This is a genomic window from Caulobacter sp. FV2ps19, assembly GCF_058681035.1.
In genome coordinates, this window is the sequence record NZ_CM178729.1 from 1,680,032 (window position 1) to 1,737,702 (window position 57,671).

A 57,671-nucleotide genomic window follows, 5' to 3' on the forward strand; every position below is an offset into this window, starting at 1 on the left:
CAGTTCCGGTACCGTCTGGACGGGATCGACAAAGACTGGATCAATCCCGGCAGTCGTCGCGAGGCCTTCTACACCAAGCTCGGCCCGGGCCCGTACAGGTTCCACGTCATTGCCTCGAACGGCGACGGGGTCTGGAACAGGACGGGCGCGGAAACCCAATTCACCATCGCGGCGACCTTTTTCCAGACGCCCTGGTTCTACGGTCTTTGCATCGCCCTGGTGTCCCTGTTCGGGTGGGCGATCTATCGCCTGCGCATCCAGTATCTTTCCGATCGCATTCGCAGCCGGATCGAAGCCCGGCTGATGGAGCGCGAACGTATCGCTCGGGAGCTGCATGACACGTTGCTGCAGAGCATTCAGGGGCTCATGCTGCGGTTTCGCGCCGTGGCCGGCCGTCTTCCGCAGGACGATGTCCTGCGGCGCGAAATGGACACGTCTCTGTTGCGGGCCGAGGAGGCCCTGGTGGAGGGGCGCGAGCGTGTGCAGGATCTGCGAACGCCGCGGGCGGCGCCTGATCTGGCGGGCTTCTTCGCGCTGACGGCCGAGCGGCTGGCGCCGGATCACCCCAGCAAGGTGCGGGTTCTGAGCGAAGGCAGGGCGCGTCAGCTGCATCCCCTGGTCGCGGACGAACTGGCGCGCATCGGCGAGGAGGCGCTTTGTAACGCCTTCAAGCATGCCCAGGCCCGTACGATCGAGGTGGGTGTCAATTTCGGGTCGCGGTTGATGACCTTGCGGATCTTCGATGACGGCAAGGGCATCGCGCCGGAGATTCTCGAGGCCGAGGGACGGGAGGGGCATTTTGGCGTCCGCGGCATGCGGGAGCGCGCCGAGCGCATCGGCGGCGTCCTGACCTTGGCCAGCGGAAAGGGCCTCGGCACCGAGGTGACCGTGACCGTTCCGGCCAAACTCGCCTATGTCGGTCATGGATTGTTTCGGCGAGGCCCTCTGCTGGGCGGAATTCTGGGGCTTGGAAACGGATGATCTCAGACACCGCAGGTCGCGACAATCGCATCCGCGTCTTGGTCGTGGACGACCATCCCCTGCTACGGGAGGGGATCGCCGCCGTGCTCGGGATCGAACCGGACATGGAACTGGTCGGCCAGGCGACGTCGGGAGAGGAAGCCCTGGCCCTGATCGGGCCCCTGCGGCCTGACGTGACGCTGATGGATTTGCAGATGCCCGGTCTGGGCGGTCTTGAGACCATCGGCCTGATCCGCAAGGAGCGTCCCAACCATCGCATCCTGGTGCTGACGACCTATGGCGGCGACGCGCATGCCTACCGGGCGCTCAAGGCCGGCGCCGTGGGGTTCATGCTCAAGAGCGCCTTGCATCGGGAGTTGCTGGACGCCATCCGGACGGTTCACGCCGGACGACGCTATGTGCCTTCAGCCATCGCCGATGAAATCTTCGCCCACCTTTCCTCCGAACTTCTCAGCGAGCGGGAGCTGGAAGTGCTGCGGCTGGTGGCGACCGGCGAGGCCAACAAGGGCGTCGCGCGGCGGCTCGAGATATCGGAACAGACCGTCAAGGCGCACCTGAAGAACATCTTCGCCAAGCTTGAGGTCACTGACCGCACCCGCGCCGTGACGGTCGCCGCGCGTCGAGGGATCATCGATTTGTGAGGATCCGGAACGGCTGGATCCCTCAGGCTTGCCCCTGACTATCGGCTGGCCGGTGGCGACGTCGCCAGGCGTTTGGCGGCGCCCCGACCAGACGGTTGAACAGTCGGGTAAGGTGAGGTTGATCCGCCAGGCCGCAATCGATGGAGATTTCGGCGATCTGCAAGTTTGTCGACGTTAGAAGGTGCTTGGCCCGCTCCACGCGGCAGTGAATGACATATTGGGAGAAGGTCTGGCCAAAGGTCAGCTTGAACGCCCGCGAGAAGTAGCTGGCGCTGAGTTGGGCCTGCTTTGCGGCGTCGTCGATCCGCAGACTTTCGGACAGGTTGGCGCGGATATAGTTGTCCACGCGCTTCGCCTGCCAGGTGGCCAGGCCGCCGCGATCGGTCCGGGGCTTGCGATGGGCCACGGCGATCAGCGAGTAGGCCTGCTCGATGCATCTGCGAGCCGATGCCCCATCCCGCTCGAAGGTGGACAGGGCGCTATTGAGCAAATGCTCAAGAGCGGCATGGTCGACCCGGGCGTCTGAGTGTTCGCTTTTCTCAAGATACGCCATGGCCCACTCCTCTGTCAGCTCGACAGACCGTGCGAGCCGAGTGACGGCGGTTTTCAACACGGACGGTGATGCGTCGCGGCGAAAACGATCAGATTGAAGCGGTAGGATGAGGGGTATTCTGCGCTGCAGCATGCGCCAAGAGAGTAGGGAGGCTATCACCCAAAAGGGTGGCCCCCCGGGCCTGCGGGCAATGCAGGAGGGCGAAGGGCGTTAAGGTCGCGATTCCGGGTCAGTCGCCCTTGGGCTCAACGGGGCCCAGGGTCTGGGGCCAGCCTGCGTCAGCGCCCTGAAACACCAGGGTGCGGGTTACGCCCAGGCGGCGGATGTTCACCTGGTTGACCTCGTCGCCATAGACGTCGCCAAACATGGTTGCGCGCACCTCGATGGCGGCGCGCACGTCGTCCGGGGGCGCCTTCCCTGCGTACTCAAACCGCACCTCGTCCGCGCCCAGGGTCATGTCCGTCAAGGTCAGATCGATCGTGTGGCTGTTCACGCTGACGCTGAAGGTCTGCAGCATATACGCCTTCAGGGCGTCCACGGCGTCGGGGTCGTCGAGGCTGGTCTGGGCGTCCGGCGCGATCAGGGCCAGGGCCGGCTCGGCGTCGTGCGTCGAGATCCGGTGGCTGACCTTGATCGCGCCAGTCTTGGCGTCCAACTCCACGACGCTCAGCGCGCCGTGGCCGCGATGCGCGGCCGCCGGGAGCGGCGCGAGCCCAAGGCTCGCCGCTAAGAGGATGGCGGCCGCGCGGGCGATCACTTGGAGTCTTCGTCCTTCTTGGGCGCGGGAGCCTCGAGGGTCCCCAGGCCGCCGGGCTCGACCTTGAGATTGGCGTCCTTCATGCGGTTCGTCGTCTCCCGCGGCTTCTGGATCTTCAGCGTCGTGGGGGTGATGGTTCCCGTATAGACGTTGTTGCCGCGATCGGCGTCGGCGGTCTCCCACAGCGGATCGATCTGGGCGGCCTTCAGGTCCTTGGTCGAAACATATTGCCACGTGACCTGCTTGGCGCTCTTGCGCCAGATTTCGGCCGGGATGCGCACGGTTTCGCTCGTGCCGTCCGCGAAGTCCATTTTCAGGATGACCGGCATCACCAGGCCGCCGATGTTGCGGAAGGTGAAGCGATAGAGGTTGTCCTTCAGGTCCTGGGCCGCCTGTTCCTCGGGCGTGAGGTCCTCGCGCGCGGTCTTGGCCTTCTTGCGGGCGCTGTCGAACACCGAGAACTCGTCGGTCTCATCGTAGAAATCGCGGACCTTGGGGTCTCGCTCGATGACGGTCGGCTGCTTGTTGTTGGCGGCGGTGAGCGACTTCGGTTCCGTGTCGCTCTCCGTCTTGCGGACGCCGGCTTCAAGGTCGGGATCGCCGCTGTCGATGCGCGCCTTGACGATCTTGTCCAGGGCGATGTCGACGTGGTCGGTCGAGTAGAACCAGCCGCGCCAGAACCAGTCCAGATCAACGCCGGATGACTCTTCCATGGTGCGGAAGAAGTCGTATGGCGTGGGGTGCTTGAAGCGCCAGCGGTTGGAATATTCCTTGAAGGCCCGGTCGAACAGCTCGCGGCCCATGATCGTCTCGCGCAGGATCACCAGGGCGGTCGCCGGCTTGGAATAGCCATTGGGGCCAAACTGGATCACCGAGTCCGACTGGGTCATCAGCGGCACCTGGTCCTGGCTGACCATGTACTCGACGATGTCCTTGGGTTCGCCGCGCCGTGAGGGGAACTTCTTGTCCCACTGCACCTCGGCCTGGAACTCCAAGAAGCTGTTGAGGCCCTCGTCCATCCAGGTCCACTGGCGCTCGTCGGAATTGACGATCATCGGGAAATAGTTGTGGCCGACCTCGTGGATGACCACGCCGATCAGCCCGTACTTGGCGCGTTCGGTATAGGTGAGGGCGCCGGTCTTCTTGTCCTTCACCGGCCGGGGGCCGTTGAAGCTGATCATCGGATATTCCATCCCCCCGACCGGGCCGTTGACCGACTGGGCCACCGGATAGGGGTAGGCGAAGGTGAAGTCCGAATAGACCTTCAGGGTGTGGGCGATCGACTTGGTCGAATAGGCGTCCCAAAGCGGGCGCGCTTCCTTGGGGAAGAACGACATCGCCATGACCACGGGATAGGCGGCGTCGCCTTCCTGTTTCACGCCCAGGGCGTCCCAGACGAACTTGCGCGAGCTGGCCCAGCCAAAGTCACGCACATTGCTGGCCTGGAAGATCCAGGTCTTCTGGGTGGTGGCCTTGCCCTTTTCGGCCGCCGCGGCCTCGTCGGGCGTGACGACATAGACCGGCTCGCTGGCGGTGCGGGCCTTGGCCAGGCGGTCGCGCTGGGCGGCGCTCAGCACGGAGCCCGGATTTTGCAGGACGCCGGTGGCCGAGACCACGTGGTCGGACGGCGCCGTCAGGGCGACGCGGTAGTCGCCAAACTCCAGGGTGAATTCGCCGGCGCCGAGGAAGGCCTTGTTGTGCCAGCCCTCATAGTCCGAATAGACGGCCAGGCGCGGGAACCACTGGGCCCCCTCATAGATGCAGTTGCCGTCCTCGCCCTTGCCGGTGAAGCACTCATAACCGCTGCGGCCGCCGACGACCTTGTTCTCGACCATCGGCAGCGACCATTCGATCGTGAGCTTGGTCTCGCCGCCATTGGCGCGAACCGCCGTCGGCAGATCGACGCGCAGGAGCGTGTCGACCACGGTGAACTTCAGCGCGCGGCCCTGGGCGTCCTTCACCGATTTGATGGTGAAGCCGCCTTCCCAGTCCTTGAGGCGCTGGATGCGGCGCACCTGGCCCAGGCTGATGCTGTCGCCCGAGACGGTCTCGGTCAGCCTGCTGATCGAGTCGCGCTTGTAGTCCTGGTCCAGCAGCAGCCACAGATAGGGCAGGCTGTCGGGCGAGTTGTTGCGATAGGTGATCGTTGCCTGACCGGTGAGCAGCTTGCTGTCTTCGTCCAGCCGAACGGCGACGTCGTAGTCGACCTTCTGCTGCCAGTAGCGATAGCCGGGCGCGCCTGAGGCGTTGCGATAGTCGCTGGGGGCGGGCCAGTCTTCACCTTCCAACTGGCGGAACTTGTCGTCGAACGGCGCCTTGGTTTGCTTGATGGCGTCAGCCTGCGCGCCGGAAACAAATGATGCGGCGAGCGCGGCTGCGATGACGCCGGCCACGGCGTAGCGAATGGAACGCTTAGACAAGTGCAAAAATCCCCTCGGACACAGAACCCGGATGAAACCCCAGGGGGAACTTGGCCATAGATGAAGGGAAAATCACCCCATTTCTGTCGTGAAAGGTCAGAAATTGATCTTCAATCCCGCCCTCAGAGCGCGAGGTTCGACCGGATGGAAGTGGATGTCGTCGATCCCGCCGGTCGGCTCGGACGGCAGGCGCGAGGCGTAGACATAGGCGATGTCGTCGCGTTGGCTGTTGGTCAGGTTGAGCACCTCGACCATCAGGCTGACCGACCCGAAGCCTTGGACGAATAGCGCATTGACCAGGCTTGTCGGCCTTGAGCGCACCGAATTGTCCTCGATCAGCGGTGCGGCGCCGAGGCGGCGATAGGTGAGCGACAGGGTCGAGGCCTCGCCCAGCATCCAGCTGGCGCCGCCGCTCAGCACGGAACCGACCGCATTGGGGATATGGTCGCCATTGGTGAACCGGGCGTGGGTCCCGGCGTAGGAGGCGGTGACGTTCAGGCGCGCGGTCGGCCGCCAGTCGGCCAGAAGCTCCACGCCCTTGCGCCGGGTCGCGCCGCTCGCTTCGGTGAATCCGGCGTCGCCGACATAGACGAGTTCGGAATCGACGTGCAGCGCCCAGGCCGCCGCCGTCAGGGTGAGACCCTCGACCTTCCAGCGCAGTCCCAGTTCCGCGCCGTCCGACGGCGACAGCAGCGGGGCGGGCTGAGCCGGGTCACCGGTGACGGGGTCAACGGTGATCACCGCCCCTCGGGCGTCGTTGGAATGGAAGCCGCGACCGGCGTCGGCATAGAGTTCGAAACGCTCTGAAGCCCGCCAGGCCAGGGCCAGCTTGGGGCTGAGCAGCACATCACTGACCGCGCCGGCGTTGCGCGGATCTCCGGCCTGGACGTCCGCGCCCATGGCGTCGGCGCGCAGACCCAGGGTGGCGTCGAGCTTGCCGAAACGCTTGCTGGCCTCGCCCCACATCGCGGTCGACCATTCGGTCAGGGAATCCTGGCGGACGACCTCGCGGCGCGCCCGGGCGGTCGTCCGGTAGAGGCCGACCTTGCCGATGTCGTCGATCCGGGCCGAAACGCCGGTTCGGGCGCTCCAGCCCTGGCCGAGGCGCCAGCGCTTGGTCAGCGAACCGCCGTAAATCCAGCGCTCGTCGAGCTGTTCGAACTGGTCGCCGTTGACCGGGTCGTCGAGGAAGTAGGTAAAGTTTGAAAACAGATCCAGCTTGTAGCGCTGGACATACACCACGGTGTCCAGGCCCTTGAGAAGGTCACGCCGGCGCGCCGAAAGAAGATAGCGCGAGGTTTCGCCGCCGTCGGTTGCATCCACCGCGTCCAGCCGGTCCAGCTGCCCGCTCTCGACCGCACGACGGGGGATCTGGTCGGTAGCGTTCCAGTCGGCTCCGTAGGCGAGGGCGGTCAGGGACCAGCCGCCGACGACAGCCCGGCCCATGAGGTTGGCCTTGCGCAGATCTTCGGGCGCAGACCATGGACCCTGAGCGCTGGAGACGTCTGCGGCGACCATGACGTTCGGGCTCAGGGCCTTGGAGCCCACACCGCGAAAATAGGCGTTCTCGCCGGTCCAGGCCTGCAGGCCGTCGCCATGCAAGTGGTCGGCGGTCTCGAAGGCCACGGCGGCGGCCGTGGCGAAATCGCCGTTCTCGGCCGAGTAGGGCCCCTTCTTGAAGGCGACGTCGTGGACGAACTCCGGCGTCAGCATGTTGAGGTCCAGATAGCCCTGACCATGGCCGTGCGAGGGCAGGTTCAGCGGTACGCCGTCGAGCGAGGCGGCGAGGTCTGTCCCGTGATCCAGGTTGAAGCCGCGCAGGAAGTACTGATTGGCCTTGCCGGCGCCGGAGTGCTGGGTCGCCGCCAGGCCGGGCACGACTTCGATCAGTTCGCCGGGACGCAGCAGCGGTCGCACGGCGAAGTCGGCAAAGGCCACCCGACCCTCGCTGGCCGAAACGGCGCGGCCAAGCTCATTGGCGCGCTTGCCCCAGACCGAGACCGCCTCGACCTCCTGGGCCCGAGCCAAGGCGGGCGCGCAGGCGGCCAGCAAAGAAAGCACAAGTCGTGTACGTCGCCCCATCCCGCCTCTTTAGGGGCTCGGTCAAATCAAGCCAAGCCAGGCGCGGCGCGCAAAACGGAGAAGCGGAAGCAGCTCCTCGGTGAGGGATCGCCAGGCTTGTCAGGCGCTCAGGGTCAATCGTTCAAATGCAGACGCCGGTTGATCGTCAGGGCCACCAGCGTGCAGAGCGCGCCCGAGGCGAGGTAGAACCCGATCGCCGGCAGGCCAAAGCGGCTGGCCAGGCCCAGCGCCGCCAGCGGCGCAAAGCCGGCCCCGATCAGCCATGACAGGTCGGAGGTCACGGCGGCGCCGGTATAGCGATAGCGTTTGGAAAAGTTCGAACTCACCGACCCTGCGGCCTGGCCAAACGACAGGCCCAGAATGGCGAAGCCCACCAGCAGGTAGATGGCTTCTCCGGTCGGACCGCCGGCCAGCAGGCGCGGGGCCAGCAGGCTGAAGGCGCCGATCAGCAGGGCGCTCAGCGCCAGTTGGTTGCGACGATTGATCCGGTCGGCGATCCAGCCTGACGCCATGATGCCCAGGATGCCGACACAGGCGCCGACCATCTCGATCCGCAGGAAGTTCACCACCTGCTCGTCTGTGTACAGCGCGACCCATGACAGCGGGAACACCGTCACCAGATGGAACATGGCGAAGGTGGCCAGGGGGGCGAAGGCGCCGATCAGCACATTGCCGCCCTCGGCGCGCATCAGCTGGATCACCGAGACCGGACGCAGCTCGCGGCTTTCGAACATCGCGCCGAAGTCCTCGGTGGCCACGATGCGCAGGCGGGCGAACGTCGCGCCCTATTTCGTCGATGCGGACGCTACGCCCAATCCCGGCGGCTGGCCGTTGGGCGGTCTGACAGTCATCCGCTTCCCAAACAGCCATCTCGTCTATGCCTTCACCTGGTTTGGTCTGGCCCTGATGACGGCGGCGGCGGGCGCCTATCTGGTCATCGATGAGCGCCGCGCGCGGCGCGCCGTGCTAGAAGCCTGATGATGCAATCCACAGCGCGGTTGATCCTGGACGGAACGGCGTCGTGGCTGTCGGGCGTTCGGGCGGCGACCAACGCCACGGCCCCGGCCGACGCCACGGCGCGGCAGAACATGCTGCAGCTGATCCACCTGCGCTGGATCGCGGTGGCCGGCCAGGTCGCGACGATCCTGCTCGTCCACTACGGGTTCGGCTTTGCTCTGCCGCTGGGCGCCATGGTGGGCGTCCTGGCCGCCCTGGTGGCCTTGAACCTGCTCAGCCTGCAACGCTTGAAGCGCCCTCAGCCCCTGGGCCGCAACGCCCTGTTCCTGGCCCTGGCCTTCGACGCCCTGGCCCTGACCGCCCAGCTCTCCTTGAGCGGCGGCGTGACCAATCCCTTCACGCTGCTCTACCTCTTGCACGTCATCCTGGGCGCGGTGTTGCTGGAGGCTTGGGCGACCTGGGCGATCGTGGGGCTGACCAGCCTGTGCTTCCTGGGCCTGACCAATCTCTATCGGCCGATCTCGGCGCCCGGCCTGGCGGACCGGGACTTTTTCCGCCTGTTCATTCTGGGCCTGGTGATCGGTTTCGTCATCGACGCCATCCTGCTGGTGGTCTTCATCGGGCGCATCAACGCCAATCTCAGGGGGCGCGACGATCGCCTGGCCGATCTGCGCCAGCGCGCCGCCGAAGAGGATCACATCGTCCGCATGGGTCTGCTGGCCTCCGGCGCCGCGCACGAACTGGGCACGCCCCTGGCCACGCTGGACGTGATCCTCAGCGACTGGCGACGCATGCCGGTATTCGCCGCCGACCCCGAACTGGCCCAGGAACTGGAGGACATGCGGGCCGAGGTTCTGCGGTGCAAGACCATCGTCACGGGCGTGCTGCTGTCGGCGGGCGAAGCGCGGGGCGGCGAACAGCACGTGACGACGCTGAGCGGTTTCATGGACGAAGTGGTCGGCGACTGGCGAAACAGCCGCGCCGGCGACGGCCTGGCCTATGAGGCCGACCTGCCGTCCGGGGTCTCGATCGTCTCGGATTCCGCACTCAAGCAGGTGATCCACAACGTGCTCGACAACGCCGCCGAAGCCTCGCCCAACGGAGCGAAGATCGGGGCGCGGGTCGAGGGTGGCGACCTCATCATCCTCGTGGAGGACGAAGGGCCGGGTTTCGAGCCGACCGCCCTGTCTGATTTCGGCAAGCCCTACAACTCGTCCAAGGGCAGGGCCGGCGGCGGACTGGGCCTGTTTCTTGTCGTCAACGTCGTCCGCAAGCTGGGGGGCGCGGCCAAGGCGGCCAACCGCTCGAGCGGCGGCGCGCGCGTGACCTTGACCCTCCCTTTGGCCTCCTTGCGGATCGAGGCGTCAAAATGAGCGATGACCGTCGCCTGATCCTCATCGAGGATGACGCCAAGTTCGCGGGGGCGCTGAAGCGTTCTTTCGAGCGGCGGGGTTTCGCCGTTGTCCACGCCCAGGGCCTCGAAACCGCGCGCGATCTGCTGGCGGATTTCTCGCCCCGGTACGCCGTGGTCGACCTCAAGCTTGCGGGTGAATCGGGCCTGGCCTGTGTCCGGGCGCTGCATGCCCATGATCCGGAGATGCTGATCGTCGTCCTGACCGGCTTCGCCAGCATCGCCACGGCGGTCGAGGCCATCAAGCTGGGCGCCTGCCACTACCTCGCCAAGCCCTCCAATACCGACGACATCCTGGCCGCGTTCGACAAGGCCTCGAGCGGGGATGCAAGTGCGCCGATCGTCGAACGTGCGACGTCGATCAAGACCCTGGAATGGGAGCGTATCCACCAGACCCTGGTGGAGACCGACTTCAACATCTCCGAAACCGCCCGGCGCCTGGGCATGCATCGGCGGACGCTGGCGCGGAAACTTGAAAAGCGCAGGGTGTCGTAGAGCCGGCGGTAGCTGAAGCGCCCGCGATCGCGGGCGCGACAAGTGGCTCATCGGCCCCTGTGCGGAGGCCGAGGCGCCGGTCGGGGGATAGCCCCGCCGGCGCCGTTCCTGTCGATGGACGTTGGCTAGTGATCCACGGTGGCGCTGACGCCAATACCCGTTTCGGACCGAACCAACTGTTCGCTGAAGCCGTCGCGATCCACGACCGACCTTGGGCTCCGGTCAAGGACGGAGAAGAGCCATATGCCCAAGAACCCGGCCGTCATGGAGAACAGGGCGGGTGAGGTGAAAGGAAATATCGCCTTGTCGTGCCCCAAGGCTGTCACCCAGATCGATGGCGAGAGGATCATCAGCACCAGGGCGGTGGTCAGGCCCAGGAAACCGCCAATGACGGCGCCGCGGGTCGTGCAGCCTTTCCATAACAAACCCAGCAGGAGGACGGGAAAGTTGCCCGACGCCGCAAGGGCGAAGGCCAGGGAGACCATGAAGGCCACGTTCTGCTTCTCGAACAGGATGCCCATCACGACCGCGATCAGGCCCAGGACCACGGTGGTCGCGCGTGACACGCGCAGCTCGTCACGAGACGTGGCCGCGCCGTGCTTGAACACCGTCGCATAGAGATCATGGGAAATCGCCGAAGCGCCCGACAGCGCCAGGCCTGCGACCACGGCCAAAATGGTGGCGAAGGCCACGGCGGAGATGAAGCCGAGGAAGATGTTGCCCCCGACCGCCTGCGCCAGGTGGATCGCGGCCATGTTTCCGCCCCCTCTCAAGCCGCCTTCGAGCGTCAGAAACGCTGGATTGCTGGCGACAAGAACGATAGCGCCAAAGCCGATGATAAAGGTCAGGACGTAGAAATAGCCGATCCAGGTCGTCGCCCACAGAATGGACTTGCGGGCTTCGCGCGCGTCGGGAACCGTGAAAAAGCGCATCAGGATATGCGGCAGGCCGGCTGTGCCGAACATCAGCGCCATTCCAAAGGAAATGGCCGAGATCGGATCCTTCAGGAAGCCGCCCGGGCCCATGATTGCGTCGCCCAACCGCGCGGCCTCTTGCGGATTGGCGCCCGCCTTGGCGGCCAGTTGAGTCTTCACCTCAATCGCCTGGGCGAAGAGCGCATCTGGCGAAAAGCCGACCGAGGCCATCACCATGAAGGCCATGAAACTCGCGCCGCCCAGCAGCAGTACGGCCTTGGTGATCTGCACCCAGGTTGTGGCGGTCATGCCGCCAAACAGCACATAGAGGATCATCAGGACGCCAACCACGCCCACGGCGTAGCGATAGGGCAGGCCAAACAGCAGCTGGATCAGTTGCCCCGCCCCGACCATCTGAGCGATCAGGTAGAAAATCACGACAATCAGGGTGCTGGACGCGGCGAAGGTTCTCACCGGCGCCTGGGCGAAGCGATAGGACGCGACGTCACCGAAGGTGAAGCGGCCCAGATTGCGCAGTTTTTCGGCCATCAGAAACATCAGGATGGGCCAGCCGACCAGGAAGCCGATCGAATAGATCAGCCCGTCATAGCCATCGGTGAAAATCTGGGCCGAAATACCCAGGAATGAGGCGGCTGACATGAAGTCGCCGGCGATGGCCAATCCGTTCTGGAAGCCCGTAACCTTGCCTCCGGCGGTGTAAAAATCCGACGCGGTCTTGGTCCGACCCGCGGCCCAGCGGGTGATCCACAGGGTGAGCGCCACGAAGGCTGCGAAGATGGCGATGGCGGTCCAGTTGAGCGGCTGACGTTGGGCTTGGCCGTCCAGACCGGCGGCCGAGGCGACGCTTGCGAGCGGCAGGCTGGTCAGGGCGACCATCCAGGCGAGGGGGCGCCAACGGCTCATCGCGAAGCCCTTTCGACGATCTGGCGGGTCAGTCGGTCGAACTCACCATTGGCGCGCACGACGTAGACACCGGTGATCAGCACGGTGAAGGCGATCAGCGCCAGGCCCACCGGAATGCCGATGGACATCGCGCCGGCTCCGACCTTGTGGGCCATGATCGATTTGTCGAAAGCGATCACGCCAATATAGCCAAAATAGGCCACCAGCATCGCAACCGTCAAAACCCAACGCAGGCGGCCGCGTCGCGCCACCAGCCTTTGAAACTCGGGGTCGTCGAGCACTCTATCCAAAACTCTGGGGTCCATGCGTGTGTCGCTCATGAACGGGCCTCCCTGTTCTTTTCAAGAGATGTAGCGCGACGAAGTGCGAATGAGCAAACGATTGCTTTAAGCCTGGGAATAGGCCTAAAGGATTCGAGGCGGAAGGCTCCCCGCAGAGGGATCCGCCGCCTGCCAACGACAATCTAGGGGGAGGTCTGGGTGAAAAATCGATTGCCTATAATCGCCGTGCAAGGTCGTGGAACCGGAGCGATCGGTCAGAACCCTGCGGCCACTCAGCCGATCCCTGGTCCGGGATTTGAAGGCCGGCGGCATCGTCTCCGCGGTCTGGATCGAAAAAAGGCGATCCGATCGATGGTCGGGTTGGGAGCTGTCGCGATCGCGACGATGATGGCTCTGAGCTTGACCCAAGAGGCCGCTCACGCGGCCGGCCTTGATGTCAGCGCTCAAGGCGCGGTGACTATCAATGGTCTGACTGTGCCGCTGTCAGACCGCACCAGTCCCGAGGCGCAGGCCTATGTCCGTCACATTCTTGTTGATCGCCCCTTCGCCGGCGGCCCCAGCGCCACTGCGGACATCGCCGGATATCGCCGTCGGCAAGATGAGATCATGGAGACCTTCCTCACGCCGATCCGAGCGCGTTACGCCGTCAATGTCGAGGCGCGGCGCATCGGCGGGGTGCTCACCGACGTCGTCACGCCGGCCCATGGCGTGGCGCCGGACAATGCCCATCGTGTGCTGATCAACATCCACGGCGGCGGCTTTCTATCGGGGGCCCACAGCGCGGCGCTCGTCGAATCCATCCCGATCGCGGCCACGATGGGCATCAAGGTGGTCAGCGTCGATTATCGCATGAGCCCCGAGGTCAAGTTCCCCGCCGCGTCCGAGGACATCGCGGCCGTCTATGCTGAAATGCTCAAGACCTACCAGCCATCTCAGATCGGTATCTATGGATGCTCGGCGGGCGGCATGTTGGCGGGGCAGGCGATCGGGTGGTTCCAGGCCAACGATCTGCCTCGCCCAGGGGCTATCGGCGTCCTCTGCGCGTCGCTGGGCAAATTGGTCAGCGGCGACTCCGCCTATCTGGCCGGCCCGCTCAACGGCTTTCCTGCGCCGCCGCCGGCGCCCGTGCAGGGGCGACCCCACGGCGGCATGACCTTCGCCTATCTCGCCGACGTCGCCGACGATGACCCGCGCGCCTATCCCGAGATGTCGCCGGCGCTGCTGGCGAGCTTTCCGCCAACGCTGCTGATCACCGGAACCCGGTCCATGGAACTGAGCGCGGCGACCTATTCCCACAACCAGTTGGTCAAGGCCAAGGTCGATGCGCGGCTGCACGTTTGGGACGGTCTGGCCCATGCCTTTCTCTACAATAGTCAATTGCCGGAATCTCGCGAGGCCTACGACGTCATCGCGGACTTCTTCGACAAGACGCTTTCTCATTAATTTGACAGCCTGGTGCAAGACATGTGGAAGTCATTCATCACAGCCGCCTTTGTTGGCGGTCTTCTTTGCGGGGCTGTTGGCAACGCCGCCGAGACGACGAACGACAAACCGGTAGCCGCCGCGCCACAGACCGGTGAGCGCTGGGTCAGTTCATGGGGAACGGCCCTGGAGCTTACCCCGCCACCTGTCCTTAATACGCCTCGGCCGCCCCCCAGCGTCTTCAAGGCCATGGCGTCCATGCCGCGGCCAATCCTTCCCTATCCCGATAGGTTGGCCGACCAAACCGTCCGCATGATCCTGCAGACAAGCCTGGGCGGAAAAGCCGTCCGCATACAGCTTTCCAACGCCCAGGGGCGCTCCCCTTTGATCATCGCCGCCGCGCATATCGCGATCCGAGCCCAGGACGCCGCGATCGTCCCCAGTTCCGACCGCGTCGTCAGCTTTGGCGGCAAGGCGACTGTGACGATTCCGCCGGGGGCGATGATCGTCAGCGACGCCATAGCTCTGCCCGTGTCGGCGGGGCAGGAACTGGCGGTGTCGCTCTATGTTCCGGCCCAGACCGAAGGCCTGACGGTCCATCCCGTCGGCCTAAATCCCACCTACATCACAAGCGGCGACACGACTGGTGCGACGACGCTAGAGGCGCCCAATGTCGTGCGGTCCTACTTCTGGCTCGCGGGTGTGGAGGTCCTGGCCGACAACCCCCGGGGCGTTATCGTGGCGTTCGGCGACTCGATCACCGACGGCTTCGCCACGACGCCGGGCGCGCACGCGACATGGCCCGAAGTCCTGGGGCGAAGACTGCGCGCCGATTCCCAAACTCAAGGGTGGGGCGTCATCAATGTCGGCATTTCAGGCAATCGCCTTCGACGGGACGGCGCGGGCGCCAGCGCGATGGCCCGGTTTGATCGTGATGTGTTGAGCCGGCCGGGCGTGCGGTGGATCGTTCTGCTTGAGGGGGTCAACGACATCAACATGACAGTGATGCCCGGATCGCCGCTCGCCGAGCACACGACCGCCGAGCAGATCATCGATGGCTACAACCAGTTCATCGAGAAGGCCCACCTGCATGGCATCAAGGTGATGGGCCTGACCATCATGCCCACGGAGGGCGTGTGGCTGCACACGCCGGAAGGCGAAGCGATGCGCCAAGCCGTCAATCACTGGATCAGGACCAGTGGGCGGTTCGACGCGGTCACCGACTTTGATGCGGCGGTGCGCGATCCGGCTCAGCCAATGCGGCTTCGCGCCGACTTCGATCCAGGCGACCACATCCATCCCAACGATGCAGGAAACCAGGCCATGGGCGCCGCAATCGATCTTGTCCACTTCAGCCGCTAGAGGGCGCTGCAACTCACCAACCCGTCGTGGGCCTAGCCACGGCAAGGGTCCCCAATCCTCAACAACGCTCGATGCGCGCACGACAATGTGTGCGTCGCCGCAGCGCCAACCGATCGCCTGACCTGCAAGGCGACTGCTCCCGCGAAGATCACGCAGGTGATCTTCGCGGGAGGCCTTTTGCAGGACCCCACGCGATGTCCTGATCCGGAGTAGAATGTGCCAGGAAACAAGTTCGCCGTACGGCATGACTGGGCGCAAGGCGCCCATATTGATGCGGCGGGTTATGAGGCTGCAATCCAGCACGCCCGTCAGGATCCCAGCCTCTACTGGGAGCAAATGTCGCGGCGGCTCAGTTGGATCAAGGCTCCGACCCAGATCAAGGACGTGTCGTTCCACCAGGCGGATTTCCGTATCCGTTGGTTTGCCGACGGCGTGCTGAACGTCTCGGCCAATTGCCTGGACAGGCACCTGCCGCACAGAGCGGACGATGTTGCAATTATCTATGAGGGTGACGAACCCGACCAGCAGACCCTGATCACCTACGCGCAGGCCCACGCCGAGGTTTGCCGCTTCGCCAACGTCCTCAAGGCGCATGGCGTCAAGAAGGGCGACCGGGTCACACTCTACATGCCGATGGTCCCGGAGGCGGCCTTCGCCATGCTGGCTTGCTCTCGCATCGGCGCGGTCCATTCGGTCGTGTTCGGAGGCTTCTCCCCTGAAAGCCTGGCCAGCCGCATTCAGGATTGCGGATCCCAGGTGGTGATCACCACCGACGAAGGCGTCCGCGGCGGCCGTCGAACGCCGCTCAAGGCCAATGTCGACCAAGCGCTTGCGCACTGTCCCGAGGTAAGGGCGGTGATTGTCACGAGCCGCACCGGGGCGCCCGTTCCGATGCAGCCCGGGCGTGACTTCGCCTATGACGTGGAGCGGACCAAGGTCGGTCCCGACTGCCCGCCCGAGCCGATGGGCGCTGAGGACCCGCTTTTCATCCTCTATACCTCCGGCTCAACGGGCAAACCCAAGGGCGTGCTGCATACGACGGGAGGCTATTTGGTCTGGGCGGCCTATACGCATGAAGCGGTCTTCGACTACCGCCCCGGCCAGATCTATTTCTGCACGGCCGATATCGGTTGGGTGACCGGGCACAGCTATGTCGTCTACGGCCCCCTGGCCAACGGCGCGACGACGGTGATGTTTGAGGGGACGCCCACATACCCCGATGCATCGCGCTTGTGGCGCATCACCGACAAGCATCAGGTCAATATTCTCTACACCGCCCCGACGGCCATTCGCGCCCTGATGCGCGAGGGAGAGGGCCCGGTTCAGGCGACCTCGCGCGCCTCTCTTCAGCTCTTGGGCACGGTTGGTGAGCCGATCAATCCGGAAGCCTGGCACTGGTACCATCGCGTCGTTGGAGAAGGCCGATGCCCCGTCATTGACACCTGGTGGCAAACCGAGACCGGAGGGGTCCTGATTGCGCCCCTTCCGGGGGCGACGCCCCTCAAGCCGGGGTCGGCCACCAAGCCCATGCCCGGCGTTCAACCCTGTTTGATGGACGCTGCCGGCAAGGTGTTGGAGGGCGCTGCAGAAGGCGCGCTGTGCATTGCCGACAGTTGGCCGGGCCAAATGCGCAGTCTCTACGGAGACCACGGGCGGTTTTTCCAGACCTACTTCTCGACATACCCCGGAACCTATTTCACCGGCGATGGGTGCCGTCGCGACGCCGATGGCGACTACTGGATTACGGGACGCCTGGACGATGTCATCAATGTCTCAGGCCATCGCTTGGGCACGGCCGAGATCGAATCCGCTCTTGTGGCGCACCCCGCCGTCGCTGAGGCGGCCGTCGTGGGCATGGCGCATGATCTAAAAGGGCAGGGGATCTATTGCTACGTCACCCTCAATGTTGGTGTTGAGCCCTCAGAAGCCTTGAACCGAGACTTGGTTTTGTGGGTGCGCCGAGAGATTGGCCCTCTGGCGAGTCCTGACGCCCTCCAGTTCGCGCCAAGTCTTCCAAAGACCCGGTCGGGCAAGATCATGCGACGCATCCTGCGCAAGATCGCCGACAATGATCTTGCAAACCTGGGCGACACCTCAACCCTTGCTGATCCTGCCGTCGTTGATGAGCTGATTGCCTGCCGTGCGCCGTCAACGATCCAACCCTAGCGGCTTTACGCCCTTGCAACTTGAGAAATAGCCTCCAAGATTGATGTGGCAATCGTTTGCCACATCAATCTGTTTCTTCTACACCCGCCGGGTTGGGGCAGGTCTGCTTCACGTCCGGCCAGGAGAACGCATGTCCAGTCTATCTTTCTCGGCAGTCGCCGATGGCCGCGCGTCTTCGGATCGCTGGGAGGCCGCGCATGTGGCGCAGATCGTCAGCGGCGACATCCGCGCTGCGCCGTTGATTGCCCAGGCCGATTTTGTCCGTATCGCGCCTGATCTGGACATCTGGGACGCGTGGCCTGTCCAGACCAGGGCCGGCGCGCCGGTCGCGTTTGGCCAAGGCGTGACCTTGTGGATGGCCCTGGGGGCGCCTCGATTTGACAACCCCGACGATCGGCACGGGCATGCGCGCATTCATCTTCTCAAGCATGACGCCTCAGGCTGGCGCCATCTTGGTCCGCTTATGCCGCAAGGCTTTTCGCCCGGCAGCCGGGAATGGTCTGGGTCGGCGGTGCTTGATGATGATCAGCGCGCCCTGACTCTTTACTTTACCGCCACCGGACAAAGGGGGGAGGCAGCGCTGACGTTCGAGCAAAGGCTGTTCAGCGCACGCGCCACCCTGCAGCGTTCCGGTGAAGATATGCTGTTTTCAGATTGGCGGGACCTGCGGGAGGTCGTCGCGCGCGATCCGGCCCACTATATGGCCAGCGACGGCGGCGTGGGCGTCCTTGGGACGATCAAGGCCTTCCGCGATCCGGCCTATTTCCAGGATCCTCAGGACGGCCGCCACTACCTGTTCTTTGCGGGCTCTGCGGCCAAAGCACGTTCGCCGTTCAACGGCGTGATCGGTGCGGCCGTGTCGCTATCTGGCGCGGCGGACGATTGGCGTCTCGTGCCGCCTCTGGTCGACGCCACCGGCGTCAATAATGAACTGGAGCGGCCCCATGTCGTCTCACAGGGCGGTCTCTACTATCTATTCTGGTCAACCCAGACCCATGTCTTTGCTCCAGAGCTGGGTCACGCGCCCACGGGCCTTTATGGCATGGTCTCCAGCAGCCTTGCCGGCGGTTGGCGACCGCTAAACGGTACGGGATTGGTCTTCGCAAATCCGCCGGCTGCGCCGCGCCAGGCCTATAGCTGGCTGGTGCTTCCAGATCTTTCCGTGACCAGTTTTGTCGATGACTGGGGACGGGGAAGAGACGCGCAAGGCCCCCGCCATTTCGGCGCCACCTTCGCGCCGACGCTCCGCCTGCGTCTGGCGGATGATCGGGCTGAACTCGAGGCCTAGATCGCGACGCGGCCGTCAGTTTCCAAGGGCGCCGATCCGGGCGTCAGTTTGATCGCGACTCTTCTCGCCAGGCTCGCGTCCTCTGAGCGCGGGACCCCGGTCGCCTCGATGGTCTGGCAGCGCGTTGCAATCGATTGTCAGTTCGGTACTACTAACAACAAAAAATTATGGGAGAGAAACCGTGAACTACCCTGTTCTGGCGATAACAGCATCGTTGATGGCTCTGCACTCGGCCCCCGCGCTCAGCGAGCCGGTGGCGACTTCGCTTCGTGCGGGGGCGGCGAGGGTCGAGATCACGCCCTCCAAGGCCCAACTGCCAAAGGGTTATGAAGGGGTCAATGACGCTATCCATGTGCGCGCCGCGGTGCTTGAGAACGCCGGCCAGAGGGCGGCCCTGGTGACCGTGGACATCGGCGCCATGCCTGACTCCACCTGGGCTGCCGTCGTCCAGGGCGCGCAAGGCTTGGGCATTGCATCGACGAACCTGATGCTGACCGCCACGCATTCCCACAGCGTTCCGTGGGTGGTTCCGCAGCTTGACGAAAAGATCGTGGCGGCCCTGCGCCAGGCGGCGGCAAAGCTGCAGCCGGCGACGATCGCCTATGGCCAGGGTGTCTCCTACATCAACATCAACCGTAACATCGTCGATCCAAAAACCCATCGTTGGTGGGAGGGGCCAAACTATGAGGGCCCCTCCGACAAGACCGTCGCTGTCGTCAATATCACCTCGACATCCGGTCAACCGATCGCGGTCTATTACAACTACGCCGTCCACGCGGTCGTGAACGGGCAACTCGATCAGGTCAGCGGCGACATTCCCGGGGCGGCTTCGCGCTATATCGAAGCGTCTCTGGGCGAGGATGCGGTTGCGATCTGGGGTGAAGGCGCTGCGGGCGATCAAAACCCGATCTTCTTCCAGCAGACCTATGACCTGCGCAACATCCGCATCGCCGACTACGCCAAGCGCGGGGAAAACATCAGCAATGCGATGCCGCCTGGCGGTCAAGGCCTCAACAAGCAAGATCCTCAGGTCGCGCGACTGATGACCCAACAGCGCCAGATGGTCGAGTCCATGGGGCAGATGCTCGGCGAAGAGGTCCTGCGCGTTGGCCGCGACGTTCTGGATAGACCCGAGGCCAATCCACGCATCTTCGGCGCCTCCAAGACGGTGACATGCCCCGGCCGGGTACGCACGGACAAGGGCCGCGCCGGCTATCCCGGCGTCTATTCCGACGGGCCCGATGTGCCGATCCGCTTGAGCTTGCTGAAGATCGGCAACATTGAGATCGGCGGCGTCAACGCAGAGGTATTCAATCCGATCGCCCAGCGCTTCAAGGCCAGGAGCGGATCGAGCCGCACGATGATGGCGACGCTGACCAATGGCATGGCGCCGTCTGGCTACATCCCCCACGATGAGGCTTTTGGCCAGAACACCTTCGAGGTGGTTTCTTCCAGGTTAAAGTCGGGGTGTGCGGAAACCGCAATCATCGAGGGCTTGCTCGATCTGGAACAGGCGGCTGAATCGAACTAGCCATTAGGGGCGGGTTTGGCGTGGCGACCTTGACGAAAAGGCATCATTGGCGTCCGCTGATCCGCCTATGCTTCTTTCATTGAGGTTGCCTTGCCCCCCAAGATTCGGCCCGCGTCCAAACCGAACGGCGCCCGACCTCAGAATATTCAAGAACTGGCCAAGATCGCTGGCGTGTCGACAGCGACGGTTTCGCGCGCCCTGACGGGCGCCGGCCATCTGTCGTCAGCGACCCGTGAACGCATTCAAAAACTGGCCGCCGATCTTCAGTTCAAGCCCAGCACCACAGCGCGCAATCTGAGGATCGGACGGACCGGCGCGATCGGCGTTGTGGTGCCCCTGGGGCATGAGCGGACCCAGCATCTCTCTGACCCCTTCTTCATGACGCTGATCAGCCATGTAGCCGATCTTTTGGCCGATCATGGCTACGATGTTCTGCTGAGCCGGGTTGTGCCCAGTGATGTTGAATGGCTCGATCGCATCGCCCAGTCCGGTCGGGTGGATGGAATCATTGTCATCGGGCAGTCCGATCAGGCGCAGGTCCTTGATCAGATCGCCCGAAGCTACAAGCCCATGGTGGTTTGGGGCGCTCAGATCGACGGACACGCCTATCTCACGGTGGGAAGCGACAATCGCTTGGGCGGCCGTCTGGCGACCGAACACCTGCTTCAGCAAGGCTGTCGCAAACTGGCCTTTTTCGGCGACCCCACGGTGCCTGAGGTCGAAGAGCGCCTGGGCGGTTTCCGCGACGCGATCAAGGCTGCAGGCGACGGCGTGGCCGGCGCGCTTCTGCCAGTTCACTTCGTTCCCGAAATGGCTTTGGCGACCATCTCCGACTATCTGGGCATCGCCGATCGGGTCGATGGCATTTTTGCCGCTTCCGACACCATTGCCATGATGACCATTCAAGCCTTGGCCGACCACGGCCGATCGGTGCCCGGGGATGTCAAGGTTGTCGGTTTTGATGACCTGGATATCGCACGCCATACCCTGCCGCCGCTCACGTCGATCCGACAAGACCTGGCAAAGGGCGCTCAGGCGCTTGTCGAGACGCTCTTTGCTTTGATGCGCGATGAAGCGATCGCTTCGGTCCTGCTGACACCCACGCTCACCAACAGGGCCTCGACGGCCAGCGAGGCCCAACTGCCTTAGCGCGGTTGGGCGGCGGCCAGTCTGGCTTGCCCTGCCACGGCCGGCAGGACAAAGGCCTGCCTTAACAACTAGCAATCGATTGTCGATCAGCACGGGAAGCGGTCCAGGCTTGAGGTTGCAGGAGCGCCTTCCTCCGCTCCTACGGGCGTCAGCCGCCCAAAAGCCTGACAAAAGGGGTGGGGGCTCGCCCTGCCGCCAAGTCCGGGTTGACGCGCAATCGTTTGCAGGCCACTGTCGATCGTCGCCAGCAAGCAAACATCGAAATGGCTGAGGCGTAACTCCCGCCAACAACAAGAGCGGGGGAGGAGCGACGCAACGCGCTCAGACGTTAGGGGAGGTAGAAGAATGCAAAGTCAGAAATGGCTCGCGGTGAGCGCCGCGGCCTTGGCTATGTGCGCGTCTTATGGCGTTGCGCAGGCCCAGGAAACCGCAAGCGCGAAGAATGAGGCCGGGCAGGCTTCTGAACGCTCAGGCGGCACCGTTCAGGAAGTGGTTGTCACCGCCTCGAAAACGGGGGGGCAGACGCTCCAAACCGTGCCGATGGCGATACAGGCCTTTTCGGGCGAAGAGTTGAAGGCCCGCAATATTGGCAGTGTCGGTGACCTGGTCTCGACCATTCCAGGCGCCTTTGAAGGGTTCCGCCAGTCGGTGGGCTCCCGCTTCTACAATCTTCGCGGCAGTGTCACCCAGAATGGCGACTCGCCGCTGGGCTACTATCTTGACGACGTGCCCTTCATCGTCACCAACTTCGGTATTGCGCCGCCGGTGCGGTTTATCGACATGGACCGCGTTGAAGTTCTGCGGGGCCCCCAAGGAACACTTTACGGCCAAGGGTCTTCCGGCGGCGTGTTCATTTTTCACACGCGCGATCCAGACCTCAATGAAATGCAGTACGCCATCGAAACCGAAGCGTCCGATACGGTCGGCGCTGACGGTTTGAACTATGGCGTCTCGGGCGCGATTTCGATTCCGCTCGTCAAGGATCGCCTGGCGGTGCGGATCAGCGGCGGGTCGTCCCGCGACGCCGGATGGGCCGACGCCTACTATGGCGCCTATGACGGCACGCCCGACGAAAAGGGCGTCAACAAAGCCAAGAATGACGACATTCGTCTCGTGGCCCTGTTCCGTCCTCGCGACAATGTCGAGATCCGGGCGCAATACTGGCACTTCCAGCCGCGCCAGGATTTCACGGGTTTCACGGCGTCAGTGAAGCCGCCCTATTTCCAAAATACAGCGGGCCAGCAAGGCTTTTCGAACGGCGATTTCAAGCTCTGGAGCTTGGCGGCAAAAGTCGACTTTGACGGCTTCTCGGTCACGAGTGCGACCAGCAATCTGGAGGGTGACTTCGGGATCAATATTCCCCTGTCGCCGGCGGGATCCTTCTCGAGCCGTTTCTTGCCCAAGATGTTCGCGCAGGAAATTCGCGTCAATTCCACGACCGCCGGCCCGTTGCACTGGGTTGCGGGCGCGTCCTATCAGGACGGGAAGGGGCCTCAGGTCAATGCGCTCGTCCGGCCCGGCTTGAACATTAACGCCAGCAACAACACGCTCACCAAGAACTACGCGTTCTTTGGCGAGGTCAGTTACGATCTGTTCGGCGGCAAGCTTGTGCCGCTGGTGGGCTTGCGAACCTATCACGACGACCGTTCGTTCGCGGACGATAGCTCGACGGTGCCCACCAAGGCGGATGTCAACACCTGGCGGCTCAATCTGGCCTATTTGCCTAGCGACAACCTGACCATGTTCGTCTCCGCTGCTACGGGCTTCCGTCCGGGGATTGTTCAATCTCGCGTGCAGGTCGAATCTCTGAGTTTGGCCGGCGTCCCCGCCACCGTTGCTCTCGAGCCTGAAGAATCAAAGAACTACGAGTTCGGCGTCAAGTGGCGTGATGATGACAGAGCCTGGACCGTTGGGCTGAATCTCTATCAGCTTGAATATACGAACCTTCAAACCTCCGTTACGGGCGGTATTGACGGCGTGAATGGTTTCGCCAATTTCGGCGATGCGACCACCAAGGGGGTTGACGTCGAAGTTCACTGGCGCACACCGGTCAAGGGGCTTGGTCTTGGGTTCGTCGCCAATTTCAACGACAGCAAATACGACACGGTCAATGATGTCGTGGCGGCGGCGCAGCCTCTGCTCCGGCCAGGTTCGCGGTTGCTGAATACGCTGGACCAGAACTACCGCTTCGACGTCAATTACAGCCGATACTTCGCCAACGATCTGGAGGGCTTCGGCAACGTGGCGCTGAGCCACAGCGGAGACCGTATCCAGACCAATGGTGTGACCTCGCGGCCCTATGATCAGCTGAGCACCACGATCGGCGTGCGGCGCGGAAACTGGGAAGTGGCGTTCGTCGGCAACAACCTCGCCGATGAGCGTGGCCCGACCTTCGTTGGCACCACTGGCCCGCTGTCGGGGTCTGGCCCGACGCCTCGAACTCTGGGCCTGCGTCTGCGCGTCACCTCCCAATAGGCTTTGACGTCGTCGCTTTGCGCTCGTTGCCGCGGCGTCGAAGCGACAATCACGTCTGCCTAGGTCAAGCCCGCCGCGTATGCGGCGGGCTTTTTCCTTTAACGGCCCGTCCCTGAGGCGGCGTTGAGTCTCACAAGATGGATCACGCTGCGTCTGAGGCCCTGCGCGATCGATCTTCATGGGCCCGGTTGTCAAAGCCGCATTGCGCCCCTATCGGCCTTGCCGTATCAATACGATCAAGGCAAACGATTGCATCGTTCAGGTGCGTGGCGGTGTCCGCCGAGGGGAAGCGAACATGGATGGCACGCGGCGCGCCGTGCAACTGGCGTTGTTGACCACGGTCTTGGCGCCGGGAGCTGTTTGGGCCAAGCAAGCGGCGAGCGATCTGGATCTGGCGCATGTCGATCCCGATCTGCGGGCCGGCGCGGCCGAGGTTCTGGCCCAGCCCTCTCCCCCCTTGACCTCCGCGACCTTGCCCAAGGTGCGGTCGCTTTGGGTTCCCCCGCCAGTAGCGCCGTCGCCGCCGGTGGACGTGCGGATGATAGCGGGCCGGACCGGCGATCCAGACCTGCCGGTGGAGGTGATCGGCGCGCGACCGGACGGCCCCCTGCGCCCTGCGATCTTGCATATTCATGGCGGCGGGTTCGTCTCTGGACGCGCCCGGAACATGACGTCGTTCTGCCAGCAGCTCTCGACCGAATTTGACGCCGTTGTGGTCAATGTCGACTATCGTCTGTCGCCCGAAACCGCCTATCCAGGGCCGGTTGAGGACAACTACGCCGCCCTCAGATGGCTCTATCGCAATGCCGGCGCGCTGGGCGTGGACCCCGCGCGGATCGTGGTGATGGGCGAGAGCGCGGGGGGCGGGCACGCCGCGATCCTGGCGATCGTGGCGCGTGATCGCGGCGAGGTCCCTGTGCGGTTTCAACTTCTGCTCTATCCGATGCTTGACGATCGCACCGGCGTCACTCGACCCGTGCCGGCGCAAATCGGGACCATCGGCTGGACGGCCGCCGCCAACCAGTTCGGCTGGAGCAGCTTCCTGGGTGTCCCGGGGGGATCTTCCCGCGTCCCGCGCGGCGCTGTGCCGGCGCGGGTGGCCGACCTGACGCGCTTGCCGCCCGCCTTCATCGGTGTCGGCGCGATCGATCTGTTCGTCGATGAGGACATCGACTATGCGCGTCGCCTGGTGAACGCAGGCGTCCCGACCCAGCTCGTGGTCGTTCCCGGCGCTTTTCACGCGTTTGACTTCGTCGCGCCGCAGGCGCGCGTCTCTCGCGCCTTCACAGCAGCATGGAAGGCGGCCCTTAAGGCCGCCCTGGTGGCCTGATGTCCAGGCGGCGCGTCAGTCCTCTTACCGCAGGAGAGCCTATGGAGCCGGTGTTGAGCGTCGGGGCGATGTCGCGACGGTTGCTGCTTTTGTCGGGGTTCGCAGTGGCATGCGGCGGGCAAGCCATGGCCCAGCAGCGCCCTGCATTGGTCCCGCCGCCGGCCTTGGGGCCGTTGCCGGCCAGTTGGACCCGGGCAGAGGTCATGCCGCTTTGGACGGGCGCCCCGCCGAATGGCGGCTTCACGGCGCAGCCGGTTCCTGCCGACTCTCCGCCGGGTTTTTTGCGCAATGTCGCCGAGCCGGCCATGCACGTCTTCAGGCCCGAGCATGGGAATGGCGCGGCCGTGCTGGTGGCGCCCGGCGGTGCGTACAGCTTTGTCGTCGGCACACATGAGGGCGCGGCCGTCGCGGAGGCCTTGGCCCAGCGCGGCTATACCGTCTTTGTGCTGGTCTATCGCTTGCCGGGTGAAGGTTGGAACGAGCGCTGGGACGTGCCGTTGCAGGATGCCCAGCGGGCGATCCGGCTCATCCGCGCCAACGCCCAGCGGTTTGGCTTGCAGACCGATCAGGTTGCGGCGCTGGGATTTTCGGCAGGTGGTCACCTGATCGCCTCGCTGGCCACCGGCTATGCAGAGCCGCTCTATGTGGCGCGTGACGCCGCCGATGCGCTTGATGCGCGCCCTTCGGCGGTGGGTCTGATCTATCCGGTCATTACGCTTGAGCCGCCCTACACAAATCCGCAGACCCGACTGTCTCTGCTGGGCGCTGCGCCCGATCGGGATCTGGTCGTCAGGCGTTCGCCGCAGGGCCATGTTACGGCCCAGACGCCGCCGACCTTTCTGGTCCATGCCCTGGACGATACCGCCGTCCCTCCTGAAAACAGCCTGATGATGCTTGCGGCTTTGCGCGAGGCGCGTGTCGCAGCCGAGGCGCACCTTGTGGAAGAGGGAGGGCACGGCTTTGGCCTGGGCTCGCCCAACGCTCCGGACGGTCAGTGGCTTTCGATCTTCGATCTTTGGTTGCAACGCCGCTTTGCTGCGACGGCCGGCGGCTAAGGCCCCTTTGGGGCTTGTGATCGATAGAGCTCAAAGCGCGCAAAGGTGGTCGTCTCGGCGACCCTGTTTGCGCGCGTAATCTTATAAGCGAGGCGCGGCGAGCGCGCCCCAGGGAAGGATCAGGAATGGACCAAATCGCCAAGCCGAGGCTGCCGCTGTTGCGGATCGTGGAGATGAACCTCGGCTTCCTGGGGCTGCAGTTCAGCTTTGGCCTTCAGCAGTCCAATATGGCTCCGATCTATTCCTATCTGGGCGCCTCCGAAGCCAATATCCCGCTCTTGCAATTGGCCGGCCCCCTGACAGGGTTGCTGGTGCAGCCGATCATCGGCGCAATGAGCGACCGGACCTCATCGCGGTGGGGACGACGCACGCCCTATTTCATTGTCGGGGCAGTGCTGTGTGCGATCGGCCTGTTTTTCATGCCGCTGAGCCCGACGATCCTGGCGGCTGTCAGCCTGCTGTGGATTCTCGACGCGGGCAACAACATCACCATGGAGCCCTATCGGGCCTATGTCAGCGATCGACTGTCCAACGAGCAGCGGCGGTTTGGCTTTCTGTCTCAAAGCGCCTTCACGGGCCTTGGCCAAATGCTGGCCTATCTGGCGCCGTCCTTTATGGTCAACATGCTTGGTTTCAATATCAATGCGGTGGATGCCCACAACATCCCGGTCATTACCCGCGTGGCCTTCACCGTGGGGGCGGTTCTGTCACTGACGACGATCCTGTGGTCGATCCTGCGGGTGCCCGAATTGCCGCTCAGCCAGGCCGAGCGGGATAGGCTAAAGGCCTTGCCGATAACGGTGACATCGACGCTCCTGGAGATCTGGGACGCCATCATCACCATGCCCATCACCATGCGCAAGCTGGCCCTGATGAGCCTCTTTCAGTGGTATGCGATGTTCGCCTACTGGAACTACGTGATCTATTCGATCAGTCGCTCGGTCTATGGCGAAGCCAATCCGGTGTCGGAGAATTTCCGGCGGGCGGTGCTGGACAATGGCGAGGTCGGCGGCTTCTACAACGGCGTAGCCTTTGTTGCGGCCTTTGCCCTGGTGCCGTTCACCCGTCGATACGGCGCGGCCGTCATGCACGCGGCTTGTCTACTGGCCGCGGGAATCGGGATGTTCACCATCCCGCATATAACCCAGAAGGCCTGGCTGTTTCTGCCCGCGATCGGCGTCGGCCTCGGCTGGGCCAGCATCATGGGCAACCCCTATATCATCCTGTCTGAAAGCATCCCGCCCGAGCGCACCGGCGTCTATATGGGCATCTTCAACATGATGATCGTCATACCCATGTTGCTCAACGCCCTGACCATGCCGTTCTATTTCGACAGCTTGCTCGGCGGAGACGCCCGTCGCGTGTTGATGCTCAGCGGCGTTCTGATGGCGGCCGCCGCGGTCTGCGCGCTTTGGGCCGGTGGGCGGCCAGGCATGCCTCAGAAAAGCTTGGCTACAAGCTGACGACACGCCAGGCCCGTGCGCGCGTTCGCGTGCGGGCCTGAGGGCGGCGCAGGACTCTGGAGCCCTCTTGGAGATCTCACGTTGAAGCGTGGCTGAGGCCCAAACGGCTCACCCTTTTGGGCTTTCATGCTTCAAGAGGGGGCGAGCAGGAATCCGAGTGCGTCGTCCAGGCGCTGGCGCCACGCACCTTCGTCGTGGCCGACGCCTGGATAGACCTGCACGCTCAGATCCAGCCCCTTGCAGTAGCCTCGCGCCAGCAGGGCGGCGACAAAGGCGTCATGCGATGGACCGTAGAAGCGGTCGATGCTCAGTGTGCTGCGGTCGAGCCAGAGGCGGTGCTTCCCCGCCTGCGGCATCTGGTTGGACGCGAACTGGCCAACAGCTTGCGCGACATCCTGGCGGAAGGCTGGCGGCAGCACCTCGGTTTCTGTGACCGGCAGCAGGCTGAAATGGGCTGACAAGAGGGCCGCGCCAGCGAAAACGTCAGGATAGCGCGACAGGAGTTCGGCGGCGATCACCGCGCCCATCGAGGCGCCGGCGATATGGGTGCTCTGGCGGCCGGGCAGGGTGGGGAAGGTTCTGTCGATGAAAGGCTTGATGTCTTCGACCAGCAAGCGCCCGTAGGCGGCCGATCGCGGCGCCCCCGGCCAGGCCGCTTTGACGGCCCCAAGGGCGGAGGCGGTGAGGCGATCCAGGATCATTTCCGGCGCATATTCGGCGAAGCGATCCTCGGTGCAGGCCACGCCGACGATGATGGTCGGCGCGATGCGTCCGGCGTCCACCAGTCTGGAGACGCTGGCGTCGGCCTCCCAGGCTATGCCGAAGGGCACCAGCCTGGCATCGAACAGGTTCTGGCCATCCTGCATGTAGAGCACCGGCAGGGGCTGGCCTTTTGCGACACCGTCTGGAACCCAGACATAGAGGTCGCGCGACGGCAGGTGACGCGAGGCAAGGCGGCGATAGACGTAGAGCTGGCCGCGCCCGGAGGGCGCGGCCAGGCGCTCCCAGCCTTCGGGCAAAGCGTCCACGGTTGTATTCGGCATCACGAAATCCTGACCCGGGCGCTGACGCCGCGCCAAAGCGGGGCGTGGCGTCAGCTCAAGGGGGCTTTGACTAACGCGCGAGGCGCTTGTCGAAGAACTTCCACATCACGTCATAGGCTTGGCGCGATTCTGGAACATCGGGATTGTAGAAGAACCCGTGGAACAGGCCTTCCCAGACGTGCAGGTCGGCATCGACGCCAAGCCGCACCAGTTGGGTGTGGGTATAGACCGCCGAGCTGAGCTCAAAGCCTCGGGTGCCGGTGATGATTAAGGTCGGCGGGAACTGGCCAAGCACCGCGTCAGAGGCCGCGGGCGCCACCAGGGGGTCCTTGGGGTCTGTTCCAGCCAGATAGGGCAGGGCGGACCCCTGGGCGCCAGGCTGCGCGGGCGGCCAGGGCGCCGGCGGGCGGGCGTCGCCGATCGGGCCGGCAACGAAGTCTGCGTCGCCTCCAAAGCCCGAGCTCGACACAGTCGAGCCCGCGCAGAAGATACCGATGGCGCCAGGGCGCGGCAGGCCGTGGGCCTGGAACCAGGCGACGGACATACCCGTCAGCATGCCGCCGGCGGAGCAACCATAGATGCCGATGTTCTGAGGGCGGTAGGTCCTTAGCAGCTCGCGATAGACCGCCGCCACGTCCTCGCTGGCCGCGGGGAAGCGATGCTTGGGGCCTTGCCGATAGTCGACGGCGACAACGCGGATGCGACCCAGCGCCGTCAGGGGGATTGATTCCAGCTCGGCGCAACCCGGGAAGCAGGCCATGAACCCGCCGCCATGCAGGTTGATCAGCACCCGATCGCTGTTTTCCGGGGCGACGCCGGCCTTGGGCGTGTAGTCGTAGACGTGCACGCCGCCCAGCTGAGTGTCGACCTTGTCGTGCGGGAACAGAACCCGCTGGCGAGCCAGATAGGGTTGCATGAAGATCGGCACGCCGTCTTTTTCACCCAGCATTTCAGGTTGCTGCATCTGGCGAAGGTGCTCGGCGACATAGGCCTGGGCTTGCGGGCTCAGAAGGCTGGAGACCGGCACGCTCATGGCCGGCGCGTGCACCGTGCCGTCCGGATCAATGCCGACCTTGGGCGCTCCTGGCCCCTGCGCCAGAGCGGTGGTCGCCCCGGCCATAAGCGCGCAGGCTGCGACAAGTGCGCTGCGCGCAACGTGGATCCAACGCCGTGGCGATCGTCTCATCCTTGACTCCTCCCAGGTCGGCGCGTCGTCAGGGTCTAGATCGACACCTGCAGCGCCATTTTGAAGTTAGCACTAAGCCGCGCTACGCAATCGTTTGCAAGCGAAGCGTCACCCCTATTGCAATCGATTGTTTTTTGGGTGACCACTGTCTCAAAGGAATCGTAGTGTTCCAAAAAAAGCGGGAGGCGACCCTTGACCCTATCACGACGCGATCTGCATGCGGCTCTTCTGGGATCCGCTTTTGCGATAGGCATGGGCCCGGAGCTTGCCTTCGCCGCTGAGGCTGAACAGCCCGATATGTTGCGGCGGGTTGATCCGGAATTGCGCGAGGGCGCGTTGCGGGTCATGGCTAGCCCCTTGCCGGCCTGGTCGCGCGAAGCGGTCGTGGCGATCCGCGCCAAGATACCGCCTGCGTCGCCGCCTCTGCCCGCGCCCGCCCCTAAGGTCGAGCTGCGCACGGTTCCCGGATCTGCGGGTCAGCCTGACGTCAAGGTTCAACTGATTGGCGCCGGGGCGGCTGGGGCGTTGCGCCCGGCTTTGCTGCACATCCATGGCGGCGGCTTTATCCTGGGTCGCGTCGAGGATGTTACCCCGATGTGCCAGACGATATCGTCCGAGCGCGATTGCGTCGTGGTCAATGTCGACTATCGGCTTTCGCCGGAGACGCCTTTTCCCGGGCCCGTTGAGGACTGCTACGCGGCCTTGGTCTGGCTGCATCGGAACGCTGAAGCGCTGGGCGTTGATCGGACGCGGATCGCCGTGATGGGGGAGAGCGCCGGTGGCGGCCTGGCCGCGATGGTGGCGATCATGGCGCGTGATCGCGGAGAGGTTCGTCTCTGCTATCAGGTTCTGATCTATCCCATGCTCGACGACCGCACCGGCAGCAGTCGACGCGTGCCGCCGTTCATTGGCGTCATCGGATGGAACGAGGCGGGCAACCGGTTTGGTTGGAGCAGCTTTCTGGGCGCAGCCGCCGGGGGCGCGACCGCGCCGTATGGCGCCGTGCCCGCGCGCCTTGAGGACCTCCGGGGGTTGGCGCCGGCCTTTATCGGCGTCGGCGCCATCGATCTCTTTGTCGACGAGGATCTCAACTATGCCCGGCGGCTGGTGGCTGCCGGCGTGCCAACCCAATTTCACCTGACACCCGGCGCCTATCATGGCTTCGACTTTATCGCCCCTCAAGCGCGGGTGTCTAAAGAGTTCACGGCGGCCTGGAAAAGTGGACTAGGGGCGGCGTTCTCCGCAGCCTAGGCAAGGGCGGTCCGTCACTGAATACACGGGGGCCATGAGTGCTGAAGTCGGCCCTTGAAATCTATAGTTACATCTATAATTCTAACTGACAATCGATTGCGTAAAGCAACGAAAATGGGGAAGATAAGCAATGAGCAAGTCGTCATCTCGCGCGTTCTGGCGTGCAGCTCTGTGGCGGGGCGGCAGTTTCGCCGCGCTCCTGGGGGCGTCCTTCGCCACGTGTACGCCAGCCTTGGCGCAGCAGCCTCAAGGTGACCGCGCCAGCGCAGAGGCCTTGGATGAGGTCGTTGTGACCGCGCTGAAGTCAGGCTCGCAGGTCGCTGCGCGAGCCCCTGTCGCGATCCAGGCCTTTTCCGACAGAGTTCTGGCGCAGCGCGGCGTTCGCGATGGCGCCGATCTCATTGAACTGATCCCGGGCGCTTCGCAGGCTCAGGAGATCGGGGCGGGCTATCGCATTTTCTCGTTCCGCGGCTCGGGCGCCGGCGGTCCGGTCGGTGACGGCATGATCGGCTACTACCTGGATGATACGCCGTTTGGGGTTCCCAACAACCAGGCCGCGCCGCCCTTGCAGTATTTCGACATCGATCATGTTGAGGTGCTTCGCGGTCCGCAAGGCACGCTTTATGGCTCCGGCTCGATGGGCGGCGCCATCATCTATCACACGAAGAATCCGAGCTTGAACCGGGTCGGGTTCACGGGCGAAAGCGAGCTGTCGGGCACCAAGGGCGCGGGCGATCCCAACTACCGCGTGGCCGGCGCAGTCTCTATCCCGTTGATCGACGACAAGCTGGGTCTGCGGATCAGCGGCGGATATGACAAGCGCGCGGGTTACAATGATATCTATAGCGGCGCTCCGGTCGGAACGCCCGACAAGACCGACGCGAACGGCATCGTCTCCAAGAACATTCAGGCCGTCCTTTTGTGGGAGCCGACCGCTCGCACTACGGTCCGGCTGCGCGCCTGGCGGTTCAGCACCGACCAGGACTACCTCAATGTCATGAACTCGGTCGATCCGCCCTACGCGGCTTACCAGGGCACGGTCGAGGGCTATGACCGCCGTCGCGCCAACTATTATTCGAGCACGGTCACCTACGAGTTCGATGGCCTGACCCTGACCAACGCCACGTCCTATCAGAAGTCCCTGCCGGGCGGCTTCGGCGTGGCCCTGAACCTGGGCGCGCCGCTGGGTATCGGCACTCTGATCAACGGTGGAAACGCCAACAGCTTCGTCAACGAGTTCCGTCTGTCCACCTCGGGTGACGGTCCGCTGCACTGGGTTGGCGGCGCCTTCTATCAGAAGGCCAAAGGCGTCTACGAGTTCAGCCTTGATTTCCCGACCTTGCAACTGGGCGGCAGCACCATCACCCGGACCGAAAACGCTTCGGTGTTCTCCGAGGTGAGCTATGACCTGCTTGGCGGTAAACTCGTACCGCTGGTCGGCCTTCGCTACTTTGCCGACAAACGATCGTCTGAATCTGTGACGAACGGCGCCCTGGTCACCAGCCAGGCCAAGCCCGACGCCCTGACCTGGCGCGCCAATCTCGCCTACTATCCGTCCGAGACGTGGATGCTGTTTTTCAATGCCGGCACCGGCTTTAGAAGTGGCATTTTGCAGTCCCAGGCCCAGGCCGACGCCGTGATCGCTGACGGTGTGCCCAGCAGTCTGTCGCTGACGCCTGACAAGCTGCGCAATATTGAAATTGGCGCGAAGGGCAAGCTGTTCGACGACAAGCTTCGGCTGTCGATCAGCGCCTACGACATCAAATACACCAATCTTCAGGCCGCCTTTAACACCTCGATCGGGCTCTCGGCCTTCGCCAATCTCGGCGACGCCAAGACCCAGGGGATCGATATCGAGGCGTCGTGGGACACCCCGCTCACCGGCCTCAACCTGACCGTGGTCGGCAATGTGAACACCTCTGAATTCACCAACGTCGTCGAAGCCTTCGCTGCGGCCAACCCGCGCAACGCCAACGGTCAGCGGCTGTTCAACACCCCGCCCTACAATTGGCGCCTGGATGCGAACTACAAGAAGAGCATCGGCCGATACGATCTCTTCGCCAATGCCTCGGCAACGGCGGTGGGCCGGGCGCGCAACAGCGACGCCACTGTTGACACTCTGGATCCCTATCAACTGTATCGCGCCAATATTGGGCTTCGCATGGACCGTTATGAGATCAAGCTCTTTGGCGACAATCTCTCCGACGAGCGCGGCCCCACCGCCGCCAACGGCCCGACCCTGTTGGCCGGCCCCCGTCCGCGGACCATCGGTGTCGGCTTTAGTTTCGACCTGAACTAATCGCCCGGCGGGCGGTGAGGCCTGAGGGGTCTCACCGCCCATTCCTCCCCACTCAGGGGCCGGCGGCTTGATAGCCCTGCGTCTTCGAGGCGATCACATGGAGCGCCTTGGCCCCGCGCAGAACGAGCGACTCCTGCTTGTGCTCGTTCTGCGTTTCCTTTTTTGGAGCGCCAGCGTGCGCTCTCTACGGTTGTCGGCGACGACAGCGAAGGATGACGTGCGTCATGACCCGAGCTTTTGACGATAGGCCAAAGCCTGGTCTTGGCCGACGATCTCTTCTCAGAGGCGCGGCTCTTGCGGTTGGCGCGCCTCTTATTGCGGGCTCAGCGAGCGCCGCCGTTCCCAAGCCGCGTGGGCGAGGCGCGGCGATGTCGGGGCTAAAGGCGGGAGCCGGACAAGCTGAGGCGTTGACGACGGCCGGGCGGGTCGCCGGCTATGTTCGCAATGGGATTTCGACCTTCAAGGGCGTGCCCTATGGCGCCTCCACGGCGGGCGCCAACCGCTTCTTGCCGCCCCAGCCGCCCGAGCCCTGGTCGGGGGTTCGCAGTTCTCGCCAGTACGGCCCTATCTGTCCACAAGATCAGGGAACCGGGCGCTTCAACGACGAAGAAGCGTTCATTTTCCAATGGAACGACGCCGTCGCGAGTGAAGACTGTCTGCGGCTCAATGTTTGGACCCCAGGTCTGGCCGACCAAGGCAAGCGGCCGGTGATGGTCTGGCTGCATGGCGGCGGGTTCGCGGCGGGCTCGGGTCATGATCTGCCTGCTTTTGACGGCGAGAATCTGGCGCGGCGCGGCGATGTCGTCGTCGTGACCCTCAATCATCGCCTCAATCTCCTGGGCTATCTGGATCTATCGCACCTTGATCCGCGGTTTGCTCAATCGGGCAATGTCGGCATGCTCGACATCATCGCGGCCCTGCAATGGGTGCGGGACAATATCAGCCAGTTTGGCGGGGATCCCGAGCGTGTGTTGATCTTCGGCCAGTCGGGGGGCGGGGCGAAGGTCTCCATGCTGATGGGCATGCCGGCCGCAAAGGGACTTTTTCATCGCGCCGTCGTGATGTGCGGTTCGTTCAGTCTGGCCACGTCCAAAGACAAGGCGCGCGCGCTTTCAGATCTGTTGCTGGCCGAGCTCGGCTTGGAACCAGGACAGATCGATCAGCTTCAGACGATGTCCTATGCCCGTCTGAAGTCGGCCAGCGAAGCTGTCCTGGCGCGCGTGAACAAGCCGTTTGATGGCTTTGTCGACGTGCGCCGGATCCCCGACAATATGAACTTTGGTCCTGTCGTCGATGGCGCGGTGTTGCCGGCCTCGCCCTTTCATTCCCATGCGCCCTCGATCTCCGCGGACGTGCCGATGATCATCGGATCGACGCTCAATGAGTTTGTAACAGGAATCAACCAGCCCCAGTTTGAAGCCATGACCGAGGCCGACCTGGCGGCTCGCGCGGAGGCGTTCCTGCCTGGGCGGGGCGCGGCGGTGGTGAAGGCTTTTCGGCTGCGCACACCCGGGGCCGCGCCGTTCGATCTGTGGTCCCGTATCGCCACGGCGCCAATCCGCCAGGCTGCGGTCGACCAGGCTGTTGCGAAGGCGGCTTTGGCGCGCGCCCCGGCCTATCTCTACTGGTTCAATTGGCAAACCCCGGTGTTGGATCACCGGCCGCGCGCTTTTCATTGCCTGGATATTCCCTTCGCTTTCGCCAACACCGATCGCTGCGATTCCATGACCGGCGGGGGTGATGTCGCCCGGATGCTGGGCGGCCAGGTCGCTGACGCCTTTATCGCCTTCGCGCGCACGGGAGATCCCAATCACGCAGGGCTCGCGCCATGGTCGCCGGTCAGCTCGCGGGCCGCGGCGACAATGATCTTCGACACCGAGTCTCGCCTCGCGATCGATCCCGACGCCGAGGAGCGCGCGTCGATCGCATGACGGCAGGCGGACTGTCCGCGCCTTTGTTCACCAGCCTATGGGGTAAAATCCTTGAGTTCATTCACCACCGGTTGCGTCGGTTCGGCATGTTGGAAGACGTGCAAGTGACTCCTTTGGACGTTGAGCAGGCGTCGTCTGGGTCACATGAAACCGTCTGGCGCCGGATCGGCCAAAGCCTCACTGATCTCTATGGCGACCGCGCCGACGCGCTGGTCGAGCGCGTGCGGAGACTTGTCGAGGCGGCAGACGCCGAGCGCCCCGACAGTCTCAAGGCGCTGGATCAGCAGCGCAGCGCCCAGCCGAACTGGACGAGCCGCTCGGGCGAGACGGTCTACACCTTCTATGTCGACAAGTTCGCCGGCACGCTTGATGGCGTGGCGGAGCGACTGGACTATCTCAAGGCCCTGGGTGTGCGCTGGCTGCATCCGCTGCCGCTGCTCAAGGCGCGCGAAGGCGACAGCGATGGCGGGTTCGCCGTGGCGGACTATCGCCAGGTTGAGCCTGCGCTTGGCGATATGGCGGGCTTGGAGCGCCTGGCCGAGGCCGCGCGCGAACGCGACATGGGCTTGCTCCTGGATGTTGTCTGCAACCATACCGCCAGCGAGCATGTCTGGGCCCAGCGCGCCCGAGCGGGTGATCCAAAATATCGAGCCTACTACTGTGTCATCAAGGACAAGGCTGATGTCGACCGCTGGGAAGAGACCCTCGTTGACGTGTTCCCCGACACAGCCCCGGGAAGTTTCACCTATGACCCCGACATGGGCGGATGGGTCTGGACGACCTTCTACCCCTTCCAGTGGGATCTGAACTACGCCAATCCTGATGTCTTTCTGGAGATGCTGGATGTCTTGCTGTTCCTGGCCAACCGGGGCGTTCAGGGCTTTCGGCTCGATAGTGCGCCCTATCTCTGGAAGGGGCCGGGCACAAATGGACGTAACCAGCCCCAGACCTATGCGATTATCGAGGCATTTCGCGCCGCGCTGACCTTGGCGGCGCCTAGCGTCGTGCTGCTGGCCGAAGCGATCGAGAGTCTGGACGATGTGCTTCCCTTTTTTGGACGCGACGCCGACGGCTGCGATCTGGCCTACAACAATGGCGTCATGACCGCGCTCTGGGGCGGACTGGCCGATCAGGACGCTGGCATTGTGCGCAGGGTCATGGCGGCGGCGTCCGCGCGACCCGATCATGCGGCATGGCTCAACTATGTCCGTTGTCATGACGATCTGATCTGGAATGCGCTGTCCGCCTACGCCGAGCCGGCCGACCTGGCGCGATGGTCAAAATTCTATGATGGTGAGGGTTTCTCCGGCGGTCGGCGATTTCAGACCGCGCCGGGCGGGGCGCCTTCGACCAATGGCATGGCGTCGGCGCTGGTCGGGCTAGGCAAACCGGACGTTGATCAGGCTGCGGCGCAGGCGAGGCTATTGCTCCTCTACGGGGTCATTCACGCGCTCGACGGCTGGCCGTTGATCTATATGGGCGATGAGATTGGCCTGGGTAACGACGAGTCCTACCTCGTCAATCCGCAAACCAAAGCAGAGGGGCGGTGGCTTCACCGACCCCAGATGGATTGGGCGCAGGCCAAGCTTGGCCTGGATGGGGAAGGGACGAGCGGGCGCCTTTCCCTGGCGTTGCGTCGTTTCGGGACCGCAGCCCGGGGCTTGAATGCGCTGGGTGTGTCTGGCCGCGCCATGCCGATCGCGCTCGATGCGCCGTCGGTTCTGGCCTTTGCGCGCCAGGACGGGAGGCCGTTCTTGTGCCTGGCCAATCTCTCTCAAAGCCCTGTCTGTTCTGACCGCCCCAGCGGGCTGGACGGCCCAGGATATGATCTTCTGACGGGCGAGCGTCTTGACGCCAAGCGCCTGCAATTGGCGGCTTACGAAGTGCTGTGGTGGGTGGGTGATCAATGAACCGGTTCGCAGGCGTTGAAATTGGCGGCACCAAGGTCGTGGTCGCATTCGGCAGTGGGCCGGACGATTTGAGCGATCGCATTCGCATCCCCACAACGACGCCAGATGAGACGCTGGGGGCGATCAGGCGTCTGTTGGACTCGCGTCTTGAGTCACACGGTCTGGACGCAATCGGTGTGGCGACATTCGGGCCCGTGCGGCTGGACCCGACGGCGAGCGACTATGGCCACATACTCTCCACGCCAAAGCCGGGCTGGTCAGGCGCCGACCTTATCGGGGCGTTGGAGGGTCTAGGTCTTCCCATCGGACTGGAGACCGATGTGACCGGCGCGGCGATGGGCGAGGGGCGTTGGGGGTGCTGCGCGGGTCTTGACGACTATGCCTATGTGACCATTGGAACCGGCGTTGGCGTTGGCGTTGTGGTCAACGGCGCACCTGTGCGCGGCGCATTGCACCCTGAAGCGGGCCATCTGCCGGTCAGGCGCGACCCGCAACGCGATCCCTTTGCCGGCGTGTGCCCGTTTCATGGCGACTGTCTTGAAGGACTTGTCAGCGGCCCGGCGCTCGCCGCCCGTCTGGGGCGTCCCGGTGAAACGCTTTTGGTCGATGATCCGGTGTGGGACTTGATCGCCGACTATCTGGCCCAGATGGTGGCCATGCTCACCTACACCGTTGCGCCGCGCCGGATCGTGCTCGGCGGTGGTGTTGGCCAGGCGGACCACCTTCAGGAGCAGGTGCGCGTCCGGCTGAGATCCTGGCTGGGTGACTATTTGCCCGAGCTCAGTTCGCCGCAGGCCTTGCAAGCCTATATTGCGCCGCCGGCCTTGGGCGAAAATTCCGGTGTGCTGGGGGCGATCGTTTTGGCAGCCCGTGCGGCGGCGGCCGGCGATAGGCGCTAGTTTGGCCTTGGTCCAACCCTGGACACGGTCGGTGTGTGGACACCCGACCAGAAGCAAGCGGTTTCCGAGAGTTTAGGCGCGCAGGTTCAGGTGCTTCCATGGATATGCGCAGGGAGAGCCGGCGAATGTCATATCATGTTCTTGTACGGGATCTTCGCCTCGATGTGCGGCTCCCGCCGGGCCCGATGCGCTTGGACTTGTCGCGGGTTGATCCATCTCGCCGAATCCTTCCGGTCCAGCATAGCGCAACGGGGCGGTCGCATACGTCTAAATGACCCGTGTCATCGAGGTCGAAGCTGCTCTCGAGATGTCAGAGCAGATCGACCTGTAGCTCGCGAACCTGAGAACTACGAAGCCAGCGATGCGCGATGGCGTAGCGCGCCAGATTTACGAAGGTCGTGTTCCTGGAGCGTCATCAAGGTCCGCTCTTGGCGCACGGTCGACCAAGCGCTCAGTGCTGGGCAACATTGCGACTACCTCGCATTATTGACAATTCTAGCTTGTATCCGGGACAATTCTAAGTGGTCCCGACACATACGCTGTCAGCGCTTGCGTCCCGCCAAAACCCGCTGCACTGTTGTCTTAACAACGATAACATTCAGGGAAGGCGTCAGGATCATGGGCAGCGAACGCTACGATTATATCATCATCGGCGCTGGCTCGGCCGGGTGCGTGCTGGCGGCGCGGTTGACGGAAGACCCGGACATCAAGGTCCTGCTGCTGGAGGCCGGCGGCAAGAACAGCTCCATCCTGGTCAAGATGCCGGCCGGCGTCGGCGAGCTGATCAAGGCCAAGGGCGAGCAGAACTGGGGCTTCTGGACCGAGGCTGAACCGCACCTGGATGGCCGCAAGCTGTGGTGGCCGCGGGGCAGGGGCCTGGGCGGCAGCTCGGCGATCAATGGGATGGTCTATATCCGCGGCCACGCGCGTGACTATGACCAGTGGCGGCAGATGGGTCTGTCGGGCTGGTCGTATTCCGAGGTGCTGCCCTATTTCAAGCGCTCGGAAACCCATCACGGCGGCGGCGACGCCTATCACGGCGGCCAGGGGCCGCTGCACGTGTCGAAGGGCGAGTCCGCCAGTCCGTTCTATCCCGCCCTTGTCGAGGCCGGCCGTCAGGCGGGCTACAAGACCACGCGGGACTTCAACGGCTTCCAGCAGGAAGGCTTTGGTCCCTATGACCTGACGATCCGTGATGGCCAGCGCTGGAGCGCGGCGGCGGCCTATCTGGCCGTGGCCCTGTCCCGCCCGAACCTGACCTGCGTCACCGAGGCGCGCACCACGAAGATCCTGATCGAAAAGGGGCGCGCCGTCGGCGTGGACTATGTGGTCGGCAAGCGTGGCGAGGCGCACACGGCCCATGCAGACGCCGAAGTGCTGCTGAGCGCCGGCGCGGTGCAGTCGCCGCAGATCCTGCAACTGTCGGGTATCGGCGATCCCGACCAGCTCAAGGCCCACGGCGTGGCGGTGGTTCAGGAGTCAAAGGGGGTCGGCGGCAATCTGCAGGACCATCTGGACATGTGCGTGTCCTACACCAGCAAGAATCTGGTCAGCGCCTATTCGGCCAACAAGGGTCTCAAGAAGCTGGGCACCGGCCTGTCCTACATGCTGATGGGCAAGGGGCTGGGCCGGCAGCAGTTCCTGGAGTCGGGCGCCTTCCTGAAGTCGCGGCCCGATCTGGATCGTCCGGACCTGCAGATCCACGGCGTGCTGGCCATCATGCAGGACCACGGCAAGACCCTGATCGAGAAGGACGGCTTCACCCTGCACGTCTGCCAGCTGCGTCCCGAAAGCCGGGGCAAGGTGGGGCTGCGCTCGGCCGATCCGTTCGACGATCCGACCATCCTGGCCAACTATCTGGCCGCCGACGAGGATCGCCGGGCCCTGCGCGAAGGCGTTCGCATGGCGCGCGAGGTGGTGGCCCAGGCGGCGCTGGATCCCTATCGCGACGCCGAATACGCGCCAGGCGCCGACGTGCGGACCGACGCCGACCTCGACGCCTGGATCCGCGCCAAGTCCGAAACCATCTATCACCCGGTTGGCACCTGCCGCATGGGTGTGGCCGGGGACGCGATGGCGGTGGTCGACGATCAGCTCCGCGTGCAGGGCGTGGCCGGTCTGCGGGTCATCGACGCCTCGGTCATGCCCACCCTGGTGGGCGGCAACACCAATGCCCCGACCATCATGATCGCCGAGCGGGCGGCCGACCTGCTGCGCGGCCGCGCGACCCTGCTGCCGGTCGACGCGCCGGTGTTCGAGGATGGCCGGGCCGTCGCGGCTTAAAGGCTGTTCTCGCCGCGCCGCCAGCCTAGAGCAAGGCGCGTGAAATCGGACTCGCGCGCCTTGCTCTAGGTTTTTGCTTTCGCATCGTTTTTGCGGAAAGCCGGCGTCCACTTTTCCGCACGATGCTTTAGGCGATGCGGCGGCCGTGCAGGGTGGCCAGGCGCAGTTGCGGGCCGTCCGCATTGTCCAGGCCCAGGGGCTGGATCTGGCGGACGGCCAGTTCCTGGGCCGGGCGCCCCATCAGCCGCTGCATCATGGCGATGGGCTGATAGAAGCCGAGGAACCGGTCGGTCTCGCCAGTGGCGCCGCGCAGGGGCGCAAACAGCACCTCCATGCCGACCGAGGGGACGCCCTTGGCGCGGATGTCGGCGGTGACCACCACCGGCTGACGGCGGCGACGCGCCACTTCCAGTGAGGATTTCAGCTCCAGCCGGTGGGACAGGGCCCACAGGCTCAGCAGGTCCTGGCCGCGCAGGTCGCGGGCGTGCAGATCGGCGACGAAGCCGCCGGTCAGGCGGAAGGGCATCTGGCCCAGATGCTCGCGCCCGACGATGAAGACCTGGGTCAGAAGGTCGTTGAAATCGCCCGGATTGATGTCGGCGCGCGCCGGCGCGGCGGCGTCGACTTTCCGATCACGCCAATAGTCTATCAATCGTTCCGTGCTTGGATGGAACATCGTCGTCCCCTGGCGGGTCCTGCCGCGGCCGTTTTGCGCCGCACAAGGCTTGCTAGGAGATCCGGGCCAAGCCCCGACTGTCCCGTTATGGCGCAAGCCGGGCGGGTGGCGGGGCGCGGCCCGATTCTTGCTGGCTGAAGGGTCGGACGACATCGTGCGAAGGGAAACGCCATGAAGGCGCCGAAACGATCGATGCGCGGGCTGATGTGGGGCTTTGGCGCCTTGCTGGGAGGCCTGCTGCTGGGCGGAGCGGCCTATGCCGCCGGTTGCACCACGGGTTGCCCGACGACCCCGACCTGCTGCACGGCGCCGAGCCCGCCGCCCAAGCCGCCGAGGCCGCCCAGCACCCCGTGCTGCACGCCCGGTCACAACGTCAATATCCCCGGCGTCAACATCAATGTCGGCGCCACCGTGATCGTCAACGCCAATGCCAGCGCCAGCGCTTCGGCCGGCGCCGCCTCAGGCGCGGGGGCGGGCGCCAGCGCGGGAGCCAGCAGCACCGTCTATTACGGTGGCGGCACGCACGGCGGCTACTATTCGGGGCCCATGGCCACCGGCTATATCCAGGGCCTCAATGTCGAGGGCGGCGAGCAGCGTCGCCGCGCGTCGTATGAGGCCACCCGCACCAAGCTGCGTCGTGTGGTCATCCGCGCTGTCTGTCTGGACGATCGCGACGTGCCGCACCCGGCCTCGCAGGTCACCCCCGATCGCGACATCGACGACCAGTATGACGGGGAGCTGTATCGCTGCATCGCCGGTGCGCGCATGCAGTACATGATCGGCGACTATGAGAGCGGCATCGATATCAGCAACGGCGGCAAGGGCGCCCAGACCTATATCTGCGCCAAGAACGACGCCCTGTATCATACGCCGGGCGCCGGCCAGGCGGGCACGGTGACCTGCCGCCCGCAACGCCCCGCCCGCGACTGTAACGAGCGGTCGCTGCTGCGCCGCTTCGGCGCGGGCATCAAGGTCCTGACCATCCTGACCAGCGAGACCTACACGGCCTATCGCGAGGAAATGGTCCAAGAGCGCAGCACCACGTCGATGAGCTTCAGCCTCGATGGCGGCGTCGGCGGCGTGGTCTACTAAAGCATCGTGCGGAAAAGTGGACGCCGGTTTTCCGCAGAAACGATGCGAAAGCAAAAACCTGGAGCAAGGCGCGTGAGTCCGATTTCTCGCGCCTTGCCCTAGGGTCGAAACCCGATCAAACACTTGAATGATATATTCTTGTTGTGATTCAATCTCCGAAACGGAGGTTGAATCATGGCTGGAGAGTTCTGGTTGTCGGATCGGCAGTGGGCGGTGATCGATCCGTTGCTGCCGAAAAACCAGTCGGGCGCGCATCGGGTCGATGACCGGCGCGTCATCAGCGGTATCATCCATGTGCTGAAGGTGGGTTGCCGGTGGCAAGACTGTCCCGCAGTCTATGGCCCGCCAACGACCATCTACAACCGGTTCCGGCGCTGGACGATCAAGGGTGTCTGGCGGCGGCTGTTCGCGGCCCTGGTGGCGTTCAGCCCCGACGACGTGCACATGATCGACTCCACCAGCGCCAAGGCCCACCGCTCGGCGGGTGGCGGAAAAGGGGGGCCGAAATCCAGGCGATCGGCCGTTCGCGCGGCGGCCGCACGACCAAGATCCACGCCGTCGTCGACGGCAAAGGCCGCCTCATCGCCTTTGAAATAGCCGCCGGGCAGCGCGGCGACGCCCCCTTCGCCCGGTCATTGCTTGAGCCGCTTCCCAGTGCGCGCCTCTGCCTGGCCGACACCGCCTATGACGCCGACAAGTTGCGCAATTTCCTGATCGAACGGGGAACTACCCCGGTCATCCCCAACAACCCGACCCGAAAACGCATGCAGCCCTTCGATCCGGAGGCCTACAAGCAGCGCAATCTGGTCGAGCGGATGTTCTGCAGGCTCAAGGACTGGCGGCGTGTCGCCACCCGATACGACAAGCTCGCCGCCATCTTTGCCAGCGCCGTCTTCATCGCCGCCATCATCATATGGTGGGCCCAATGAGTCTGGAGCCTAGAGCGTGATAGCCGAAAGTGTACGCGGTTTCGGCGGTTATCACGCTCTAAATGTTTGATTTAGAGCCTTTTTAGACGCCTCACATGATTCCATGTGAGGCTAAAAGGCTCTAGGGCCAGCCTGCCAGGCAAAAATCAGGCCCTCTCGCCAGCAAGGCGAGAGGGCCTTTTCGTATTTGCGATCTCTCGTCCCTGAGAGCGGCGGGGTCTACTTCCCTTCCGGTTTGACCAGCAGGGTCCAGGCCTTGTCGTCGCCCAGGAAGGTCCTGGCCGCTTTCTGGACATCGGCGGGCGACACCCGTTCCAGCCCGGCGATCACCGAGCGCGTGGCGTTCAGGACCCGCGGATCGGTCTGGGCGCCGGCCAGATTGGTCAGCCAGTACTCGTTGGTGGCGCGCGCCTTTTCGATCTGATCGATCCGAGGCTTCTTGGCCCGGTCCAGCTCGTCTGCGGTGACGGGCTTGTCGCGCAGGTCGGCGGCGATCTGACGGATGGACGCGATCACCGCGTCCAGCTTTTCCGGCGGAACCTCGACGCTGACCGACAGATAGCCCCAGTCGTTGAAGGTCACGCTGTGGGTCGCCGAGGCCGAGGGCGAATAGGTGGCGCCCTGCTTTTCGCGCAGTTCGTCGGTCAGCCGCAGTTGCATCACCTGGGCCAGGACCGACGTGTCGCGCGAGCGTTGCAGGTCGGAGAACAGGTCGTCTGTCGGCCAGATCATGACCAGTTGCGCCTGATCGGGCCGGCCCTTGTGGGTCAGCACCACCGGCTTTGGAGAGGGTGCGGGCAAGGCGATCTGGTGCGCGCGGGAAAGGTCCGTCACGCCCGGACGCGGCGGAAGGGCGCCGAAGGTCCCGGCCACGGCGGCGATCGCCTTGTCGACGGTGATGTCGCCGACCACCAGAACTTCGATCTCGCCCTTGCCGAGCGGATCGGTGACCGCCGCCTTGAGACCGTCGATCGAGGCCGAGGCGATGTCGGCGCGCGACGGGAAGGTCCAGCGCTTGTCGCCGTTGTGCAGCAGGCCGCCCAGATCCCGGCCCAGCACGCCGCCGGTGGTGGTTTCCAGCTGATCGTGGATCGTGCCGTAGTAGGTCTTGATCCGCGAGAAGGCTTCAGGGCGCCAGCCTGGCTCGGTCGCGAAACCGGCCAGAACCTGCAGCTCCGTCTCGATGTCTTCAGGGCGGGTGCGGCCACTGAGGGTGAAGGCTTCGTCTTCGACGCCGAGACTGGCGTTCCAGATCTTGCCGGTCAGCACCTGCTCCATGTCCTGGGCGCTGATCTGCTTGAGGCCCCCCTCGATGAAGGCCGATCCGGACCACAGGGGATTCTGGGTGTCGGACGGCAGGTCCAGCAGACCATGGCCGATGCGGGCCTTGATCAGGATCTGGTCGTCGCGGAATTTGGTCGGCTTGACCGTCAGGCGCACGCCGTTCTCGAAGCGCACCATGACGGCGTCAAGGTCGGCGATGTCCGTCTGCTCGACGACCTTGCCGATCGGCCCGAAGCTGGAATAGGGCCAGGCCGTGGTGCTGGGCGCGGCGGGGGGTGTTACGGCGACCTTGCGGGCGTCGTCATAGGCGGTCAGCACCGTCTTTTCGCCGCCCTCGATCGCCGTGGGCGTGGGGATCAGGATCAGCGGGCCCGACCCCGCGAAGGCGGCCCTTAGCGCCGCGCTGACGCGGTCGGCGGTCAGGCCCTTCACGATCTCGTCGAAGGCCGCGAGGTTCTGGCTGGGGCTGGTGACGGTCTCGCCGTCGCCCAGGGTCCCGACAAGGGCGCCGGCCAGGCTGGTGGTGCGCTGGGTGGCCTCGCCGGTGGCCGCAGCCACGAGCTTGGAGCGCATGTCGGCGATCTCGCGATCCAGTTCGTCCTGCCGTACGCCATATTGCAGGGCGCGGCGCTGTTCCCGGTCCAGGGCGACCAGGGCTTCGCGCCAGCGCCCGGGCTGGGCGGTCGCGCCCAGGGTGGTCAGCCGCACGGCGCCGTACTGATCGCCGGTGAAGGCGCCGGCAGCGATAAAGGGTGGATCGGCCGCGCGGCTCAGCGCCTGCATGCGACGGTTCAGCACCGCGAAGCCCAGATTCCTCAGCGTATCGCGGGCGTCGACGGCCTTGGTCTCGATCAGGCCGTCGGGCGTGGCGGCCCAGGACATCTGAACCGCCAACGAGACGCCGGGTTCGAAGACGACCTTGGCGGTCTCGCCGCGCTTGGCCACCTTGCCGACATCGGGATCGGCGCCGGCCGGCCCCTTGGCTTTCCAGTCGCTGAAGCGCGCCTTGATCTTGGCTTCCATGACGTCGAGGTCGAAGTCGCCGACCGCTACGACCACGGCCCGTTCGGGACGATAATAGGCCTCGTAGTAGTCACGGATCTTCTGGGCCGGCGCCGTTTTCAGGATTTCGGTCTTGCCGATGGGAATGCGCTTGGGCGGCAGCTGGCCTTCCATCTGGAAGTCCATGGACTTGATCAGCGCCCGATAGCTGGGACTGTCGCGCGTGCGCTCTTCGGACAGGACGACGCCGCGCTCGCGGTCCACCGCCTCGGGCGAGATCGTCAGTTCGCCGGCCACTTCGCGTAGCAGCATCAGCGAGGTGTCGACCGTCGGGTCGTCGGTCTTGGGCAGGTCCAGCTGATAGACGGTTTCATCCAGGCCGGTGGAGGCGTTGGTGTCGGCGCCGAAGGCCAGGCCGTGGCGCTCCAGGATCTTGATCATCTCGCCTTCAGGCACGTTGGTGCTGCCGTTGAAGGCCATGTGCTCGAGGAAGTGGGCCAGACCCTGCTGGTCGTCGGCCTCCATCATCGATCCCGTGTCGAACCACAGGCGCAGGGCGGCCTGACCCGGCGGGGTGGCGTTCTTCTCCAGGGCGTAGCGCATGCCGTTGGGCAGGACGCCGAAGCGCACGCGCGGGTCCGGCGCGACATCAGAGATTTCGTGCGCCCATTGGCCTGGCTTCAGCTCGGCCAGGGTCGGCCCTGTTGGCCGGACGGACTCCGCGAAGGGCGGGTTTGCGCCAAGCGAGGGCATGGGAAGCTTGGGCAGCGCCGAGCAGGCGGTCAGAGACAGGCCGGCGGCGGCAAGTAGTGTCAGGCGCGAAGCGCGAATCATATTCTACCCAAGGTTGGGGTGGACATTCAGGAGCGCCACCTTGGCTGGGGGTGAAGGCGCAAGCAAGGCGTCAGTCGCCTCGCGAAAGCCGCGATCAGGCGGCGGCGACGTCGCCGGTCTGGCGGCGAAGGCGCCAGAAGCGGACAGTCCGCAGCGCCGAGTCGCGGGGCAGGGCGCCGTACAGTTCCCCATAGGCCTTGGCCTTGCCCATCACATCGTCGGACGGGTCCAGGATCAGGAACGCAAAGGTCAGGAACAGGGCGCGGTCGATGTCGGCGGCCTTGCAGACCACGGCCAGAGCGTCCAGTTCGCGGCGTTCCAGGATCTTGCGGGCGGTATGGAAGTCGATGTCGGCCATGTCGGCCAGAACGATCAGGAACAGCGTGTTCTTCTTGGCGCGAAGCAGGCTGGCCAGGGTCTGGGGCGAGGCTCCGCCCTTGGCCTTCATGGCCAGGAACTCTTGCTCGGCCTTGGGATAGTCGGACGGAAGGGCGCCATCCTGGGCGGCGACCCGCTTGCGGCCGGCATTGAGCGCCGCCTCCAGCGTGGCCGGGTCCATGTCGGCGTTCTTTTCCATGATCCGATCGCGAAGCTTGGCTTCGACGATGAAGTACATCTCGTTGAGCAAATCCACCGGCAGGCTGTGGCGGTCGACCACGGCCTCGTGCAGGCTGGGATTGGCGGCGGCGCGATCGACGACCGTCTCATGCGCCTCGCGTGACAGCACTGCGCCCTCGTTGCGCAGCAGGACGCCCAGAGTGTCGTCGTCGCCGCGCTCGACAATGGCGTCCGACACGGCGCTGGGCACGTTGGTCCGTTGGGAGATGGCGCGCAGGTGGTCCTGGCCGCGGGTGCGGGCCACTTCCAACAGGTCGTCTTCCGACAGGCTCGACGAGCCCTGCAGGATAGGCTGGGCGACGGCGATGCTGTCCAGGGCCAGGGCCCGGCTGAGGCCGCGCGGCGGTGTGGGCGCCTGGCTCAGGCGTTCGGCCAGCTCGACCTTGACGGCCTCTTCCATCTCGCCGGCCAACTGGCTCATGACGTCGTCGAACAGACCCATCTGAACCGGGTCGTGATTGTCGCCGGTAAAGAACAGGTCCGTCACGCCGCGCAGCAACTCGCGGCGCTTGGCGCTGGAGGGCTCGTCGGCCAGGGCAATCAGATCGTGAAGCTTGGACTGCATCAGAGGGATCCGTCGTTGCCGCCGTCGCGACGGGCTTCGTCGCCGCGGGCGCCTTCAGCCAGCCAGTCGGCCGAGCCGTGGCGCGGCTCTTCATCCTTCGGACGGGGAGCGTCTTCGGAGGGGGCGATGAACACCATGCCGTTGGGCTGCAGCGGCGGCAAAGCGTCGGGCTGCTGGCCGTACTGACGGCCGACCGAATAGGTGCGTGACAGACTGGGCGCCATGGCTGGCGCGGGGTAGGCGGCCGGCAGCTGTGGCGGAGCGACCGCATGGTCCGCCGGGACCGGGGATTGCGGCCTTGTGCTCATCGGACCCCAGGCAGATGCGACAGGCTGGAAGGTCTGACGGGAGGATGGCGCGACGGTGTTCGATTTTCCGGCCCACCCCAGGACGGGGCCTGCATAGCCCGAGGCGGCGGTCAGGGCGGCGGTGCGACGGTCAGGTCGAGGCCCGTAGCGGCTCTCGCGCGCTTCCTCAGCGCGCGCCCCGTTGGCGACGCAGACGAGGGCGGCGATGAGAACCATGGAACGCATAGGGCGACCTGACGGAGACTCCGAGCCCTTAGCCTTAACCCTCGCCGCTTAATCTGGGCCTAACGCCCGCGCCAAAGCGCCAGAAGCTTGCGTTCGGCCAACTCCATCAACGCGTGTAGCGCCACGCCCATGACCGCCAGGGTCAGGAGGGCGGCGAAAACCCGGGCGGTCTGCAGGCGGTTGTAGGCTTCGAGAATACGCCAGGCCAGGCCCTGGGCGCCGCCGGAGCCGGCCACGAACTCGGCCACGACGGCGCCGATCACCGCCAGGCCCGAGGCGACCTTGTGTCCCTCCAGCAGGGCCGGAACGGCCGAGGGCAGGCGCAGTCGCCACAGCCGCTGGGCCCGCGTCGCGCCATAGAGGTCGAACAGGCGGGTCAGATCCGGATCCACGGCCTTCAGCCCGCTCAGGGCGCCCGAAAAGATCGGAAAGAAAGCAACCACGGCGGCCAGTCCGATGACGGCGCGCTCGGGATGATCGATGCCCGACCAGATGGTCACCAGCGGCGCAATGGCCACCAGCGGCGTGACCTGCAGGGTGACGGCGATCGGCCGGACGGCATCCTCCATCAGCGGGCTGAGGCTGACCAGGAAGGCCAGGGTGCAGGCCAGGACGCTGGCCATGACCAGGGCCAGCAAGGCGGTCGACAGGGTGCCCCAGGCCGAGGCCAGCAACAGCGGCCAGCCTTCCAGCAGGGCGCTCCAGATCGCGCTGGGCGGCGGCAGCAGATAGGGCGGGATCGACCAGTGCGCGCAGGCCATCTCCCATCCGGCCAGCAGCAGGCCGATCAGGATCAGAGGCGAGACCAGGGGGGAAAGCCTCTTCACGCGGCGCGCGCTCCGCTGTGAGCCAGCAGATCTGACACCGCTTCGACGGCCAGGCGGAAGGGCTCGGTGGTGCGAAAGCCAGACGGCCGGATTAGCGGACCACTCACGGCCACCTCGCCGACGATCTGACCGGGGCCTGGGCTCATGACCACGACCCGGCCCGCCATATAGACCGCCTCCTCGACATTGTGGGTGACAAAGACCAGGGCCGGCGACAGCGTGGCCGCCAGGGCCAGGACGTCGTCGGCCAGCGCCCGTCGGGTGATCTCATCAAGGGCCGCGAAGGGCTCGTCCAGCAGCAGCAGGCGCGGGCTGGTGACCAGGGCGCGGGCCAGGGAGACGCGCATGGCCATGCCGCCGGACAGCTGGGCGGGGCGCGCCGTGAGGGCGTCGCCCAGGCCCACGCGGGCCAGGGCCTGGCCGGCCGCCGCCCTGGCCAGGGCCTGATCCTCGCCCGCCAACTCCAGCGGCAGGGACACATTGGCCTGGGCGTCGAGCCAGGGGGCGAGGGTCGGCGCCTGGAACACGACGGCGGTTTCGCCCTTGCCTGTGGCGCGGGTCACGGTCCCTCTTGTCGGCTTTTCGAGGCCCGCCAGAAGTCGCAGCGCCGTGGACTTGCCGCAGCCGGAGGGTCCGACCAGGGCGACGACCTCGCCCGAGCGCAGGTCAAGATCGACCGGCCCTAGCGCGCGACCGCGCAGGGGGTAGTCGACCTCGACGGCGGAAAGGGCGGCGATGGAAGGCGTCATTGCCCCTTCGGGACGAACTGCAGCGTGTAGGCGCTCTTGTAGTCCAGATCCTTGGGATAAACGCCCTGGTCGGCGGCGACCTGGAAGAATTCCGCCCAGCGGGCGTCGGTCATGGCGCCGATGCCCGCACCTTGACCATTGGCGCCCTGGGCGCCGACGATTCCGAAAGCGCGCATCTTGTCCCGGGCCTGGTCCAGCACGTCCTGGGACATCTCCGGATTGTCCTTCAGGATCGCTGCGTCGCCGGGCTTGGGATCGCCATAGAGATAGGACGTCCAGCCCGCCGTCGTCGCCTCGACAAAGGCCTGCACCGCCGCCGGATTTTTCGCGATCAGGCTATCGGTGGCCAGGGCCATGGAGGCGTAGCCGGGATAGCCGTTGTCGGCCAGCAGGAAGAGCGCGGGCTTGATCTTGCCCTCCTTCTCGATGAGGTAGGGCTCGCTGGTGACATAGCCTTGCTGGACGACGCGCTTGTCCGCCAGGAACGGCGCGGCGCTGTAGTTATATTTGCGCACCTGGTCGTCGGTGAAGCCGTACTTGGCCTTCAGCCACACCCAGAAGCCGGTGATCGAGGCGTCCGACAGCAGGATCGGACGGCCCTTGAGGTCGGCTATGGACTTCAGCCCCTGGTCAGGATGCCCGATCAGGACCTGAGGATCCTTCTGCATGAAGGCGGCGACGGCCTTCACCGGGGCCTTTTCCTTGGCCAGGTTCATGACGATGAAGCTGTTGGATCCAACGCCCAGATCGACGGCGCCGGTGGCCAGCAATTGCGGCACGTTCACCGCCGGTCCGCCCTGGATCAGGGTGACGTCGAGGCCGCGCTTGGCGTATTCGCCGGTGGCCAGGGCCTGATAGTAGCCGCCCAGCTCCGCCTCGGCTCGCCAGTCGGTCGCCAGCTTCAGGGCGGTGCGGCCCGGCGCCTCGGCGGGTTTGTTGGCGGCGGGAGAGCACGCGGCGATCAACCCGCACAGGGCGAGAGCGACCAAGCGACGAAAACCCATGAAGTCCTCCAGACAACGCTGCCGGAGACTAGGCGTCCCCGCGGCGTCTTCCAAGGGAGAACGGCGTTCGTCCGCCTACGCGTCCAGGGCGGGCGCCGGCATCCAGCGTTCGACCTTGGCGTAGAGCGTATCGCGCTGGATCGGCTTGGCGATGTGATCAACCATGCCAGCGGCGTAGCAGCGCTTGACCTGCTGGGGCAGGGCGTCGGCGCTCATCGCGATGATCGGGACCTTGCTGGCCTCAGAGCGTAGGGCGCGGATGGCGCGGGTGGCGGCCAGGCCGTCCATCACCGGCATGTGTATATCCATCAGGATCAAGTCGTATCGGCCCGTTTCAGCCGCTTCAACGGCCTGCTGGCCGTCCTCCGCCGTGTCGACATGCCAGCCGGCCAGGGTCAGCAGGGAGACCCCGATTTCACGGTTCATCGGGTGGTCATCGACGACCAGGATCCGACCGGCGCCGGCGGTCGCCGGTTTGGGACGTTCTTGCGGCGCCAGGGGCTCGACGACGGGCGCGATGACCTCAATCCAGAAGCAGGAGCCGCGGCCCGGCACACTGTCGACACCGATCTTGCCGCCCATCCGTTCGACGAGGGCGCGGCTGATCGCCAGGCCAAGGCCCGCGCCGCCATAGGTGCGGCTGACCGAACTGTCGACCTGGGAGAAGCGCTGAAAGAGCAGGGGCTGCTTGTCGACAGCGACGCCAACGCCCGTGTCGATGATCTCGAAGCGCAACCGATCCTCGGCGTCGCCCGGTTCGACAATCAGACGCGCATTGATCTCGCCCCGTTCCGTGAACTTCACGGCGTTGTTGAGCAGGTTCAGCAACACCTGACGCAGGCGCGCATCGTCCAGTTCGTGAAGGCCTTCGACAGGGTCCACGACTTCGACATGGAGCGACAGCCCCTTGGCGCGCGCCTCGGGCGTCAGGATGGCGGCGGTCTCGCGCAGGAGGGTGGAGGCCGAGATCGGCTGCGGCGTCAACTCGATCTGACCCGCCTCGACCCGCGAGAAATCGAGAATATCGTTGACCACCGTCAGCAGGGCGCCGCCGGCGGAGTCGATCAGATTGACCTGGCGTCGGGCGTCGGGCGGCAGGTCGTTGCGCATCGACAGCAATTGGGCAAATCCCAGCACGCTGTTCAGAGGCGTGCGGATCTCATGACTCATGGTGGCCAGGAACTCGGTCTTGGCCTCGGTCGCCGCCAGGGCGCGGGCCCGCGCGGCGCGGGTCAGTTGCTCGCGTCGGACCAGCAGTCGCTTCAAACGCTCCTGCTGGGCCAGGGCCAGACCGGTGGCCAGATTGGTGCCGAAGAGCAGGGCGACAAAGACCTGGGCGAGACGGGTCGGGTCGGCTTCCCCCCAGCGCACGCCCGTCTGCGCGGCCCCGTTGGGGACCATCAGCGGAATGGCCACGCACGCCACGATCAGCGAGCTCTGCGCCGCGCCGCGCGCGCCCAGCCGAAACGCCGCCAACATGGTCAGGGGCATGATCAGGAAGGGGGCGGGAAAGCCATTGGGATGAAAGCACAGGGCCGTCACCAGGGCGATCGTCGCGAAAAGCGTAATTCGCTCGCCATTGGAACGGTGAAATCCCCGGCGATGCTCGGCGTCCAGAAGCACCAGGGCGGCGGGCGCGATGACCGCCAGACCCAGACCGCTGCGCGCGAACCAGGCCCAGGCCAAGGTCAGGAAGGACGCTTCTGACCACAACTTCATGGCGGAGGCCCCGACCAGGGCCGCGGTCACCGCGATCGGCGCGCCCACGGCGACCAGCAGGGCGAGCTGGCGCATCGTCCGGACGCGCGGCATGCCGCCCATGGCGCGCCGCGTCACCACCCACACTGCGTAGGACTCGAGTGTGTCAATGCCGGCCAGGATCATAGCCTTGGCGAGGGGGTCGCCGACCAGGAGCCCGATGATGAGATGAAAAACGATCGCGACCGTGGTCAGGGCGATGCGTTGGGGCGGGTTCAACGCCATCAGACCGACGGCGAGCAGTCCGTTTGCCGGCCAGAAGGAGGCGATGCCCAGGGGGGTGCGGGTGAGGAACTCACTGAAGATCAGGCTCGCGACGATCATCGTCGCGAGAGTCAGACAAAGCGTATTCTGACGCCTTTGCTCCCGATGTTTCAGCTTTGGTTCCATGCGTGTCTCGTCCCCCAGCATCAGTACGCCCGCGATCTTTGACGGGCGCCGCGCAATTTGCTGCTGTGGCGCTATGTCGCGGATCGGGCGTTATCGACGCCCTGAGCTCGGGATCAGCTTCGTCCCGCCAAGGCGGAGCTCGGCAGCGGTACGAGAATGCATAAGGCGCGGCGGGTTTCAAGCACAGGCGGTCCAGCGTCGCGGCGGGGCGGCCCGCCTCAGTTGGCGAGGGTCTCCCGCTTCTCCTCCAGGGCCAGCCAGTCCTCCTCGGCTTGCGCCAGGTCAGCCCGCGCCTTGTCCAGCGCCTTCATGATCTTGGCGAAACCGGTCGGGTCCTTGGCGTAGAAGCCAGGGTCGGCCAGTTGGGCCTCCAGGTCGCCGATGATCTTGGGGCTGGCTGCGACCAGAGCCTCGCATTCCTCGAGGCGGCGCTGGTCCTTGTAGGACAGCTTGACGGTTTTCTTGGCCGGGGTCGGCGCGACGGGGGCGGTCTTGGCCGCCGTAGCGCCGGTGGCGAAGTCGCCGCCGCCGGCGCCGCGCGCGCCCTTGAAGAAGTCCGGGTTCTGATCGATCAGGTCGGACCAGCCGCCCGGGGTCTCGATGACATGGCCATGGCCGTTCATGGCGATGGTCGAGGTGGCGAGCCGGTCGATGAAGTCACGATCGTGGCTGACCAGGATCAGGGTGCCCTCGAAGTCGGCCAGCAGGTCCTCCAGCAGGTCCAGGGTGTCCATGTCCAGGTCGTTGGTCGGCTCATCCAGGACCATCAGATTGGTCGGCGTGGCCAGGGCGCGGGCCAAAAGCAGGCGGTTGCGCTCCCCGCCCGACAGGCTGGTCACCGGCTGGCGCAGCTGGGCCTCGGTGAACAGGAAGTCCTTGGCGTAGCCGGCCACGTGCTTGGGCAGGCCGCGCACCAGAATGGAGTCGCCGCCGCCGGGGGTCAGGAAGTCCCAGACGGTGATCTTGTCCGACAGGGCCATGCGGGCCTGGTCGACATAGGAGATCTCCAGATTGGTCCCCAGGGTGACCGTGCCGGAATCGACCGGAAGTTCACCCAACAGCAGCTTGACCAAGGTGGTCTTGCCCGCGCCGTTGGGGCCGACCAGGGCCACCCGGTCACCGCGCAGAATACGGGTCGAGAAGTCCTCGACGATCACGCGCTCGCCGAACTTCTTGGTGACGTTCTTGGCTTCGGCGACCTTCTTGCCTGATGTCGCCGCAGTTTCCACGGCCAGATACATGCTGCCGCGCATGTCGCTCTGGCGATCCTTCTTGGCGGCGCGCAGGTCCATCAGGGCGCGGCGGCGGCCTTCGTTGCGGGCCCTGCGGCCCTGAACGCCGCGGGCCAGCCAGGCGTTCTCACGCTCCAGCGCCTTGTTCAGGCGGCGCGCCTCGTCTGCGTCAGCGGCCATCACCGCTTCGCTCCAAGTCTCGAACTCCTGGAAGCCCTTGTCCAGGCGGCGCACCTTGCGGTGCTCCAGCCAGAAGGTCCGCTGCGTGACGCGATTGAGGAAGGCCCGATCGTGGCTGACGATCAAGGCGGCGCATTTACTGGCCGCCAGTTCTTCTTCCAGCGTCTGGATCGCGAAGATGTCCATGTGGTTGGTCGGCTCGTCCAGCAGCAGCACGTCGGGCTGCTCGGCGAAGGCGCGGGCCAGGGCGGCGCGGCGCTTTTCGCCGCCCGACAGGCCTTCCGTGCCCTTTTCCGGATCCAGGCCAAAGTCGGCCAGGGTGGCCTGGGCTTCATAGTCTTCGGCCCCGCCCGCTGTGGCGTAGTCCAGCAGGGTGGCGCCGGTGATCTCGGGCTCTTGGCTGACGAAGACGATGCGCGCCCCGGGCTGCACCACGCGCTCGCCGCTGTCGGCTTCGGCCCCCTGGGCGGCGAGGATCTTCAGCAGCGTGCTCTTGCCCGCGCCGTTGCGGCCAACCAGACAGGCGCGGATACGGGGTTCCAGCGCCAGGTCGACGCCGTCGAACAAGGGCTTGGCCCCGTCGGCCAGGCGGACGTCCTTGAGGGCGAGAATAGGCGCGCGGGCGGGGGAAGCCATAAGATGCTCGTACTTGAAAGGGTCGACGGGTCGCGAAGGATGCGGCCTATATCAGGGATAGGCGCGAAGAACCGCGAAAATCCGGATGTCGGCGCAGTTGCGACAGATCGGCTGTCCCTTTGACGCCGAAACGCGGGAGGCGCGGCTCAGTTACCGGGCGAGCTGACGTAGAAGCTGGCGTTGTTGCCGGTGGCTGTGGCGACGCTGGTTACCGAACGGCCAGAACCAAAGACCGTGGTTGTCCGGGCGCCGATCTCGGCGCTGTTGACCTGATTATTGCTGACCGTCATGCCGCCGCTGCACTGCGAACAGGCATAGCCGGTAACGGCGTTGCCCATGGCCGTGGCCGAGGTCACGGCGTCATAGCCGTCGGCGCCGGTGAAGCTGGCGATGACCTCGACGCCGCCGCCGGCATTGCTCTGGATGTTGTCCAGAACGATCTCCTGACCGGTATTGCCTGCCAGGACCGAGTTACCGACGCCCTGGGCGGTCACCTGGGCCGCGCTGAACTGATAGGAACTGGCCTCGGCCTGGGCCCGGACATAGGCCGTATTGTCCTGGGTCGAGGTGACATCCAGCAGCGGGCCTTCATTAGTCGCCGACAGATTGTTGCCGCTGGCGGTCGCCGCCGTGCTGGTCAGATAGCTGCCGCCATAGGTCGTGAACTGGCTGGCCTGGGTGAGCCCGGCGTTCGACTGCTGGGTGATCACGCGAGCGGCCGACTGCTCGCTCCCCGAAAGCGTGATGTTGTTGCCTGTCGCCAGGCCGGAGACGGCGGCCGTGCCGGTGATGGCGCCGGCCTCTGCCCCGCCATCGGCCAGGACGTCGCCTTGATTGCTCTGGCTGACCCGCGCGCCCATCGCGCCATTGATCAGGGTCAGGCCCTGGGTGTTGCCCTGGGCCAGGGTGCTGATCGAGACGTCGCCCAGCGTGGCGTTGTCCGCCTCGATCTGGCTGCGGGCGGTGACGGGGCCGGTGTTCAGCTGGGTGGTGACGCCGGTCAGCGTGCCGTTGTCCGCCGCCGCCGTGCCGCTGTTGCCGACCGCCGTCGTGGTGACGGCGCTGGCGGCGCCGCCGTCGGTCGCGACATTGACCACGCCATAAGCCTGGACCTGGCCATAGTTCTCCTGGTTGGAGGTCATCGTCGCGTCGGTGTTCTGCACCGACACGAACGCCCCGTTGGCCGGGGCGGTGGTCGTGGCGGAGAAGCCGTCGGTGACGGTTTCGACGTTCAGGGTCTGCTGGGCGAACACATCGCCCAGATTGATCTGGTTGTTCAGAACCTGGCCGGACGTGGTCTGGCTAGTAGCGACCCCGCTTAGCATCGCGCATATCGGGATCGCTGCGAGCGTTCCAGCGAGACGGGTCTTCGCGGGTCTGCGCATTGTTGGTTCCCAGATTGTTGTAGGCGGGCGTGAAGGCGCCCGTTTGCCCGACGGTGGCGTCGCCCATCGGATCGTAGCGCAGGCAGCTTTGCGGTCCGGGCATGCCATAGAGATTGGCGCTGAACTCGACGACCGAGCGCTCGATCAGGGCGCGCACCGCCAGCTGGATCGGCTCCAGCGCGCCACGGCCGCCAGAGATGTCGAAGATGTTGCCATTGAGGAAGTCGAAGACGCCCAGGCTGATCTCGCGGCCGACGACCTGTTTCTGATAGGCGACGACGTCGACCACCTCCAGGGTGCGGGTGTTCACCAGGCGCAGGTCCAGGGCGATGTTCATCACAAATACCCGACGCTTGAAGTTGCCCTTCAGGCCGTCGGTGTCCTTGTCGCCGACATAGGCGTCCACGCCGGCCGAGCGGATGTTGTAGTTCAGCTCGGTGATGCCGCCGACCACATAGAAGTCCGAGCCCGGCACCTGGCCGGCCAGGATGCGGCGATAGTCCACCGGCGTGTCGGCGCCGGGATTGGGGCGATCGGAGATCAGCTTGTTGTTGGCGTATTTCAGCTCGAACTCCGACACCGAGGTGTCGAAGCGCTCGACCATGGGCATGCCGGCCTTGGCGAAGGCGGTCATGGCCAGAAGGGAGGCGCCTTGGGTGACCTTGCGGCCCGAGCCGTCGGACTCTTCCTTGCCGGTATAGTCGGCGATACGGCCGATCGCGACGCGCGGCGCGGCGATGCGGTTCTGTTTGGCGTATTGATTAAGGCAGACCAGGGCGGCCGAATAGTCGGTGGGATTGGCGGTGACCGGGGCGCTGCCGATCGGCTTGGCGTAGTTGCCTGCCGTCGACACCTTCGGCATGCGCGTGCCGCACCCCGTCAGGGCGGTGCAGGCCAGAGCCGTTATGAGAAGAGAGAGACGCTTACTGGGCATTGGATCCGCTCTTGACCGAAGATCCCGCCGAAATATTGCCGGTGTTGGTCTGGGTGGAATTGATGATCACCGTATTGTTGTTGCCCTGGGTGATGACCGTCAGATTGTTGCCGATGGCGGTGGAGCTGCTGTAGCCGCGTCCGCCGACACCCGAATAGGCGTCGAGCGAACCCGACGAATTGCTGGACGAATAGACGCTCTGGTCCGCGCCGGTCAGCATCACCCCGTCGACGACGATACGGTTGCCGTTGGCGTCGCGGGTGGAATATTCGACCATCCGGTTTTCCTGGCCGGCGACGCGGCCGTAGCCCGCGTTGAAGTCGGCGGAGTTGGTCGACATGGTCTGGGCGCCGGCGACGCCAAGCGCGCCCAGGCCCAGGACAGCGGCGGTCAGGCCCGCGCCAACGCCGATGCTGTTCTTCCGATGCCTGGCCATGAAAAGGCTCCGCGACTGTCGACGCGGGGGAGCAAGCAACCCTCGTGCCAAATTCATACCGGCTCAGGTCTAGCGCCAAGGTCTCGCAAAATGGTTAAGCCGGGAGACGCGACGTCGAATCCTGACACCCCATATAGAGTCGCCGATG

General features: G+C 65.0%; 42 protein-coding genes and 2 pseudogenes (1 of these 44 cut by a window edge). 23 read left to right on the forward strand and 21 right to left on the reverse strand.

What is annotated here, in order from left to right:
- Together ACW18B_RS08075 and ACW18B_RS08080 are read left to right on the forward strand one after the other, a co-directional pair.
- Positions 1-981 carry the 3' portion of a sensor histidine kinase gene (locus tag ACW18B_RS08075; protein ID WP_492051028.1) on the forward strand. Its footprint begins 2,049 nt before the window's first position, so 981 of the gene's 3,030 nt are visible here — the last part of the coding sequence; its start codon lies beyond the left edge, outside the window; it ends in the stop codon at positions 979-981.
- Positions 978-1,622, forward strand: coding sequence for a response regulator (locus ACW18B_RS08080; RefSeq protein ID WP_492051030.1), 645 nt, complete (start codon positions 978-980; stop codon positions 1,620-1,622). The genes ACW18B_RS08075 and ACW18B_RS08080 overlap by 4 nt, the downstream gene beginning before the upstream one ends.
- Before the next feature lie 22 nt (positions 1,623-1,644).
- Here ACW18B_RS08080 and ACW18B_RS08085 read toward each other — a convergent pair whose 3' ends face one another.
- The 5 genes and pseudogenes from ACW18B_RS08085 to ACW18B_RS08105 form a co-directional block, all read right to left on the reverse strand.
- Positions 1,645-2,175: a helix-turn-helix domain-containing protein gene (locus tag ACW18B_RS08085; RefSeq protein ID WP_492051032.1), complete on the reverse strand. Its 531-nt coding sequence runs from the start codon at positions 2,173-2,175 to the stop codon at positions 1,645-1,647.
- Between the two features lie 229 nt (positions 2,176-2,404).
- Complete coding sequence (locus tag ACW18B_RS08090; RefSeq protein ID WP_492051034.1) at positions 2,405-2,932, reverse strand: DUF6702 family protein; 528 nt, start codon at positions 2,930-2,932, stop codon at positions 2,405-2,407.
- Positions 2,929-5,358 (reverse strand): M1 family metallopeptidase, encoded by a 2,430-nt coding sequence (locus ACW18B_RS08095; protein WP_492051036.1) that lies wholly within the window; start codon positions 5,356-5,358, stop codon positions 2,929-2,931. Before ACW18B_RS08095 ends, ACW18B_RS08090 begins: the two co-directional genes overlap by 4 nt.
- Before the next feature lie 90 nt (positions 5,359-5,448).
- Positions 5,449-7,434: a TonB-dependent receptor gene (locus tag ACW18B_RS08100; protein WP_492051038.1), complete on the reverse strand. Its 1,986-nt coding sequence runs from the start codon at positions 7,432-7,434 to the stop codon at positions 5,449-5,451.
- Between the two features lie 113 nt (positions 7,435-7,547).
- Positions 7,548-8,216 (reverse strand): annotated as a pseudogene (locus ACW18B_RS08105) (MFS transporter); the annotation flags it as partial.
- Between ACW18B_RS08105 and ACW18B_RS08110 the strand changes: the two are divergent.
- The 3 genes from ACW18B_RS08110 to ACW18B_RS08120 are packed head-to-tail and all read left to right on the forward strand — an operon-like array spanning position 8,194 to position 10,297.
- Positions 8,194-8,412, forward strand: coding sequence for an SURF1 family cytochrome oxidase biogenesis protein (locus tag ACW18B_RS08110; protein WP_492051644.1), 219 nt, complete (start codon positions 8,194-8,196; stop codon positions 8,410-8,412). The pseudogene ACW18B_RS08105 and the gene ACW18B_RS08110 sit on opposite strands and share 23 nt — an antisense overlap.
- Positions 8,412-9,764, forward strand: coding sequence for an ATP-binding protein (locus ACW18B_RS08115; RefSeq protein ID WP_492051040.1), 1,353 nt, complete (start codon positions 8,412-8,414; stop codon positions 9,762-9,764). Before ACW18B_RS08110 ends, ACW18B_RS08115 begins: the two co-directional genes overlap by 1 nt.
- Positions 9,761-10,297, forward strand: a complete 537-nt coding sequence (locus tag ACW18B_RS08120) for a response regulator transcription factor (protein WP_492051042.1) — start codon at positions 9,761-9,763, stop codon at positions 10,295-10,297. The genes ACW18B_RS08115 and ACW18B_RS08120 overlap by 4 nt, the downstream gene beginning before the upstream one ends.
- 125 nt (positions 10,298-10,422) lie before the next feature.
- On the opposite strand, the gene ACW18B_RS08125 is transcribed toward ACW18B_RS08120, so the two are convergent.
- Both ACW18B_RS08125 and ACW18B_RS08130 read right to left on the reverse strand, forming a co-directional pair.
- Entirely contained in the window at positions 10,423-12,135 is a 1,713-nt protein-coding gene (locus ACW18B_RS08125; RefSeq protein ID WP_492051044.1) for a cation acetate symporter, read from the reverse strand.
- Positions 12,132-12,455, reverse strand: coding sequence for a DUF485 domain-containing protein (locus tag ACW18B_RS08130; RefSeq protein WP_492051046.1), 324 nt, complete (start codon positions 12,453-12,455; stop codon positions 12,132-12,134). The genes ACW18B_RS08125 and ACW18B_RS08130 overlap by 4 nt, the downstream gene beginning before the upstream one ends.
- Positions 12,456-12,815: 360 nt before the next feature.
- Between ACW18B_RS08130 and ACW18B_RS08135 the strand changes: the two genes are divergently transcribed.
- The 10 genes from ACW18B_RS08135 (at position 12,816) to ACW18B_RS08180 (ending at position 27,657) form a co-directional block, all read left to right on the forward strand.
- Positions 12,816-13,859 carry an alpha/beta hydrolase gene (locus ACW18B_RS08135; RefSeq protein WP_492051048.1) on the forward strand — a complete coding sequence of 348 codons (1,044 nt, stop codon included), beginning with the start codon at positions 12,816-12,818 and terminating at the stop codon, positions 13,857-13,859.
- Between the two features lie 21 nt (positions 13,860-13,880).
- On the forward strand, positions 13,881-15,200 hold the full coding sequence (locus tag ACW18B_RS08140) for an SGNH/GDSL hydrolase family protein (protein ID WP_492051646.1): 1,320 nt from the start codon (positions 13,881-13,883) through the stop codon (positions 15,198-15,200).
- Positions 15,201-15,416: 216 nt separating this feature from the next.
- Positions 15,417-17,366, forward strand: a complete 1,950-nt coding sequence (acs, locus tag ACW18B_RS08145) for an acetate--CoA ligase (RefSeq protein ID WP_492051050.1) — start codon at positions 15,417-15,419, stop codon at positions 17,364-17,366.
- A 130-nt stretch (positions 17,367-17,496) separates the two neighbouring features.
- On the forward strand, positions 17,497-18,654 hold the full coding sequence (locus ACW18B_RS08150) for a glycoside hydrolase family 68 protein (RefSeq protein ID WP_492051648.1): 1,158 nt from the start codon (positions 17,497-17,499) through the stop codon (positions 18,652-18,654).
- A 181-nt stretch (positions 18,655-18,835) separates the two neighbouring features.
- Positions 18,836-20,185, forward strand: coding sequence for a neutral/alkaline non-lysosomal ceramidase N-terminal domain-containing protein (locus ACW18B_RS08155; protein ID WP_492051051.1), 1,350 nt, complete (start codon positions 18,836-18,838; stop codon positions 20,183-20,185).
- A 90-nt stretch (positions 20,186-20,275) separates the two neighbouring features.
- On the forward strand, positions 20,276-21,334 hold the full coding sequence (locus ACW18B_RS08160; RefSeq protein ID WP_492051053.1) for a LacI family DNA-binding transcriptional regulator: 1,059 nt from the start codon (positions 20,276-20,278) through the stop codon (positions 21,332-21,334).
- 345 nt (positions 21,335-21,679) lie between these two features.
- Positions 21,680-23,809, forward strand: a complete 2,130-nt coding sequence (locus ACW18B_RS08165) for a TonB-dependent receptor (protein ID WP_492051055.1) — start codon at positions 21,680-21,682, stop codon at positions 23,807-23,809.
- Between the two features lie 295 nt (positions 23,810-24,104).
- Positions 24,105-25,139: an alpha/beta hydrolase gene (locus tag ACW18B_RS08170; protein ID WP_492051057.1), complete on the forward strand. Its 1,035-nt coding sequence runs from the start codon at positions 24,105-24,107 to the stop codon at positions 25,137-25,139.
- Positions 25,140-25,264: 125 nt separating this feature from the next.
- Positions 25,265-26,194, forward strand: a complete 930-nt coding sequence (locus ACW18B_RS08175) for an alpha/beta hydrolase (protein ID WP_492051059.1) — start codon at positions 25,265-25,267, stop codon at positions 26,192-26,194.
- Between the two features lie 125 nt (positions 26,195-26,319).
- On the forward strand, positions 26,320-27,657 hold the full coding sequence (locus ACW18B_RS08180) for an MFS transporter (RefSeq protein WP_492051061.1): 1,338 nt from the start codon (positions 26,320-26,322) through the stop codon (positions 27,655-27,657).
- A gap of 131 nt (positions 27,658-27,788) precedes the next feature.
- Here ACW18B_RS08180 and ACW18B_RS08185 read toward each other — a convergent pair whose 3' ends face one another.
- Entirely contained in the window at positions 27,789-28,700 is a 912-nt protein-coding gene (locus tag ACW18B_RS08185; protein WP_492051063.1) for an alpha/beta hydrolase, read from the reverse strand.
- Between the two features lie 70 nt (positions 28,701-28,770).
- Positions 28,771-29,886 (reverse strand): alpha/beta hydrolase, encoded by a 1,116-nt coding sequence (locus tag ACW18B_RS08190; protein WP_492051064.1) that lies wholly within the window; start codon positions 29,884-29,886, stop codon positions 28,771-28,773.
- Between the two features lie 252 nt (positions 29,887-30,138).
- Between ACW18B_RS08190 and ACW18B_RS08195 the strand changes: the two genes are divergently transcribed.
- The 6 genes from ACW18B_RS08195 to ACW18B_RS08220 all read left to right on the forward strand — a co-directional run bounded on the left by ACW18B_RS08195 (position 30,139) and on the right by ACW18B_RS08220 (position 40,459).
- The gene (locus ACW18B_RS08195; protein WP_492051066.1) at positions 30,139-31,137 is read left to right on the forward strand and encodes an alpha/beta hydrolase; all 999 of its coding nucleotides are present in this window, start codon (positions 30,139-30,141) and stop codon (positions 31,135-31,137) included.
- A 289-nt stretch (positions 31,138-31,426) separates the two neighbouring features.
- Entirely contained in the window at positions 31,427-33,436 is a 2,010-nt protein-coding gene (locus ACW18B_RS08200) for a TonB-dependent receptor (RefSeq protein WP_492051068.1), read from the forward strand.
- Positions 33,437-33,573: 137 nt separating this feature from the next.
- The gene (locus ACW18B_RS08205) at positions 33,574-35,367 is read left to right on the forward strand and encodes a carboxylesterase/lipase family protein (protein ID WP_492051070.1); all 1,794 of its coding nucleotides are present in this window, start codon (positions 33,574-33,576) and stop codon (positions 35,365-35,367) included.
- Positions 35,265-37,277, forward strand: a complete 2,013-nt coding sequence (locus tag ACW18B_RS08210) for an alpha-amylase family glycosyl hydrolase (protein WP_492051071.1) — start codon at positions 35,265-35,267, stop codon at positions 37,275-37,277. Before ACW18B_RS08205 ends, ACW18B_RS08210 begins: the two co-directional genes overlap by 103 nt.
- Positions 37,274-38,176: an ROK family protein gene (locus ACW18B_RS08215; RefSeq protein ID WP_492051073.1), complete on the forward strand. Its 903-nt coding sequence runs from the start codon at positions 37,274-37,276 to the stop codon at positions 38,174-38,176. Before ACW18B_RS08210 ends, ACW18B_RS08215 begins: the two co-directional genes overlap by 4 nt.
- Positions 38,177-38,794: 618 nt before the next feature.
- A complete protein-coding gene (locus tag ACW18B_RS08220; RefSeq protein ID WP_492051075.1) occupies positions 38,795-40,459 on the forward strand; it encodes a choline dehydrogenase in 1,665 nt (554 codons plus the stop codon).
- Positions 40,460-40,586: 127 nt separating this feature from the next.
- Here ACW18B_RS08220 and ACW18B_RS08225 read toward each other — a convergent pair whose 3' ends face one another.
- Entirely contained in the window at positions 40,587-41,135 is a 549-nt protein-coding gene (locus ACW18B_RS08225; protein ID WP_492051077.1) for a PAS domain-containing protein, read from the reverse strand.
- A 171-nt stretch (positions 41,136-41,306) separates the two neighbouring features.
- Between ACW18B_RS08225 and ACW18B_RS08230 the strand changes: the two genes are divergently transcribed.
- Together ACW18B_RS08230 and ACW18B_RS08235 are read left to right on the forward strand one after the other, a co-directional pair.
- Positions 41,307-42,227 carry a hypothetical protein gene (locus ACW18B_RS08230; protein ID WP_492051079.1) on the forward strand — a complete coding sequence of 307 codons (921 nt, stop codon included), beginning with the start codon at positions 41,307-41,309 and terminating at the stop codon, positions 42,225-42,227.
- 174 nt (positions 42,228-42,401) lie between these two features.
- Positions 42,402-43,156 (forward strand): annotated as a pseudogene (locus ACW18B_RS08235) (IS5 family transposase).
- Between the two features lie 219 nt (positions 43,157-43,375).
- Here the strand turns inward: ACW18B_RS08235 and ACW18B_RS08240 are convergent.
- From ACW18B_RS08240 to hfaA, 11 genes are all read right to left on the reverse strand, one after another.
- Positions 43,376-46,195: a M16 family metallopeptidase gene (locus ACW18B_RS08240; RefSeq protein WP_492051650.1), complete on the reverse strand. Its 2,820-nt coding sequence runs from the start codon at positions 46,193-46,195 to the stop codon at positions 43,376-43,378.
- 175 nt (positions 46,196-46,370) lie between these two features.
- Entirely contained in the window at positions 46,371-47,459 is a 1,089-nt protein-coding gene (locus tag ACW18B_RS08245; RefSeq protein ID WP_492051080.1) for a DUF2336 domain-containing protein, read from the reverse strand.
- Entirely contained in the window at positions 47,459-47,992 is a 534-nt protein-coding gene (locus tag ACW18B_RS08250; protein WP_492051082.1) for a hypothetical protein, read from the reverse strand. The genes ACW18B_RS08245 and ACW18B_RS08250 overlap by 1 nt, the downstream gene beginning before the upstream one ends.
- Before the next feature lie 59 nt (positions 47,993-48,051).
- Positions 48,052-48,753: an ABC transporter permease gene (locus tag ACW18B_RS08255; RefSeq protein ID WP_492051652.1), complete on the reverse strand. Its 702-nt coding sequence runs from the start codon at positions 48,751-48,753 to the stop codon at positions 48,052-48,054.
- 62 nt (positions 48,754-48,815) lie between these two features.
- Positions 48,816-49,568, reverse strand: coding sequence for an ABC transporter ATP-binding protein (locus ACW18B_RS08260; RefSeq protein WP_492051084.1), 753 nt, complete (start codon positions 49,566-49,568; stop codon positions 48,816-48,818).
- Positions 49,565-50,572 (reverse strand): ABC transporter substrate-binding protein, encoded by a 1,008-nt coding sequence (locus ACW18B_RS08265; RefSeq protein ID WP_492051086.1) that lies wholly within the window; start codon positions 50,570-50,572, stop codon positions 49,565-49,567. Before ACW18B_RS08265 ends, ACW18B_RS08260 begins: the two co-directional genes overlap by 4 nt.
- Before the next feature lie 75 nt (positions 50,573-50,647).
- Positions 50,648-52,741 (reverse strand): hybrid sensor histidine kinase/response regulator, encoded by a 2,094-nt coding sequence (locus ACW18B_RS08270; RefSeq protein WP_492051088.1) that lies wholly within the window; start codon positions 52,739-52,741, stop codon positions 50,648-50,650.
- Positions 52,742-52,938: 197 nt separating this feature from the next.
- Positions 52,939-54,768, reverse strand: coding sequence for an ABC-F family ATP-binding cassette domain-containing protein (locus ACW18B_RS08275; protein ID WP_492051090.1), 1,830 nt, complete (start codon positions 54,766-54,768; stop codon positions 52,939-52,941).
- A gap of 146 nt (positions 54,769-54,914) precedes the next feature.
- Positions 54,915-56,093 carry a holdfast anchor protein HfaD gene (gene hfaD, locus ACW18B_RS08280; protein WP_492051092.1) on the reverse strand — a complete coding sequence of 393 codons (1,179 nt, stop codon included), beginning with the start codon at positions 56,091-56,093 and terminating at the stop codon, positions 54,915-54,917.
- Positions 56,071-57,087, reverse strand: coding sequence for a holdfast anchoring protein HfaB (gene hfaB, locus ACW18B_RS08285; RefSeq protein ID WP_492051093.1), 1,017 nt, complete (start codon positions 57,085-57,087; stop codon positions 56,071-56,073). The genes hfaD and hfaB overlap by 23 nt, the downstream gene beginning before the upstream one ends.
- Complete coding sequence (gene hfaA / locus ACW18B_RS08290) at positions 57,077-57,523, reverse strand: holdfast anchoring protein HfaA (protein WP_492051095.1); 447 nt, start codon at positions 57,521-57,523, stop codon at positions 57,077-57,079. The genes hfaB and hfaA overlap by 11 nt, the downstream gene beginning before the upstream one ends.
- Positions 57,524-57,671 lie beyond the last annotated feature (148 nt).

Excerpts from the sequence above, each read along its gene's own strand:
- ACW18B_RS08245 (WP_492051080.1), bottom strand. The coding sequence starts at position 47,459 with ATGCAGTCCAAGCTTCACGATCTGATTGCCCTGGCCGACGAGCCCTCC.
- ACW18B_RS08185 (WP_492051063.1), bottom strand. The coding sequence starts at position 28,700 with ATGCCGAATACAACCGTGGACGCTTTGCCCGAAGGCTGGGAGCGCCTG.
- ACW18B_RS08270 (WP_492051088.1), bottom strand. The coding sequence starts at position 52,741 with ATGCTGGGGGACGAGACACGCATGGAACCAAAGCTGAAACATCGGGAG.
- ACW18B_RS08240 (WP_492051650.1), bottom strand. The coding sequence starts at position 46,195 with ATGCCCTCGCTTGGCGCAAACCCGCCCTTCGCGGAGTCCGTCCGGCCA.
- ACW18B_RS08230 (WP_492051079.1), top strand. The coding sequence starts at position 41,307 with ATGAAGGCGCCGAAACGATCGATGCGCGGGCTGATGTGGGGCTTTGGC.
- ACW18B_RS08210 (WP_492051071.1), top strand. The coding sequence starts at position 35,265 with ATGGTCGCCGGTCAGCTCGCGGGCCGCGGCGACAATGATCTTCGACAC.
- ACW18B_RS08195 (WP_492051066.1), top strand. The coding sequence starts at position 30,139 with ATGGGCCCGGAGCTTGCCTTCGCCGCTGAGGCTGAACAGCCCGATATG.
- ACW18B_RS08100 (WP_492051038.1), bottom strand. The coding sequence starts at position 7,434 with ATGGGGCGACGTACACGACTTGTGCTTTCTTTGCTGGCCGCCTGCGCG.
- ACW18B_RS08255 (WP_492051652.1), bottom strand. The coding sequence starts at position 48,753 with ATGGCCTGCGCGCACTGGTCGATCCCGCCCTATCTGCTGCCGCCGCCC.
- ACW18B_RS08130 (WP_492051046.1), bottom strand. The coding sequence starts at position 12,455 with ATGAGCGACACACGCATGGACCCCAGAGTTTTGGATAGAGTGCTCGAC.
- ACW18B_RS08260 (WP_492051084.1), bottom strand. The coding sequence starts at position 49,568 with ATGACGCCTTCCATCGCCGCCCTTTCCGCCGTCGAGGTCGACTACCCC.
- ACW18B_RS08165 (WP_492051055.1), top strand. The coding sequence starts at position 21,680 with ATGCAAAGTCAGAAATGGCTCGCGGTGAGCGCCGCGGCCTTGGCTATG.
- ACW18B_RS08110 (WP_492051644.1), top strand. The coding sequence starts at position 8,194 with ATGCGCAGGCGGGCGAACGTCGCGCCCTATTTCGTCGATGCGGACGCT.
- ACW18B_RS08190 (WP_492051064.1), bottom strand. The coding sequence starts at position 29,886 with ATGAGACGATCGCCACGGCGTTGGATCCACGTTGCGCGCAGCGCACTT.
- ACW18B_RS08120 (WP_492051042.1), top strand. The coding sequence starts at position 9,761 with ATGAGCGATGACCGTCGCCTGATCCTCATCGAGGATGACGCCAAGTTC.
- hfaB (WP_492051093.1), bottom strand. The coding sequence starts at position 57,087 with ATGCCCAGTAAGCGTCTCTCTCTTCTCATAACGGCTCTGGCCTGCACC.
- hfaD (WP_492051092.1), bottom strand. The coding sequence starts at position 56,093 with ATGCTAAGCGGGGTCGCTACTAGCCAGACCACGTCCGGCCAGGTTCTG.
- ACW18B_RS08115 (WP_492051040.1), top strand. The coding sequence starts at position 8,412 with ATGATGCAATCCACAGCGCGGTTGATCCTGGACGGAACGGCGTCGTGG.
- ACW18B_RS08125 (WP_492051044.1), bottom strand. The coding sequence starts at position 12,135 with ATGAGCCGTTGGCGCCCCCTCGCCTGGATGGTCGCCCTGACCAGCCTG.
- ACW18B_RS08275 (WP_492051090.1), bottom strand. The coding sequence starts at position 54,768 with ATGGCTTCCCCCGCCCGCGCGCCTATTCTCGCCCTCAAGGACGTCCGC.
- ACW18B_RS08220 (WP_492051075.1), top strand. The coding sequence starts at position 38,795 with ATGGGCAGCGAACGCTACGATTATATCATCATCGGCGCTGGCTCGGCC.
- ACW18B_RS08265 (WP_492051086.1), bottom strand. The coding sequence starts at position 50,572 with ATGGGTTTTCGTCGCTTGGTCGCTCTCGCCCTGTGCGGGTTGATCGCC.
- ACW18B_RS08250 (WP_492051082.1), bottom strand. The coding sequence starts at position 47,992 with ATGCGTTCCATGGTTCTCATCGCCGCCCTCGTCTGCGTCGCCAACGGG.
- ACW18B_RS08140 (WP_492051646.1), top strand. The coding sequence starts at position 13,881 with ATGTGGAAGTCATTCATCACAGCCGCCTTTGTTGGCGGTCTTCTTTGC.
- ACW18B_RS08175 (WP_492051059.1), top strand. The coding sequence starts at position 25,265 with ATGGCCCAGCAGCGCCCTGCATTGGTCCCGCCGCCGGCCTTGGGGCCG.
- hfaA (WP_492051095.1), bottom strand. The coding sequence starts at position 57,523 with ATGGCCAGGCATCGGAAGAACAGCATCGGCGTTGGCGCGGGCCTGACC.
- ACW18B_RS08225 (WP_492051077.1), bottom strand. The coding sequence starts at position 41,135 with ATGTTCCATCCAAGCACGGAACGATTGATAGACTATTGGCGTGATCGG.
- ACW18B_RS08170 (WP_492051057.1), top strand. The coding sequence starts at position 24,105 with ATGGATGGCACGCGGCGCGCCGTGCAACTGGCGTTGTTGACCACGGTC.
- ACW18B_RS08180 (WP_492051061.1), top strand. The coding sequence starts at position 26,320 with ATGGACCAAATCGCCAAGCCGAGGCTGCCGCTGTTGCGGATCGTGGAG.
- ACW18B_RS08080 (WP_492051030.1), top strand. The coding sequence starts at position 978 with ATGATCTCAGACACCGCAGGTCGCGACAATCGCATCCGCGTCTTGGTC.
- ACW18B_RS08085 (WP_492051032.1), bottom strand. The coding sequence starts at position 2,175 with ATGGCGTATCTTGAGAAAAGCGAACACTCAGACGCCCGGGTCGACCAT.
- ACW18B_RS08150 (WP_492051648.1), top strand. The coding sequence starts at position 17,497 with ATGTCCAGTCTATCTTTCTCGGCAGTCGCCGATGGCCGCGCGTCTTCG.
- ACW18B_RS08215 (WP_492051073.1), top strand. The coding sequence starts at position 37,274 with ATGAACCGGTTCGCAGGCGTTGAAATTGGCGGCACCAAGGTCGTGGTC.